This is a genomic window from Mariniphaga sp., from assembly GCF_041687215.1.
In the GTDB taxonomy this organism is placed as follows: domain Bacteria; phylum Bacteroidota; class Bacteroidia; order Bacteroidales; family Prolixibacteraceae; genus Mariniphaga.
In genome coordinates this window covers 1-51,864 of the sequence record NZ_JAWLCI010000035.1, presented here as the reverse complement: position 1 = coordinate 51,864, position 51,864 = coordinate 1, and the positions used below count along the sequence as shown (strand labels likewise).

The window sequence follows — 51,864 nt, the reverse complement described above, 5'->3', positions numbered from 1 at the left end:
CTAACAAGTCAGGAGGGGAAAAATTCGTAGCTGGGATTTTCTATTGGTTTCAAAATATTTTACTGCAAAACTTGCCAAGTGCACGAATTTCTCCTCCCGGATAGGAGGAGTGGCTTCGTCGAATGACGAAGACGAGGTGGTTTTTCTTTTTTACAAATTCTCCTTAATATACTCCATCACCTCCAAAAAGGTGCCCACATAAAACTCATCCCGGTGTTCATTCAGGTATTGCAGCAGTTCCCGGTGCTCTTTTGCGCCCACATTCAAATATCCGCCGCCCACACTGTGAAACATAAAAACTGCAATCGTGCCGTTTGCTTTGGCTTCTTCCACATAAGCAATCAGGTCTTCGGTTTTATGGTCTTCCACCATCCAGCTTGGAATTTTGTAAACATTGTAGCCTTCCATGGTTTTGGGGATGGGCCCGTCGGCGCGGGCGGCAGTAAAAAGCGGCTGAATGTCATCCGAAAATTCGTTGTCGCCAATGGCAACATTGCTGCAGGTGTAGGCGAAAGTCCGGTTCTCTTTTCCATCGATGGCTTTGAGCAGGGTACTCGCTGTTTTCAGTTCGGCCAACAGTTGTTCCATGGTATATTTGTTCAAATCATACTCCGGTTTTACCCAGTCGAACTGTTCTCCGCTGCACGGATGAAAAAGCGTGTGGTTGCCCAGTTCGTGGCCGTTTTGGGAAATTTTGCGCCAGTCGTCGGTCCGGTTGTACAAACTTTGGGAATTGCCGGTACAGTAAAACGTTCCTTTAAACCCAAATTCATCCAGTTGCGAAACAGCCACATCGAGGTGGCAATCCAGCCCGTCGTCGTAAGTAAAAACAACTGCGGCTTTGGCGTTGTTGGGCCAGGAGAACTGGGCTTTGGCGATTTTCGAAACTGAAATTATCAGGAAAACAACAAAAGCAAAATGAACAATTCTTTTCATCGCAAATAAATTTGGTTTATTCAAAAATAAGAAGTTTTACCTTCAAACAATTATTATTCAGAAACAAACCCCACCGCCGCTTTAACCCCATCGGCAGCGCTTGAAATAATGCCGCCGGCATAACCGCTTCCTTCGCCTACGATGAAAAGATTTTCAAATCCTTCGCACTTGCCATTGGGCTGGCGCAACACCTGCACCGGCGAGGAGGTTTTGCTTTCCAGTCCCAGCAAATTTCCGGTTTCAAACCCTTTTATTTTGCGGATAAAATCAGCTAAACCTGCCTGCATGGAATTTACAATGGTTGCAGGAAGCAGTTCCCACAATGGTGCTGCCACCAAACCAAGCGGGTAGCTGCTTTCAAAAGTGGATTTCCGGTTCTGCTTTTTCAAAAATCCGGTAATGCTGCACGCGGGTGCGCGGTAATTTCCCGTGTGCCGATAAAAGGCCAATTCCAGATTCTCAACCATTTCGAGCGCTTCCAGGGGCGAAACAGTTTTCCCGGCCAGCTCGTCGGGATGCACACCGGCCACGCAGGCTGCGTTGGCAAATTGCCCGTTGCGGCGGTAGTAGCTCATTCCGTTTACAATGTTGGTTTCGGGGTAGGCTGCGGCAGGAACCACGGTTCCACCAGGGCACATGCAAAACGAAAAAACCGGATGGTTGCCGTCAGCCTGTGAGGTGAGCCGGTATTCGGCTGCTTTTAATCCCGGCAGTTTTTCGTGCCCCCACTGTGCAAGATTGATAATTTCCTGCCGGTGTTCCATACGACTGCCAATGGCAAAATTTTTGGTGCGAAACGGAACACCGCGTCGCATGAGCATCCGGTAGGTTTCGTAAGCCGAATGGCCAGGCGCAATAAACAACGCACCCACCGACAAAATACCCCGCGAAGTAACCACTTCGGTAACTTTAGCGTTTTTCACTTTAAAGTCTTCCAGCATGGTTTCAAAAAGCACCTGCCCTCCTAAATCCTCAAAGTGCAGGCGCAGGTTTTTTACAATTTCCCGCAGGTTGTCGGTTCCCAAATGCGGGTGGGCCAGATACGCAATTTCCTCTGGCGCCCCGGCTTTGATGTAATTTGAAAGGATGAACTGTTTTTCGGCTGAAATGTGTTTGGAGCGCGAGGTGAGTTTCCCGTCGGAAAACGTGCCGGCACCTCCTTCGCCAAAAGCGTAGTTGTTTTTGGGGTCGAAAAATCCGGTTTGCTCGAAATGGGAAACTGCCCGACTGCGGGTTTTTACTTCCGAGCCACGTTCGATGAGCGTTACCTGAAAACCGGCCTTTTGCAACACCAGTGCTGCAAAAAATCCGGCAGGCCCGCTCCCCACCACTACCACCGGAAACGACCGCTTTTTAAACGGGATTTCCAGCATTTTTTGTTTTGGGGGTTCTCCTCCTTTTATTTCAGGCGAACTCACTTCCACCCTTATTTGCCACGAAACCTTAGGTTTATGCCGTGCATCCAGACTTTTGTGTTCCACCTGAAACGAAAAATTGCGGATGCGCAGCATTTTACCTATCCGGTTCCGCAGTTGCTGTTCGGAATACCCCGTGGGCAGTTTTAATGTTATTGATTTGAATCCCATTCTTTGCCGTTAAATCCCCAGCGAATATTGGGTAAAATGATTAATTCAATCATAAATCTTTACTATTTTGACTCAAAAATTGCAGGAAAGCTTCTCCCCGTTCTGTAATTTGATACTGCTGTTTGGAACTATTGGGTTTGTCAGGAATAGTCATCTGAATAAACGCTGTATCCAAAAGCGGATTAATAAATTTATTTCTGAATTTAGTTCTGTTGCTCCATTTGATTTGTTTCATTATTTCCTGAACAAATTGCGGTTTTTTGCAAAAATCCAATATCTGAACAACTTGGTCCCAACTTGGTTTCGACTTGGTCCCGACTTGGTCCCGACTTAGTGCCGACATAGTGCCAGCTTGGTCCCGACTTGATCCCGACTTGGTCCCGACTTGGTCCCGACTTAGTCCCAACTTAGTTCCAAAGGTACTAAGTACTTTTTTAAACTCCTGCTGTAACTCTGACTGTAACTCTGGCTGCGACTCGTTCGGTTGCTGGTAATTTTTCCTGACAAAAGTTACCCTGAAAGCAATACCCGGCTCTTTCCAACTCAGTTCAATCTCAGGATATTTTTGCAATTCTTCTTTAATCAACTTCAATCCGTTACCCCATTGCTCAATAATTCCAAGGCGTTTAAAAACCGGGGCTAACGTTTTGTTTCGAATGTCGGATTGCCCGGATTCCATGTCGCTGAAATCAACAGATGGCATCAATTTTCCCGGGCTGGTAATTTCAATTTTATCATCGAAAATGGCAATCTTAATGTCTTTACCTGTTAAAGAATAATCACGATGGATAATTGCATTCCGGATTACTTCGCGAATGGCTATTACGGGATATTCCCAACGGTCGTTACGGTAAACCCCTGTGTAATCGGTGGATCCTTGCGAAATATGACGCAATACAAACTGGTAAGCCTGTTCAGCTTGTAACCCAATGCTGTTGCCAATAGATTTCTGATCAATAAAATTTCCCGGAGCTGAGCCTTTAAACCGGGCACATTCCATTTTTGCATAAGGGAAAAGCTGCTTCCTTAACTTATCGTCCGACAGTAAAATCAAGGCATTGGTTGGTAGTTCTTTTCCCTGTTCATTTTTAAACAATTCCAGTTTGGAGAGTATCTGCCTGGTAAGTTTTTCCCCGGTTTTTTCAAGAAACAATTCTTCAAAAAATTGGAGATTAATTTCATCAACAGTCTTTTGAAAAACCAATTCGCTGTCGAAAGAAATATTTTGTTTCTGCCGTTCGAGTTCTGCAATGATTTCACATGATGCCTGGCGATTTGTTGAACCCACACGGATAAAAGTCCCTGTATCAATTCCTTTACTTTTCAGGAAATAAGGAGGCGAGCTTCCTTTATGAATTTTTACAACAATAACATACCTGCCATTGTGATTTTGAAAAAGTATTTCAGGCAGAATAATTGGAACACACTGGTCGTGAATAATGCTACTGATTTTTTCTTCAAGTTCAATCAACCGTTCTTCATCAATCCCAACAACCTCACGCGGAGAATCCTGAATGCCCAGATACAACTCTCCACCAGCATCATTGGCAAAAGCAATAATTGTTTTTGCCAACTCAGTGCTTCCAGGTAATGAAGCTTTAAACTCAAGCCTCCTGCCTTCGGGTTGATTTACTATTTCCTTGAGTTTCGGCATTTTTTGTATTTAACTCAAAATTTCAATGTCTTCAGTTTTTTAATTCACGAAAAATACAAATTTAAGCAAACCAAATGATTCTTGTAACGAATTACCTCCTTCAGGCGTCTCATAAAATAAAGAAAACAGAAAGCAATATCTGCATTCGATCGGCAAAACGGGAAAATCAGGTTTTCACATAAAAAATCAGGTTGTTGGTCGAATAAATTAGGATAGTAGCACAGAAAACAAAGATTTTTATACTGACAATGAAAACAGAAAAGCTATGATTCGTTTAAACAATGTACACAAATCGTATGGCAATGGCAGTAATTCGCTGCATGTGCTCAAAGGTATCGATTTAAAAATTGACCAGGGTGAATTTGTATCCATTATGGGCTCTTCCGGCTCGGGTAAATCCACACTTTTAAATATTCTGGGAATTCTCGATAATTACGACGAAGGCTCCTACTACCTGAACGGCACCCTCATTAAAGATATGTCGGAAAAGCAGGCTGCCCGGTTGCGTAACGAACTGCTGGGGTTTGTTTTCCAGTCATTCAATTTAATTTCGTTTAAGAATGCCATGGAAAACGTGGCATTGCCGCTTTACTACCAGGGTGTGAACCGTAAAAAACGAAACAAAATTGCGCTGGAATACCTCGAAAAACTGGGACTGCTCCCATGGGCTACACACATGCCCAACGAACTTTCTGGCGGACAAAAACAGCGAGTGGCCATTGCCCGGTCGTTAATTACCCAGCCCAAAATAATTGTGGCCGACGAACCCACCGGAGCGCTCGACTCCAGTACATCGTATGAAGTGATGGAAATTCTGAAAGAAATTAACGACGACGGCATTACGGTAATTATTGTAACTCATGAACATGATATTGCCGCCATGACACAAAAAATTATCCGACTGAAAGACGGTGTAATTTCAGAAATCATTAAAAACGGCGAGCTGAAAGAGTGGAAACACCAGTACCAGAAAGAACTGGAGATTGCATGAAGAAGCAGGAAGCTCGAAGCACGAAGACTGAAGTTGGAAGTAGGAAAAATGTCAAACTTTGAACTCTGAACTTTAAACTTTAAACTATTTACAGCAATGTTCGACATCGACAAATGGCAGGAGATTTTTGCCACTATCAAAAAAAATAAAATGCGCACCTTTCTCACCGGCTTTTCGGTGGCCTGGGGAATTTTTATGCTCATGATTTTGCTGGGCGCCGGAAACGGACTGAGTAACGGTGTGGCACAAAACTTTATGCGCGATGCCGTTAACGCCATGTGGTTGTGGAGCGGACGTACCAGCATTCCGTATCAGGGAATGAAGGAAAACCGGCAAATTCAATTCACAAACGCTGATTATGATTTGATAAGAGAATTGAATGGAATCGAACACACATCAGGCAGGTATTTCATTTCCGGAAACCGGTTTGCCTACGGTAACGAGTTTGGCGAATACACAGCCATTACCTGCCATCCCGAATTAAAAGATGTGGAATCCATTGAAATGACCAGCGGACGGTTCATAAATGAGCTGGACATTCGGGAAGCGCGCAAATCGGTGGTTCTTGGAAAAGACATTTACGATGCATTGTTTAAGGGGCAGGAAGCCCTTGGAGAATATGTAAAAATCAACAATGTGCCATTTAAAGTAGTTGGAATTTGTCTTGAAGGTGGAGGAACCCGTCACCGGAACGCCTACATCCCGGTTTCAACCGGACAAAAAGTATTTAACGGGGCCAACCGTCTTCATAATTTTGCATTGACAATAAACGCCAATTCTATTGAAGAAAGTAAACTCATTGAGGACCGTGTTCGTTCAACATTGGCGCGCAAACACAAATTTGATGAAACTGACCGTGCTGCTTTGGGATCATACAATAAGCTGGAAAACTACCTGCAAACCATGCGCATTTTTGAAGCCATAAAAATATTCATCTGGATTATTGGCGCCGGGACGCTGATTGCCGGGGTGGTTGGGGTAAGCAACATCATGCTGATTGTGGTGAAAGAACGCACCAAGGAAATCGGGATCCGCAAAGCCATTGGCGCCAGTCCGGCATCGGTTGTTGGATTGGTTTTGCTGGAGTCGATTCTGATTACCACCATCGCCGGCTACATTGGCCTTGTTTTGGGAACCGGATTGATGGAAGGACTGAACTTTTTTGTGGAACAGCAGTATGCTGCTTCGGCAGCATCGAATGGTGGAAACGGAGATATCATTTTCAGAAATCCTACTGTAGATTTGAATATTGCTGCAACCGCTACCATGCTCCTGGTTTTTGCAGGCGCTGTGGCCGGGTACATTCCGGCCAAACGGGCTGCACGCATTAAACCCATTGAGGCGTTGAGGGATGAATAGAAGAGAGCCCCTCCCAACCCTCCCCAAAGGGGAGGGCTTCAGGGCTTCAACAGTGAAAATTACAAAAAGATGAAAAACAATAAATAATTACAAATTAACTAATCCCCCTCCTTTGGAGGGGTTAGGGGAGGCTAACAGATGTTTGATTTAGACCTTTGGAAAGAGATAATTGATGCACTGAAAAAGAACAGGATGCGCAGTTTTATGACCGCCTTTGGGGTGTTCTGGGGAATATTTATGCTCATCATCATGTCGGGAGCGGGCCGGGCGCTGGAAAACGGAATTATGGACGGCATTAAAGCGTTTGCCACCAACTCTGCCTTTTTCTGGACTGAACGTACCAGCAAACCGCACGAAGGATTTCAACGCGGAAGAAGGTGGGATTACAAAAATGCCGACATACAATACATCAGGGCAAATATTAAGGATGTGGAATACCTCTCTCCACGACTTTTCGGGCCCAATACATACGGAGGCGACAATACAGTCAGGGGCATAAAAACAGGTGCGTTCAATATTTATGGCGACTATCCCGATTTTTACAAAATTGACCCGTGGACTCCAATTAAAGGCCGGTTGTTGAATGAAATAGATATTCTGCAAAACCGGAAAGTTTGCATTATTGGCGAACGGGTTGCAGAGGTTATGTTTACCGAAAATGAAGATCCCATAGGCGAATACCTGAAAATTAACGGAGTATATTTCCAGGTTGTGGGGGTAGTGCATCCCGAAACGCGCATAAACATTGGCGGCGGACAAAAAAATGAAGCAATAATGATTCCGTTCACTACCATGCAACGCACCTACAACATGGGCGATGTGGTACACTTTTTTTCAGTTACTTCCCAACCCGGAATTCCGGTAAGCAAACTCGAAGAACGGCTAAAAGAATTACTGAAAAACCGCCACCACATTGCACCCGATGATCTTCAGGCTATTGGTTCTTTTAACATAGAAGTGGAATGGAAAAAATACAATGCTTTATTTAACGGAATTCAAATCCTTACCTGGATTGTAGGAATAGGAACTTTGCTGGCCGGAATCATTGGTGTAAGCAATATTATGATGGTCATCATCAGGGAACGTACGCAGGAAATCGGCATCCAGCGGGCCATTGGTGCAACTCCCGGGAAAGTGATGCTGCACATTGTTATGGAAAGTGTGTTCCTCACCGTTTTGGCCGGATATATTGGCCTTGCCCTGGGAGTTGGCTTGCTGGAACTGTTGGGCATGGCGCTGGATACCAACACCGAAGAAATGTTTTTTCGCCGACCTGAAGTTAGTTTCAAAATGGCTGTTTCAGCATTAACTGTATTGGTTTTTGCCGGAATTTTTGCCGGAATGATTCCCGCTCGCAGAGCTGTTAAAATAAAACCCATCGACGCCATCAGAGAAGAAAAATAAAACAGAAAACAAAACAATAAAAAACAAAATGCCATGAAATGAGCCATCAGTTAAATTCATTAAAAGTGAAACCGTTGTTTGGCGAATTCCATCGAATACCATTGAAAACAATTAAATAATAATGAGATGAAAAAAGTATTCAGAATTTTAGGAATTGTAATTTTAATAGGGGCTTTCGGGGGAACCCTGTTTTTCCTCTACAACAAATCAAAAAAGAAACCGGATGTATTCGAAACGAAAAATCCGTTTGTAAGCAATGTAATTAAAAAAACCGTTGCCACCGGTTCGGTGGTTCCGCGGTTCGAAATCGACATTAAACCACAGGTTTCAGGAATAATTGACGAACTTTTTGTGGAAGCCGGCGACAAAGTGGAAAAAGACCAGGTGGTTGCCCGCATCAAAATTATTCCAGACATGGTGACGCTCAACACAGCCGAAACCAGGCTTAACCGTGCAAAAATCAATTTCGAGGATTCCAAAAACGATTTCGAACGCCAGCAAGGACTTTTCGACAAAAATGTAATTTCGTATGAAGAGTATAAAAATGCCAAAGTGGCTTACGATTCGGCCAAAGAAGAACTCACCGCTGCAGAAAACAATCTGGAATTAATTAAAAACGGTGTAACAAAAAAGGCAGAAACCACTACTAATACGCTTGTGCGTTCAACAATTACAGGAACCGTGCTGGATGTTCCGGTTAAAGTGGGCAACTCGGTTATTCAGTCGAACACGTTTAACGATGGTACCACCATTGCTACCGTGGCCAACATGAACGATATGATTTTTGAAGGCAAAGTAGATGAAACCGAAGTGGGAAAAATACGTTCCGGAATGCCCATTGAACTGGAGATTGGCGCCATTGAGAAAGAAAAATTTTTGGCTGAGCTGGAATATATTTCACCAAAAGGGGTGGAAGAAAACGGTGCCATTCAGTTTGAAATTAAAGCGAGTGTTCAACTATTGGAAGGCCAGTTTATCCGTGCCGGATACAGTGCAAATGCCAACATTGTACTCGACAGAAAAGACAGCGTTCTGGTTATTCCTGAAGGCTTACTGAAGTTTGAAAACGATTCGTCGTTTGTTGAGGTTCAAACCACAATGGAACAGCAGTTTGAAAAACGATTCGTGCAAACCGGCCTCTCCGATGGAATTAACATTGAAATTACTGAAGGACTGAATAAAGACGAAAAAATTAAAGGCGAAAAAATCGATCCGAAAAAACTAAAAGAAGAAAAAGCAAACAAGGGATAACCAATTAACATTGGACTATTAATTTAGCCTGAAATAAAACATTATAAAAATGAAGAGCACAATTGGATTTTTAACAGGGATATTTTTTATGTTTTCCGCACAGGTATTGCATGCTCAAAACACATGGTCGCTGCAGGAATGTGTTGATTATGCGCTGGAAAATAACATTCAGATAAAACAGCAGGGTTTAAACACCCAATACAATGAAAACTTAGTTCATCAGGCCAAATCGGACCGGTTGCCCAATTTGAATGCAGGTGCGTCCAACAATTACAGTTTTGGCCGCTCGCTGAACAACGATAACGTTTACGAAAATGTAAACTCTACGCAACTCAACGGGTACCTTCAGTCAAGTGTTACTGTTTTTAACGGTTTTACCCTGCAAAATACAGTAAAGCAAAACGAACTCGATTTGCAGGCAGCCATGCAGGACATGCAGAAAGCCAAAGACGATTTAATTCTGAACATTGCAGCGTCATACCTCGAAATCCTTTTTGCCGAGGAATTAACATTGATTGCTGAAGCCCAACTGGAAGTAACAAAACAACAAATTGAGCGCACCCAAAAACTTGTGGATGCCGGTAGTCTGGCACGCGGTGCCCTGCTCGAAATTGAGGCACAACTGGCACGCGAAGAATTGCAACTGGTAAACGACCAGAACCGGGTGCAGCTTGCTTACCTCAATCTTTATCAGTTGCTGGAGTTGCCGGTGGAAAAAAGCTTTAAAATTGAGCAGCCCAAACTTCCTGAAATAAAAGCCAACGTTTCCATGTCCAATTCGTTCGATGTATTTCAAAATGCCATGCATGTTCGTCCTGAAATAAAAGCTGCCCAACTTCGGGTGGAAAGCGCCAGGCGTCAACTTGATATTGCCAAAGGGTACAACTACCCTACCTTAAGCCTTGGCGCAAGTTACAACAATCAGTATTTTAATATTTTGAACAGCGAATTCCAACAACTTTCGTTCAGCGAACAAATAAAAAGCAACAGCCGATATGGTTTTGGGTTCAATTTGAATATACCCATTTTCAACCGGTTCCAGGTAAAAAACGGCATTTCGAATGCCAAATTGCAAATTGCCGATTACGAATACCGTTTGCAAACAGCCCGCAATGTTTTGCGTAAAGACATTGAACAAGCTTACACCAATGCACTTGCAGCGCTTAACCGGTATGTTTCAAGCGAACAGGCAGTAAAATCAACCGAAGAAGCTTTTCGGTATGCCGAGGAGAAATTCAATGTGGGAATGATGAATACCGTTGAATACAACCAGAGTAAAAATTACCTCACTGTTGCCCAGTCTGAATTGCTACAGGCCCGGTACGAATACATTTTCAGGGCAAAAATTCTGGATTTTTACAACGGGGTGCCGATAGAGTTATAGAAGGTGGCAAACCAAGTTGATGAGTTAGCAGTAAATTCAATAATCCTCCGGCCTTCCGTCAACTGACGGACCACTCTCCTTTAGAAAGGAGGATGCTCTTTATTCAACTTTCTGAGTTATATTGAAGCTCATCCGCGGATAATGGGATTATCTTATTTAAACATATACCAATTTTGAACATTGGTAGCATAAATTTTATCAACCACCTCTTTGGGAAGTTTCAGGCCGCGAAACTCACCATCAATGAGGCTGCTGGTCATTTTATTATCAGTCGCCAAATATTCCCAGTCGTTAAGCCAGGTTTGGTGCATCCGGTTCTGAAAGGCCACTTTATCCTGGCCACGATCAATGATGTCAGTGCCGTACATCAGGCGGTCCTGGTAGTTAATGAAAAACTCGCGGACTTTTTCCCGGTTTTCTACCGTTTGATAAAATAGCTGACCCATGCGGGCTGCCATGTCCATGGAAGCATTGGGGAAACGGTCGAGGAACGAGGCCATTTCATCCACGCTCCACTCCAGACTTGCCAGGTGGCACCCGATAAAAATCAGGTCGGGATGTTTTTCCAGCATGCGGTCGCGGGCAGCCATTTGTTCTTCATACGAAGGAAATTCAGGATGGAGATACATGTGGTACTGCGGATTGTTTGCAAAATAGTTGCTGTCGTTTTTGGTGGTCATTTCTTCCAGCGGCAGCCAACAGTTTTTAGGTTCGCCCAGATGCCCCACCAACGGAATTCCATTGTCGGCAAGGTGTTTAAAAACCGGATCAAATTGCGGGTCGTCAATCATTATCAACAAACTGTCTTTATCGCGAAATTCCATGCCAATGTTTTTCCACACTTTCACGGCAATGGCGCCATCAGCAACACATTGGTCAATCCAGGAAATGGTGTTTTCCACCCAACCCGGTTCGTCCCAGCCATCCAAACAAAAGGTTGTTGTGAACTCTGTCGTTTCCGGATATGTCTGCTTCAGGGTTTTCAGCCACTGATGCGCCTCAACTACGCGTTCGCAACCACCTGAATATGTGTTGATATTCAGCAGCCTGAAATTGTCCTTTTTCGCCTGTTCCACTGAATTTTCATCATCGGTATAAATATGATAATGAGAGTCAATTTTTTTTACTTTCGAAAAATCTTCCAAAGAATAATAGTTTTTATTCTGACAGGAAAACAGGGCAACGCTTGCCACTAAAAAGAAAACAAAGTGAATCTTCATAATAAATTGTTTTGATTTAATGGGTTGAAGTTAATAAAAACAAAAAAAATCCTTCATCTTGTGCCCAAATTTTAAGAAAATTTCCAGGTTGGTTACTTTTGCAATGAGCTTTAAAAACAAAAAAATGATAGAAATTTTAAGAAACCGCCGAAGTATCAGAAAATATACGAATCAACCTGTTGAAAAGGAAAAGACTGAAATTCTAAAAGAAGCCGTTTTGCGATCGCCCTCTTCCAAAAACATCAATCCGTGGGAATTTATTTTTCTAACTAACCCGGGTACCATTCAAAAATTGAAAGACTGTAAACCGCACGGGACAACTCCTTTGGCAACTGCACCTTTGGCTGTTGTAATTTGTGCCGACGAAACGAAAAATGATGTGTGGATTGAAGACTGTTCCATTGCATCCATTTTACTGCAACTCACAGCACAGACACTTGAACTGGGCAGTTGCTGGATTCAAATACGCAACCGCCAACATTCCGAAACTATTTCTTCGGAAAAATATATTCAGAAATTGTTGGATATTCCTGAAAATTTCAGGGTTTTGAGTATAGTTACTATTGGTTACCCGGCCAATAAAAGAAGTGGAAAACCTTTTGCAGAACTTCAGTTTGAGAAAATTAGAACAAACCGCTTTTAGTTTAACTCATACCACTTGGTTTTAACCAGGAATATTCCGGCTCCCAACCCGGGGTATGAAATATAAGTGTCCAAAGCTTCAGCATAATCTATGGCGTTGTTCTTCAGGTATTCGTGCAACTTGGTATAATTTGCAATGGCAAAGTCAATCGGGTAGCCGGCAATGATTATATTGTAAAAAGCTTCTAATTGCTCATTGGCGGAATTTTCAATCGTATATTTAACGAACTTGAATTTATTCGGGGTTAAAAGCGATTTTATTTTCGCATAATAATTTAAAGTCGTATCGGGTTTCATCTTTCTGCATTTATAATTCGAGGCTAAATTATTGGATTGCAGGCATTGAATCTCCCTACAATTTGCTGGAATTTGGTGGATGAATCCCTTATTTTTTATCAGCAATTAACTGATAAATGAACCGGTGCAAGGTAATTATTGCGGATGCTTTTCTCAGCAGGTAGCTTCAGAATCTTCAATAATTACTAAAAGAAATCTTCAAAATCGGAAGGCATATTTTGCTGATTTTCACCGTCGCAGTCGAGGTTAATATTAAAATTATCCGGTCGTTTAAAACTCATATCCTCAGAATAACCGAGTGTGGGATCGGCAAGAACCTTTTTATAGAAATATCCCCAGATGGGCAAAGCCATATTGGCACCCTGCCCCGAAGAAATGGTACGAAAATGAATGCTTCGCAGATCGGCCCCGGTCCAAACACCGGCGGTCAACCGGGGTGTTGTACCAATAAACCAGCCGTCGGAATGATTCTGTGTAGTTCCGGTTTTTCCGGCAATGGGCATGGTAAATTTTCCATATCCGTCGCGGTTTCGCAATCTTATCCCGGTACCTTCGTCAATCACTCCCTGCAACAGGTTCACCATCAGATAGGCCGTTTGCTCATCAAATGCCTCGTGACGTTCAGGCTGGAAGGTTGCAATCACGTTTCCGTAGCGATCTTCAATTCGGGTAACAAAATAGGGTTTTACGTAAACACCTTGATTGGTGTAAGTATTAAATGCGCCCACCATTTCGTAAAGAGTTATATCAGAAGTTCCCAAAAACAAGGAAGGCACCGGATCGATGAAACTGTAAACTCCCATTCGTTTCATAACCTCAGTTACTGCACGAGGATTAAACTGTTTCATTACCCAGGCCGAGATTTTGTTTCGGGAATTTGCCAGACCCCATTTCAGGGTAACCAGCTTTCCTTCATTTTCCTCATCAAATTCGGCATCTTTTGGTTCCCAAATGGTTCCGTCGTGCATCTGAAACTGTTGGCTTACATAAGGAACCTTGGTGCAAGGTGTGAGGCCATTTTGCATGGCCAGGGTATAAAGAAAAGGTTTTACCGTTGAACCAACCTGCCGTTTTCCTCCCTTCACCATATCATACATAAAATACTTATAGTTTGGGCCACCCACATATGCTCTAACTTTTCCGGAATGGGTCTCCATGGCCATAAATGATGACCGGAAATGCCGCAAATACCATTTAATAGAATCCAAAGGTGACATGATGGTATCGATTTCACCTTTCCAGGAAAAAATGGACATGTCAACCGGTTGCCTGAAATTCTCCTTAATTTCATTAAAACTTTTTCCCTGGTTGTTTAACACTCTGTACCGCTCGCTTCGTCTGATTTCCCGGTTAAGTAAATCCTCAACCTCGCCAGCAGTCATATTGTTGGCAAACGGAGGATTGTTCAGGTAACTCATTCCGCCGTCAAATTCGGGCTGAAGATTATTTTTTAAATGATATTCAACCGATTCTACCGCATATTGCTGCATTCTCGAATCGATGGTGGTAAAAACGCGTAGTCCGTCGGTATATAAATCGTAGTTATTGCCGTCGGGTTTGGTGTTTTTGTTGCACCATCCGTAAAGCGGATTGGTTTCCCATTCCACTGAATCTTCTCTGAAGGTTTGCATTTGCCACGAGGCATAATTACTTTTTTCCGGCTTTTTTGCAGTTAACGAAAGTCTAAGGTACTCGCGAAGATAGGGTGCCGGACCGCTTTTATAGTCAACTTTCTGAAACATTAAATCGAGGGGAAGTTGTTTTACAGAATCCCGTATAGCTTTTGAAATGTAACCATATTTTGCCATTTGATTCAACACCACATTTCGTCGGTTCAAAACCAGTTCAGGCCGACGAACCGGATTGTACAGCGACGAATTCTGGGCCATTCCCACCAACATGGCTGACTGGTGCATTTGCAGCGAATCGGGCGGAATGCTGAAATACACCTGCGCTGCCGACTTTACTCCAACCGCCAGGTTCAAAAAATCGTATTTATTCAGATACATTAAAATAATTTCCTCTTTGGTATAACTGCGCTCAAGCTTTACAGCAATTACCCATTCCTTAAACTTGCGAAGTGCCAATTCGATTGGGCCCGATAAATCTTGACGGGGAAATAACATTTTTGCCAACTGCTGGCTGAGGGTACTTCCACCTCCCGACCTTGAATCTCCTGTAATTATTCCTTTAAATACACGTACCAATCCACGAAGGTCTATTCCGGAATGTCTGTAAAACCTGACATCTTCTGTGGCAATTAGTGCGTCTATTAAATGCTGTGGAAGATTTTCGTAATTAACATAGGTGCGGTTTTCGTGAATAAAATATTTATCGAGTACTTTCCCGTCCTCCGAAAAAATTTCAGAAGCAAGAACATTTGGTGGATTTTCCAGCTCTTCAAAAGTGGGCATAAATCCTAAATTTCCTTTGGCAATCATAATAAACAGGAGTGCAACCCCTGCAACACCAAGTAAAAACAATGCCCAAAACCCAACAATGTATTTTTTCCAGTTTCGCTTTTTTTCTTTCTTCATGAAAAACATGATTAAATAATGCCACAAAGATAAATTTTTCCGGGGTGGAACCAATGAAATAAACGGTTCCAGGTAGTGTTATATTTTATTTTTTCACAAATAATTAAATCATTTTCAAATAAATAGATTTAAAATAAACAAATTAAATTTTGAACTTAGCGATTCATTTTCTTTAATTTGCAGAAATTTTCATAAAAGGAATTAAAGTTTATGCAAGAAAATCTTGTGATAGTAGAGTCGCCGGCAAAAGCAAAAACCATTGAGAAATTTTTGGGAAAAGGATACACGGTAACCTCGTGTATGGGGCACATCCGCGATTTGGAGAAAAAAGATTTTGGAATTGATTTGGAAAAGAATTACCAGCCCAAGTATGTAATTACCCCCGACAAGAAAAAAATTGTAACCGATTTAAAAAAACTGGCGAAGGATGCGCAAACGGTTTGGCTCGCATCCGATGAAGACCGTGAGGGAGAAGCCATTGCATGGCACTTAAAGGAAGTTTTGAAGCTCGATCCGAAGAAAACCAAACGGATTGTTTTTCATGAAATTACCAAAGAAGCTATTCAGCGAGCCATTGAAAACCCACGTTCGATTGACGACAATCTGGTAAATGCGCAACAGGCCCGCCGGGTGCTTGACCGCATTGTGGGATTTGAAGTATCGCCTGTTTTATGGAAAAAAGTGAAACCTGCTCTTTCGGCAGGGAGGGTGCAATCTGTGGCTGTGCGCCTAATTGTTGAGCGCGAACGCGAAATAATCAATTTTAAAAGTGAAACCTGGTTCAGAGTTACCGGTACTTTTTTGGCGAAAGATGAAAACGGAAATCCGGCAGAACTGAAAGCTGAATTAAACAAACGCTTTTCAACAAAAAAGGAAGCTTACGCTTTTCTGGGAAAATGCCAGTCAGCCGAATTTTCGATTGCCGATGTGGTAAAAAAACCAGCCAAACGTTCGCCTGCTCCACCATTTACTACATCTACATTACAACAGGAAGCCAGCCGAAAGTTAAACTTCTCGGTTGCACAAACCATGTCGGTTGCCCAGCGCCTTTACGAAAGCGGGAAAATTACATACATGCGTACCGATTCAGTAAATCTTTCCGGGTTAGCAATAAATACAACCAAGCAAAAAATTACAGAATTGCATGGTGAAAACTATGTGAAAATTAGAAAATACAGCTCAAAATCGAAAGGGGCACAAGAAGCGCACGAAGCCATCAGGCCAACGTATATGAGTAATGAAACGGTGAGTGGTTCAGCCCAGGAACAACGACTTTACGAACTCATTTGGAAACGCACCATGGCCTCGCAAATGGCTGATGCCAAACTGGAAAGAACCAATGTAACCATTTCGGTTTCAACTGCACCCGAAGTATTTACAGCATCTGGTGAAGTAATTATTTTCGATGGATTCCTGAAAGTTTACATGGAATCGACCGACGATGAAAATGGAAACGTTCCTGCGGGTCAGGAAATTATTCCTCCCTTAAAAGCTAAAGATAATCTTCGGATGACTTCCATTCTGGCTACACAACGCTTTTCGCAGCGTCCTCCGCGTTACACCGAAGCTTCGCTGGTTAAAAAGCTGGAAGAACTGGGCATCGGCAGGCCGTCAACTTACGCACCCACCATTACCACCATTCAAAACCGCAATTATGTGGTAAAAGAAGACAGGCCGGGCCTTGAAAGGGAATTTGATGTAGTTGCACTGAAAGCCGGCAAAATTTCAGAAAAAACAAAAACAGAAATCACCGGCGCAGAAAAAACCAAACTTTTCCCAACCGATATTGGCATGGTTGTCAACGACTTCCTGATGGAAAATTTCGAACAGATTATGGACTTCAACTTCACAGCTCTTGTTGAAAAAGAATTTGACGATATTGCAGAAGGGGACCTGGTTTGGAATGAAATGATTGATAAATTTTACCAGCCATTTCATGGTCAGGTGGAAGATGTGCTTAAAAATTCTGAACGCTCCAAAGGTGAACGTATTCTCGGCAAAGATCCCAAAACCGGCAAACAGGTATCGGTAAAAATTGGCCGGTACGGACCGGTGGCCCAGTTGGGAGAAGCCTCATCGGAAGAGAACGACGAAAAACCACAATTTGCCAGCCTCCGCACCGGGCAACATCTGGAAACCATTACCCTGGAAGATGCACTCGAATTATTCAGACTTCCGCGTGACCTGGGAGAATACGAAAACAAAAAAGTAACCGTAAGTATTGGGCGTTTTGGCCCTTACATAAGGCACGACAATAAATTTGTTTCGCTCAGCAAAGAAGATGATCCGTTTACAGTTGAACTTGACCGGGCTGTTGAACTGATTGAAACAAAAAGGGAAAAAGACCGGAAGGCAGTCATTAAAACTTTCGATGAAGAGCCCGACTTAACTGTGCTGAATGGCAGGTGGGGTCCCTACATTTCTTTCAAAAAGAAAAACTACAAAATTCCGAAAAAGGTGAAGGCAGAAGAACTTTCACTCGAAGATTGTAAAAAAATCATTGACGAAGCTCCTGAGCCAAAAACAAAGCGGGGACGGAAAAAGAAATAAACGAAAACAAAGGCAGATGTTTTATCATTTGCCTTTATTTTTGCAAAAAATGAAAGTATGAATTTGCCCGACTATTTTGAACCAGTTGATTTTGCAGCAGTTGCAGCAGGAACCAATCCTCTGGGAAAATATTCCCTGGGGCCGGAAATAGAAAAAACCACACTAAAATTTGTGCAATCAAATCTTTCCAACATTGATGCAGCAATTATTGGTGTACCGGTTGAAAACGGAGAACCTCAAAAAAACGGAACTCCCGATAAAATAAGAACGGCACTATATAAACTGGCTGCATTCGACAATAATTTGATTATTGCTGATTTGGGAAACCTGAAACCGGCAACAAGTGCAAAAGGAACTTTTCTGGCCCTCAGAGACGTAATTGAGTACCTTCGCGAAATAAATGTTGTAACAGTAATTCTGGGCGGAAGCCAGGATTTAACAACAGGAATTTGTGAAGCATTTAAAAATGAACGTTTTTTCTGGCTGGCTACGGTTGATTCCATTCTTGATATTAAAAAAGGAACCGAAAAGTTCAATTCAACCAACTACCTTACCCGCGTTTTTAAAAACCTGCCCAACCTTTTTCATTTCAGCCTGATAGGTTACCAAAACCATTTGGTTGGCGAAAAACTGATTTCACAAACCAGGGGAATTGGCGACCATCTCAGGTTGGGTCAGCTTAGAAATGATTTTACCAACGCCGAACTTTTATTGAGAAATGCCAATGTAGTGTCTTTCGATATGGAGGCAATTAAATTCACTGATGCACCATCAACACTGCAACAAAATCCGAACGGTTTACGCAGCGACGAAGCCTGCCAGTTGGCAAGGTATGCCGGATTAAGTACAAAACTTAATGTTTTTGGTCTCTTTAATATGTTTGAAAACACAAAAAGCACAAACTGTACAACAATAAACCTCGGTGCCGAAATTATCTGGTATTTTTTGGAAGGATTAGCCGGAAGAACAATTCCGGGAGAAAAAACGGTTTACAAAGTGGCGATTGACGGATTGGAACACCCGGTTATTTTCAGGCACGAAGAGGAAACCAACCGCTGGTGGTTCGAGGTTCAATCCATTTCAGGCGAAACACTTGAAGTGGCATGTACTCAAAAGGAATATCAGAAAGCTGCTGAAAATGAAATACCGGGCAGATGGCTCAAATTCGTTCAAAAAATGGACGGGTTATCAAAATAATACCAAAATGACAGCGTTCATTGCATACCAGGTTAACAGAAGTTTGTTACAAACAACAATTTTTTATTTCTTTAGCCTGATTTGCAAATTTATTATGGCGCATCCAAAAAGATGTATGAAATGAGCATGAGAATAAAAATTTACATCACAACAGACAATAATAGCCTAATGCGAATTCCATGTGTTACCACAGAAAATTAACAATTGTAAACACATGAAAAAAATTATTTCTTTTATATATTTGCTGTTGCTTATAAAATTAGCAGCTTTAGGCCAGATAGATCCGCAATTTACAAACAACATGTTTTACAAATTGGGAGTAAATCCAGGATATTCAGGTGCTGAAAATGCTTTAAGCGGACTAATTTTAAATCGATATCAATGGGAAGGTATGAAAGGGGCCCCAAAAACACTGGTGTTTAGTGCAGATGCTGCAATTAATGCTTTTGGCGCCCCCGGAGGCCTTGGAATAAATATTATTAGCGACCAGTTGGGAAATGCAAAAAACATATTGATAAACGGAAATTATGCATACCGGGCAGAGTTGAGTTTTGGAACGCTCGGCATAGGGGTTTCACTTGGATTATACAATCAGGGATATAACGGCGAATGGGAAATTCCGGAAGATGATTTGGGATTAACCACTCAACCCGGTTCCGACCCTGGAATACCTCAGGGAGAAGCCAGCCAGTTGGCATTTGATGTGGGCAGCGGATTTTACTTAACATCCAATCAATATTTTTTGGGAATATCGGCTACCCATATCAATCAGGCATCTATTGAATATGATGAAACAGCAAGAGGCTACTTAACCAGACACTATTATTTAATGGGTGGATACAATATTAAAATGGCTGATCCGTTATTTGAGTTGCGGCCATCGTTTTTGTTTAAAACCGATGTGGCAACCTGGCAACTGGATTTAAATGCAAATATTGTATATGATGACAGGTTTTGGGGAGGACTCTCCTACCGAATTCATGATGCAGTTGCCCTTTTGATGGGACTTGAACTGGCCAATGGGTTAAAAGTAGGTTATTCCTTTGATTTGGTTACTTCTGCCATCGGGTACTACGGGTTTGCCTCGCACGAATTATTTATTGGTTATTCAGTAAATTTGGAACGAAACCGGAACCAGAAATATAAAAGTATTAGATTTTTATAAAGAAAGCCATATATTTGAGCTATGAAAAAACTTCTTTTAATCGCAATTGCACTCTTAACCCTGTTTAGTTTTACAGGTTGCAATACCTCCGGAAACGGAGAATTAATAGGTGTGCAAAACAGACCCAAATGGCGGGAAACCCAACCCTACGGAATGGTATATATTCGCAGGGGAAGTTTCAATATCGGCCCAAGTGATCAGGATCCTGCCATGGCAGGTATTCCAACCAAAACAGTTTCTCAGGAAGCTTTTTGGATGGATGACACCGAAATTACCAACAACGAATACCGCCAATTTGTAAGCTGGGTAAAAGATTCGACAGCCCGCAGGATGTTGGGAGACCAATACCCCGAGTTTCTGATAACGGAAGACAGGAACGGAACTCCGATTGACCCGCCAAGAATTAACTGGCGCGAAAAAATTGACTGGAGTGATCCGGATTACCAAATGGCCATGGAAGATTTGTTCATTCCCGAAAACGAACGTTTTTTCGGCAAAAAAGAAATTGACACCCGAAAACTTGTTTACGAGTATTGGTGGATTGATTTGCAGCAGGCTGCCAAAAGGTCAAACAGTTATAACTTCGAAACGCAACGTTACGAAGGAAGTGTTTACGACAGCCAGGGCGAATTAAGACCTATAGATAACAGATCGGCATTTATTATGAACGATCAGGTTCAGGTATATCCTGACACGCTGACCTGGATCCGGGACTTCACCTATTCATATAACGAACCCTGGGCCACCCGTTATTTCTGGCACCCCGGCTTCGACGAATATCCGGTGGTGGGAGTTACCTGGAAACAGGCGCTGGCATTTTGCAACTGGCGCACAAAAATTCAATCCGATTACCTTACTACCAAAAGGCAACCAACGCTCCAGGCCTACCGCCTGCCAACTGAGGTTGAGTGGGAATATGCAGCACGCGGTGGTAAAGATTTTTCCATGTACCCATGGGGAGGATATTACACCCGCGACGATGACGGCGTATTTCTGGCCAATTTCAAACCATTGCGCGGTAATTATGTAGAAGACGGCGGAATTTCATCCATGAAAGTAGGCAGTTACGAACCCAATGAATATGGTATTTACGACATGTCGGGGAATGTGGCCGAATGGACTGAAACGGCATACGACGAAGCCGGGTACAGCTACTTTAGCGATTTAAACCCAACTTTTACCTACAACGCAAAACCGGACGATCCACCTGTAATGAAACGGAAAGTTGTGCGCGGAGGTTCGTGGAAAGACATTGCCTATTTCACCCAGGTTTCAACACGTAGTTTTGAATACCAGGATTCAACCAAGTCCTTTATTGGATTTCGTTGTGTCAGATCAACTTTTGGTGAAGAATTTAATTAATAATTTACTAATCTTTTTACCTCTATAAGATGAACATCGGAGAAATTTTTAAAACAAAGCGCTGGAAAACATTTATGGGTTATGTTTATGGTTGGGGTGCCTCAGTTGTAATGATTGGGGCATTGTTCAAACTCCAGCACTGGCAGTATTCAGGCCTTCTGCTTACCATTGGTTTGATGACTGAAGCTTTCATTTTCTTTTTGTCTGCTTTTGAACCCCCACTCGAAATGCCTGAATGGTCAAAAGTATATCCGGAATTGCGTGACGACTACGAACTGATGGAACTGGAAGAATACAGCAGGAAAGGAAAGAATGGATTCGACCAATTGCTTTCTTCATCCGAAATTTCACCTGAATTATTGGATAAGGTAGGGAAAAGTCTCACTGATTTAACGAGCGCTGCCCGCGGTATCAGCGATATTTCAACGGCAACACTCGCCACTGATATGTATGTCAAAAACCTGAGTTCAGCCTCTGAATCAATGAATTCGTTTGCTGAAATTAACAAACGGGCAAACGAATCAGTTAATGCATCAGTTGAAAAGCTTATTCATTCTTATTCAAATGCATCGAAACAACTTAGCGAGACCGGAAAAACTGCCATTGAAAGGTTGCATAGCAGCAGCGAAGATTTTTCCACAAAACTGCAAGAAACCGGGAACAAACTTTCGGAAACCGTAAATGGCGCATCCAGTTCCTTTACTTCCGAACTGAAAAACATTGGTGAAAATTCCAAAGTTTACTCTCAGAATCTTGAAAAGCTGAATCAAAATGTTCATGCACTGAACGAGAGTTTTGCAACGCAACTTAAAGGAACCAAATCGCAGTTTGAAATCAGCCAAAAATTCAACCAGGATATTTCACAAATGAATGAAATACTGGCCTCATCGGTTTCTGAATTACAGAAATATAAAGAAAATGCCGAGCAACTAAACAAACATCTGGAAGCACTCAATACCATTTATGGAAATATGTTGGGTGCACTGAGTTACAAAAAGTAATAATTTGAAGTAACTGAATTATGGGTTCAAAGAATTGTCCGGAATCACCGCGGCAAAAAATGATAAATATGATGTACCTCGTGCTCACCGCAATGTTGGCTTTAAACGTTGCGACTGAGGTACTTGAAGCATTTAGGGTGGTGGACATCAGCCTGCTTCAAACACTTGAGACAGTGGACATGAAAAATGCGCAGGTGTATGCCCGATTCGAACAGTCTTTTGCTGAAAACGAAACCAGAGTGAGAGAATGGAAAGATAGAGCTGACATTGTTAAAACACAAACCGACAGCTTAATTGCTTTTATTGGAACCATAAAAAAAGAAATGGTTATTCGTTCGGGTGCATCACCTGTAACCAGTGAGGATCCTCTAATATCTGATGAGTTTTTTCTGGCTACCAATGAGAGTGATACGCTTCGGATTTCAAAAGCAGACGATCTGAATGTCCCTTCTGAATATATGATTACACAGAAAAAAGCAACAGAATTAAAAGAGGAAATAGAAAATTACCGCTCTACACTTATTTCACTTATTGATGATTCTGACGAAGACTTAAGAAATACCATATTAAGTTCTCTCGACACCTCTGATCCTCCTATCAATTTAAAAGAAGGTGGCGAAAATAAATCGTGGGAAACCGAGCGTTTTCTCGACAAACCTCTGGTAGCTGTTCTTACCCTGCTGTCTAAAATTCAAATCGACGTTAAAAATTCGGAAGCAAACCTCATTAATTATTTGTTTTCACAGATTGACGCCGGCTCTTTTTTATTCAACAAACTGGGCGCAAGGGTTATTCCAAACTCAAGCATAGTTCTGCAGGGTGATGAATATATTGCAGAAGTTTTTCTGGCTGCCGAAGATACCACACAACAACCGGAAATATTAATTAACAACAGGCCGGTTCCGGTGCAGGATGGGAAAGCAACTTACAGGATTAAAACTTCAGAGCCCGGAGTATTTAGCTGGAGTGGCCTGATTAAGTATAAAACACCTGCCGGAATAATTAAAAACTATCCGTTCAAACAAGAATACCAGGTTACTCAACCCAGTGTTACCATGTCGGCAACCAACATGAACGTATTTTACCGGGGTCTGGATAATCCGTTCGATGTAGGTGGCGGTGGAATTCCGCAAGAGAACCTTGAAGTTACCATGACCAACGGAACAGTTCAGAAAAGAGGCGATGCCTTCATCATTAAACCCAATGAACTGGATGAACTTGGCCGAAGAACAACCGTTTCCGTTCATGCCAATATTGGAGGTGAAAGACGGTTGCTTGGCACTTCAAGCTGGCGCGTTAAAAGAGTTCCCGACCCTGTTGCACAGGTTGCAGGACAAACCGGGGGGAACATTCGAAAAGAACGCCTTTTGGTAGAAGATGGAGTTATGGCTGTACTCGAAGATTTTGACTTCGATTTCAGATATACCGTTACCCAGTTCAGGGTTGAAATTTCAGCAGCAGGCGGTTATATCAACTTTTTTGATAGTAACTCAAACCGGTTTACAGAAGAACAAAAAGACCAGTTTAGAAGACTCAATCCAAATAATGTAATTTATATTTCAAACATCAGGGCAATTGGTGACGATGGTACTACACGCGATCTCGATCCAATTCCGTTTAAAATACAATAAAAATGAGGAAGTTAATTGTTAAAATAGGATTTCTGGTTATAGTACTTTCCCTGATGGGAAAAAGTACAGATGCTCAAATTGTAAACGGGGCATATCAAAAATCAGACATGTTTCAGAAAAAACCTATGCCGCTTCCAACAGTGAGGGAAGCCGATGTTTTCTGGTCGAAACAAATCTGGCGGATTATTGATCTCAGGGAAAAAATGAACCTTCCGCTGTATTATCCAACCACAGAAATGGATGGCAGGGTAAATCTGATAAATCTGCTTCTTGAAGGAATTCAAAATGGTCAGATTACACCTTATGACGCCCGTTTGGACGACGACTTTAAAGTGCCCATGACTTACGAACAGGTGCAGGAAGCATTTGGTGCGGAAGAGTCCACAGAAGAAACTATCGATTTCGATACAGGGGAACGCAAAACTGTTACCATTCAGGGAGAAGTCAGACCAGGTGAAATCAAACAATACATGATTAAAGAAGAATGGTATTTCGATAAACAGGCGTCTTCACTGAATGTTAGAATTATTGGGATTTGCCCCATTCGTGAATTCGTCCGCGAAAACGATGAATCAACTCAGGTGCAGCGGCAAAAAGTATTTTGGGTGTATTATCCTGAGGTTCGCGATCTGATGGCCACCAACCTGGTTTTAAATCCTTACAATCAGGCTCAGTCTATGTCGTTTGACGACCTTTTCATTAAAAGGTTCTTTAACAGTTATGTTGTAAAAGAATCTAATGTTTATAATAACCGCGATATAAGTGCTTATTTGAGTGGTAAAAATGCCATGCTTGAATCAAAACGAATTGAAAGTGAAATGTTCGATTTTGAACAAAATCTTTGGGAATATTAAAATTTACGATATGTAAAGTATGGGGATGTTACAAAGAATTTTTGAACATCCCTGTTTTTTTAATTTTTATCAGAATATTTTCAACGAAATAAAATTCCAAAACAGGTTTAATTTAAGAATGAGAAGAGCAACAATCTATATTATTCTCGTGGCAGGGTTGCTTTCCCATTCGTGCAAAAACGAAATTGTACAATATCTTCCCGGTGGCGAACGAAAATCAAATAACTGGTTCGAACCTTCACCTTTCGGGATGGTTAATATTCCCCGCGGTTCTTATGTAATTGGGCCTTCGGATGACGAAGTGAAAACTTTCGGCGAAAAATCGAGAAGAGTATCTGTTGAATCTTTTTGGATGGATGATACCGAAATTACCAATAATGAATACCGGCAATTTGTTTATTGGGTGCGTGATTCAATAGCACGTAAAGTGCTGGGACAAACTTATCCTGAATATTTAATTACTGAAGACAGAAGAGGCGTTCCGCTGGATGAACCAACCATTAACTGGGGAGAAAAAATTGATTGGCGCGATCCGGATTACCGCATGGCCATGGATGAACTGTATATTTCTGATGAAGAACGATTGGTATTCTATAAAGAAATAGACACTCGCAAACTTGTTTACGAATTTTACTGGGTGGACTATAAACAGGCAGCCCAGCGAAAAAACAGCTACAATTTTGAAACAAAACGTTACGAAGGCTCGGTGGTTAACCAGCAGGGGGAAACAATTCCTGTTTCCAACAGAAGTGATTTTCTGATGCGGGAAATGGTTCCTGTTTATCCAGATACTTTAACCTGGATAAGGGATTTTACTTACACCTACAACGAACCATTCACACTAAAATATTTTTCTCACGTGGCTTTTGATGATTATCCGGTTGTAGGGGTTACCTGGAAACAGGCACGGGCATTTTGCAATTGGCGCACCAAAATTCAAGAAGATTTTTCCAGCCGATTAAGAGAAGCTCCGGCACACGATTACCGCCTTCCAACCGAAACCGAATGGGAACTTGCAGCAAGAGGCGGACTTAACGGTACAGTCTATCCATGGGGAAGTTACTATACCAGAAGTGACCAGGGATGTTTTGTAGCAAATTTTAAACCTCTGCGCGGAAATTATGTTTCCGACAGCCCTTCAACAACGGTTGCCATGAAAACAGGCCAGTTCGACCCCAACAATTTCGGATTGTACGATATGGCCGGCAATGTGGCTGAATGGACCAGCAGCGCATACTACGAAGCAGCTTACGATATTGTTAACGACTTAAACCCTGAACTGGAGTACGACGCAAAACCTGACGACCCTCCTGTGATGAAACGTAAAGTCATTCGCGGTGGTTCATGGAAAGATATCTCTTATTTTATTCGTACATCAACCCGCACATTTGAATACCAGGACACCGCAAAATCATACATCGGGTTTCGGTGCGTAAGAACTTCATTCAAAAACGATTTGCACAACAGGTAAGGCCGGATTCTTCTGATCTAAGCCTCCCCGAGTAATTTTGAATAGTGTGCCGAATTGGTAAAAATTCCTCCACTTTTACTATAAAATGTTGAATCTAGTTCAAAAACCCCATTTTTTACTCTTCGCCATGAAGCATCAGCAAAAGGGTGAAATGACTCCATTTTTTCCCAGTTTTTATAATTCTGATGCCCGTTGGTTTCGAGCAGACCGGTTTCCAGTCCGGGAAATGGTTTCAGACGCGCTGCCACATTTTTGTTCCAATCAACCAAAATAGGATTCACAGTAAGATCTGCACAAAAGCACGGTGTATTTTCCTGCGCAGCAATTTGCGCAATTTTCAGTGTCATACTCAGGGTTTTTGCAATGGGTTTCAGCGCAATTGCACCATACCCCATTTGAATGCGGGCCAAAGCGTCTTTGTCGGTATGGGCACTTTCGTCGGCAGCCAAACGCACAGGAATATCTGAAACGTCCATTTCCAATTCTTCGGGAAATGGTTCTTCAATCAGGGCAATTTGTTCCAGTGCGTCAATTTTTTTTGCATGATCAATTAACTTCATCAACGTTTCCTTTTTTTCATATCGCCCGTTGGCATCAAAATAATAGGGCAATTTTCCGCTTTCAGTGTGTTCCGTACGGTAGTTTCCAATGGCCTGATGAATTTCGGTTAACCGGGCTTTGTCCTTCTCCAACATTTCATACTGCGTTCCGGGCTGGCCAATTTTTATTTTCATAAAATAAAACCCGTCGTCAGCAGCCTGTTTTATTTCCCGAACAGGAACAGAATAAGCCATTAAGGGAATTGATGCCACTTTTTTGTGCCGGTACGAAAGTACATCCCTGTATTCTGGAGGAATCATCTCATCAAAAGATTTCAAACCATTTTCGCTGGCATACAACAACCAAACTGCATTGTCAACACCAACCAGTGCATTCAGAGCAAAAGTTTTTCTTAATTCTGGATTCCCGGTAATCTTTTTGGCAAAATTAAAAACCTCATACAAAATATCATCCAGCAAATTTATAGGGTTGGCAAATTTCACTCCTTTCAAAATAGACAAAGCATATTCAGAAACTGCAAACATCAGCGCATTTCCACCACTTTCAGAATAACGGCTAAAAACGTTGGCATCTGACCACAACACGCTTTGGGAGCAAACGCCGGTTGATATTTTTCCTGAAGAAGATTTTAACTGAGCCGCCGTTTGCCAGATTTCCGAAAGATATCCGCCTTTAAAACCAAACGGACGGATGAGCGGCTCGCGTTCGAAATTTGAATTGGTACCAACAATTTTTATTGACTTTTCGTTTTCCATCCCATTTAAATTAAATGCTTTCAAAAATTCAAGCTGAAATTTTAATCATCAGGCTGAACCATTTTTCTTTATAAATTGAACTGCCGAAACTGATTTTCCAAAAAATACAAATCTTTTATTAACCAGAGTGAAATCTCGTCCAGCGGCATTTCCGGATTCTGGCTTCCATGCTCGGCGCCGCCCAAATCGTATTCATAATGAATGGAAACCGGCCCTTCGATTTCAAGGTTTTTGTACAATTCAAAATAGGTTTTGAAATCCACCATTCCTTCACCCAGCGGAACATTTTTAATTTTCCACTCCCCTTTTTCGTTCTTTTCCCAAATAAAATCCTTGATGTCGGTCGTCCGAATCCAGGGCGCCAGCAATCGTAAACCCAACGGCCACGAAACACCGCCTTCAACTGTTGCATGGCGAATATCATACTGAACGCCAATAAATTCCGGATTACGATCTTTCAAAAGTTCGTACAAATCCCAAACCGGACCGCCAACACGCCGGCCAGAATGGTTTTGATAATTACCCGTAACACCGTATTCCCGGTTTAATTTTTCCAGTTTTTCGAATGTGATTTTGTGTTTTTCCAGGTTTTCAGGAATTGATTTGGAGTGGTCGTAATCGAGGTAACCGGTGCGGTAATACCTGATTCCCAAATCGGCCATTGTTTTCAGAATCGGCCGTGTAAATGCATCATCGGGATTGTTGAGGCTCGTTGTTACCATAAAAGAATCAACTCCGGCATTTCGCAGGGCTTTTAAAACCTTTGGCAGATCCCGCTCCACATTTTCGGGCAAAACCTGCCCACCCGGACGAACAGTGAGATCGGCTCCTGCAAAACCATGTTTGGCAAGCACTTCAGCTATTTCTTCATAACTCAGAAATTGCAGGCATTTGGTAAAAACATGAATCGGGCGTTTGGTTTCCGGGTTCAGCATTTCACCTGCCAAAACCGGACCGGCCATTCCAAGGGCAGCAGCACCAGCCGCACTCTTTTTAATAAAATTTCTTCTTGATTGTATCATCTTAAATTCAGTTTTGATTTAAATTCCCTCCAATTTCCAGGGCTTTCGGTATTCGTAATGTAATAATTCATTTGCCTCGGTAGAGTTTGTGAATATTTCTTTTTCTGCATTCCACTCCAGCCGTTTGCCGGTTTTTAAAGCAATGTTTGCCAAATGTGCAAACGAAGTGGACCGGTGGCCGTCTTCGAGGGTACACCAGGGCGTTTCTTTAGTTTTGATACAATCCAGAAAATTGCGGATTAACCGGGATGTACTGTCTGTTTCATTCCCTTTGGCGATAAAATCATTATCATTTCGCATTTCATATTTTTCCGAATCGATTTGCTGTTTCCATTTCTGAAACTGACCGGGTCTGGAAGGTTTTATTTCGTAACCGTTTTCGTTGGCAACCAAAGTACCTTTAGTGCCGTTCATTTCAATTTCACTGCTAATTATTCCTGTGCCTGAAGTTGCTTCGTAAATACTGAATTTGATAATCATTCCCGATTTAAACTCAAACAAAACATCCATAGTATCCGGAATATCGCGGTCGTCAGTTAAAACGTATTTGCCCCCGTGAGCAGAAATGGCTGAAGGTGCAATTTCACCTGCCAGCCAGCGAATGGCATCCATGTAGTGCACTCCCCAGTTTCCCATTTACGTGGAATAATCGCTCCACCACCGGAAATAATAAGGCGCAATATTGTATTGAAACGGCCTTGCTGCACGAGGACCAATCCACATGTCCCAATCGAAACCGGGAGGCGGGGTTTCAGGATTGAGGCTGCCAATTCCATCGGGAAACATGTTGCTTATTCGATAAGCACTGGCCGAAAGAACTTTCCCGATTTTTTGAACCAGCTCTTCTTTAATCATTTTTTGGTAAACCACTGACCCTCTGCGATGCAAACCAACCTGCACCGTATTTCCGGCATTTTTTTGTGCATTTATCATGGCGCGGCCTTCTTTTATGGTGACGGTCAACGGTTTTTCTACATAAACATCCAATCCGGCGCTGCATGCATCAATACATTGCAAAGCATGCCAATGGTCGGGTGTGGCAATGCAAACGGCATCAATGTTCTTGTTGGCCAGAAGGTCACGATAATCCTTATAAATTTTGGGTGCATTCGGAAAAGTTTCACCTAATTCAGGTATTCTTCCCTCCAGTAAATCAATAAATTTTTTCGAAACCTTGCTTTTATCTCGCAAAGCATAAGGTTCATACACATCACACAGAGCAGCCACTTCCACGTCGCTGTTTGCCATAAAACGCTCCAACAACTGCGAGCCACGATTTCCAACTCCAATAAAACCAACTCTGATTTTATCGTTGGCGCCAAAAATCTTTGTAGTTTGCTTAGATGAGAAAGCATTTAGTCCAACAGAGACACCGGCAACTGCTGCGGAACTTTTTGAGATGAACTCACGACGGGTTTTCTTTTCCATTTTCTTTGGTTTAGTGAAATTTTGAGGTCAATTTAAGAAAAGAAATCGAAAAAACTCAAATTGATTTTCCTCAATAAAAAGAAATGAATACCCGGAAAGAATTATACTATGATTTTACTTCAAAATAAAATATCAGAAAACAATATTTAATCCTGAAAAAACGGTTGCCCCAGGCATAGTGTAATATCGGTTCACCTGGTAATTTTCATTCAGCAAATTTTCGCCGCTCACATACCACTTCAGGTATTTATTGATATTGTAAACTGCTTTTGCTTTTAGAAGCGTGTAATCTTCGTTTGCCACTGCCGGAGTCGGATCATTATCCAGATTACTTATTTGCTGAATGCTGCCCATAACCTGCAGCTTTTTCCACCTGTAGTTTGCACTAAAATAGAGATGATGTTCCGGCGTTGCATATACCGGGTTTTTCATATCAATATAACTGTACGTGCTTTCCAGTTTCAAATTATCAACGGGTTGTATGTTTACAAGAAACTCAATTCCTTTGTTGCTGATTTCGCCTGCGTTGCGCAAACCCTGCATAGGAACCGTCACAATCAGATTATCTCCTTTTACATAGAAAAAAGTAATTTCAGCATTCATTTTCAGGTTGAAAAAAGAGTTGGAAAATCCTGTTTCATAATTGATGATTGATTCCGGGTCCAGTTCGGGATTCGGCCCCCATAAAAACAGTTCGCGAATGGTTGGGCTGCGAAATCCTTTGGAAACATTCCCTTTCCAGTTTGCAAAATTTGCAAATCTCCAGGCAAAACCAGCCGATGGAATCCAATGATTTCCGTAAACGCTGTGATTTTGATAACGAAGTCCGGCATTCAAAATTAAATCTTGAAAAAGCGATTGCTGCACAAAACCATAAACACCTGTTTCAGTAACCGTAGTGTCGGCAAAAACAATCCCGTTTCCGTTCATGGCCAGCAAATTTTCCGCCATCCCACCGTAATTCATGTAGTCAACACCAAGTGTCAGATTGTTTCCTGTAAAAAGTTTCAGCGATTCGTAAAGGTTGAAACCGTAATTGTGGTCATTGGAGTGAAAACCATCGGTAATGTTGTGTTCCCCAAAATTATAAAATACTTTTAGAGCACCTGACGCTTTTTCGAATTCGTTTTGTAGAGTAAATGCCCAGTAGCCACGGGTAATATCAATTCGTTCTCCCTGATTGGCATTTAACGTATCGGGGCCTGGATCGGCTGCTTCGAATGCAGCTAAACTCAGGTCGGTATTTACATTGAAATTTTTATTTATATCGTAAGCAAGTTTTACATAGCCATTGTTGATTTTAAAATCTGAATGCTCGCGATGGCCGTCGGTATTGTTGTGATTGCCGGAAACAAAAGCACTGAACCTGTTCTTTTTATATCCAACCGACCCCATGTATTTTTGTGTATTAAACGAACCATAAGAAACCCGGGCATTGCCATTTACTCCCTCAGAAGTTTGTTTTTTGGTAATGATATTGATTACACCACCCATGGCATTTGAACCATAAAGAATAGAAGCCGGGCCGCGAATCACTTCCACACGCTCAGCGTCGGAAGCCACGTAAGAATCGGGAAGCGGATGGCCCATAATCCCCATAAATTGCGGATGCCCGTCGATGAGCATTAATACGCCGGTAGTAGGCGAACCGCCAATACCCCGAATGGAAATCTGTCCGGCAGAACCGCCTGCAACACCAAAACCGGTAACACCTCTTTCGGTTACAAACAAACCGGGTACTTTGCCGTTAAGTACAGGCAGCAAAGCCGATTCATCGGTTTCTTCAATTTGTGTCCGGTTAATTACCGAAACAGCCATGGGAACATTGTTCCTGTTTACCCGAACAGGAGTGCCGGTTACAACAACCTCTTCAATTTTTACGGTATCAATTAAGTTAAAGCTTGCCTGGGCGTTTCCGACAGTTGGAAGAAAAACAAGAACCAAAAAGCAAATTACAATGGCAAAAATTCCAAATCTTTTCATTTTATAATTAATTAGTGTTACCAATTTCAATATTTGTGCTACCATAAAGTCAAAAAAAATTATTCCGCTTTACTCATTACCAATTTTCCGTGTTGAATTCCCTTGATGCTGATTAATTTATCTGAAATTTCAGTAAGCTTTTTCGATGGGCCTTTTACAGCTATTATTTCAAGATAATTTTGTTCGTTCAGGTAAAACCCCTGGGAGGAAAGAATAAATTCCCTGTATTTAAACTGTATTTCAGAAGATTTTTTCAGGATATCTGTTTTTTCGTGACTGAAAACCAAAACCACTGCACCTGCAACAATGTTGTCGCATTTCCATTTTTCCTCCACCAAATTCTTTTCAATGAGGTGACGGATTGCCTGCGAGCGGTTGGCAAACCTGTTTTCTTCCACGTACTCATCGAGAGCGTGTAACAGTTCTTCATCGAGCGAAACGCCAAAGCGTGAAACGGCCATCGTGTTACAATTTTTCAATTTCGTAACACGAAGGTAAAAAAAGTTGGGGAATTAAAAATTCGATTTTACAATTTTTCTGATTTCGGTGCTATGGGAAGTAGCAATTTCCAACAAATAAATTCCTTCAGGAAGATGGGAGAAATCGTAAAATTTCTTCACTTGCCTTATCTCATACAACAATCTTCCATTGGAAGTAAATAAACGTACTTTTTGTATTTGTTCATTTCCTTTTGCTGAAATAAAAATGTAGGTTGAAAAAGGATTGGGAAAAACATTAATTTCATTGCTGTTATAAACTCTGGGCTTTCCCAGAATCTGAGTCGTCTTAGAAATCAACCAGTAATCCGGATCGATTTTTATTTCCGATACTTCAAAACCAGGATCGACCTGAAAAATTTGATTGTTCATTGTATGAACCAGCCTGAAATCAATCGAATCGGTTTTTCCTGAATTATAAACCCTGACCGGAACCGGCATTTCAAAAAAATTGACTGATGTATGAGATGTACTTTGCGAGAGGGTAATTTTGAGTTCCTGATTTGTTGTTTGGGAATATTCCAAAGAATAGACGGGAAACCCTTCTCCGTAGTACCAGTCGTTAAAAAATTCTGTAAGACTGGTATCGCCAACAGCTTCAAAATGAGCCACCACCTGCTCGTGGCTGGCAAATCTATTAGCAACTTCCGGATCACTAAAATAATTTTGCAACGCTTTGAAAAATGGTTCATCGCCCAAAATCCAGCGCAGCATGTGCAAAATATATGCTCCTTTGGAATATGACAACCTGCCGTTGAATATGCGCGAAACATCTGTGGTGTCTTTCACAAAAACGGAACCATCAGGCCATCGGGTAATTCTGTCAACATTAAGTTGCTTCCACAGCGGCCACCATTCTCCTTCGAGCAAATGTTCGTAAGCCAAACCGGAAAGATAAGTTGCAAATCCCTCATTCAGCCAAATGTGCTGCCAGCTTGACAAAGTGATGTAATTCCCAAACCACTGATGAGCCAGTTCGTGGGCAATCAATTCAAACCCAAAATCGTACATGAAACTCATGGTCTGGTGCTCCATTCCACCACCCCAGCCAAACTGTGCATGACCGTATTTTTCATTGGCAAACGGATACTCACCAATCAGGTCATTAAAAAGCGCCATTACCTCAACTGTAACCGGAGTTCTTACTTTGGCCGAATCCAGATTTTCAGAATACACAAAGTTTTGAATTTCAATTTGACGACCATCATCAAGCTCCAAATAGTCGGAATACTCTGCATAATTGGTTACCGCAATGGCCACCAGGTAAGTAGTTATGGGATGACGGTGTTTCCAGTGCATGGTCCTTTCACCTTCCGAAACAGTTTCCGATTTCAGAATTCCGTTGCTGGCAGTACGGTAAATTTCTGGAGTGGTTACAATAATATCGATGGAATCAATTTTGTCGGCAAGCGACTGTTTGCATGGCCACCAATCCAGAGCGCCATAAGGCTCAGAAAGAGTCCAGAGTACCGGAGTCTGATTGTGGGTGCCAGTGGTAAACGAACCAAAGCCGGTGGATGGAGGTTCTCCCTGGTAATAAACGATAACCGAGTCGGTTTGCCCGTCGTCAAGAACTTCATGTAGCTGAATGTTGATTTTGTTCTCATTTCTTGAAAAGAGAACAGGGTTTCCCTTTTGGATGATTGAATCAACATCCATTTCATCATGCAAATCGAATTCAATATCAGTGAGATTGGTATGTTTACTTAAAAAATGCGAAGTTATTTTTCCCTTAATGTAATAAACTGCCGGGTCAACCTCCCACTCCATTCGCTGATAAATCAAATCATAAAAAGTATAGTTTGCAGACTCTGTAAAACCTGCTTTTTTCATAAATACCTGCCCGTCGGCCATTGCCCTTTTATCCGTAAAAAACGGATCGGGTTCCTGAGCAGTGATTTCAGAAAAAAGTATTCCAGCCAAAATGAATATCCAACCCAACTTTTTCATTTTATAAAGATACGGTTTTTGCAAAGCCGGGACAACAAAGCCCTGAATTCAAAAAAATTAAAGCGGACCTCTTTCGAAATCCGCTCCATTAATTTTTTTCTGAAAATTCTATTTTTCCAGTTCTTTCCAAACCAAAGCACTGGCGCCAACAATGGCTGCGTCGCCCTGTTTGAGTTTCGAAGGAAGAATTTTTATTTTGTCTTTGAAAATAGGCAGGAGGTGTTTCTCCATGTGTTCTTTTGTTGGTTTGAAAATAAAGTCGCCGGCAGCGGTAGGTCCACCAAACAGGAAAATAGCTTCCGGGCTCAGGTGGTGAACGGTGTCAGCCAGTCCCATTCCCAACCAGGCACCGGTTTTTTCAAATACTTCCAAAGCAATTTTATCGCCTTTAACGGCAGCTTCATAAATCATTTTCGAATCCAGCTCATTGTAGGATTTATTGGCCAGCAAACTATCGGTGGCGTTATATTGTACCAGAAGTTCGAATGCAGTTCTTTTCATTCCTGAGGCAGAGCAATAAGCTTCAAGATGGCCCAGCGAACCGCAACCGCACCTGCGACCGCCCGGAACAAGCGTTGTGTGGCCGCACTCACCTGCAAAACCGTCGTGCCCGTAAACCAAATCGCCATTAACAACCAGACCGCTTCCAACACCTGTTCCCAATGTAAACATGACAAAGTTTTTCATGCCTTTGGCGCCACCATAAATCATTTCGCCAATGGCAGCGGCATTGGCATCGTTGGTTAGCGCAAGTGCTTCCATTTTGGGAAAATGGTTACGCAGCAATTCAACCAAACGAACCACCCCCCTGAATGAAAGGTTTGGAGCGTATTCAATGGTTCCGCTGTAATAGTTCCCATTGGGAGCACCAATTCCAATTCCCAGAAATTCCAAATCTTTGTTCAAAAGTTTAACTGATTTCATCAACTCATTGATAGCGTCAGCCAAATCAGAAATATACCGGTCAATATCGCCGTGTGAAGGAGTTGGAATATTATCTTTTACCATTACATTTCCTTGGGGATCGACCACCCCAATGGCAGTATTCGTTCCGCCAATGTCCACACCAATTGCTACTTTCTTCATCATTATGTGCTATTTTATAATTTTAAATTTTGATTTTAAAAAAATTAAAAACCCGGAACGACAAATTTAAAAATATTATACAAATCTGCCGGATAATCAATTGTTTTTGCCTCAATTTATTCTGAGTTCAAACAAGAACCATTTTTAATAGTTATTTTTACACAAATAAGATGTTTTTCAGGGATGCGTAAGATATTTCGTGTAATATTAAAAATGATGGGTTGGATTTTGCTGGTACCAGTCTATTTTTACAAGTTTGCCATTTCACCGCTAACTCCGGCCAGTTGCCGGCACATTCCTACCTGTTCGGAATATGCTGTTCAGGCCATAAAAATTCATGGGCCGTTTAAAGGCTTTTGGCTGGCTACCCGGCGAATTGCAAAATGTCATCCGTGGGGAACACATGGTTACGATCCTGTTCCGCCAAAAAATCAAATCAAAGTGAAGAAAATGAAAGTATAAAACTAATTTTGCACTTTGTTGTTTTACAGGTCAAATTCAGAAAAGAAAAAGTAATGAAACAAATTTTGTGGCTCGTACTATTTGCACTGGTTATATCTTCTTGCAATTCAAGGCAAAACAAAAAAAACAACCTGGAAAAACCAGTAGTTATTGTAAGCATACTTCCGCAAAAAACTTTTGTAGAAAAAATTGCCGGTGACGATTTTGATATTCAGGTACTTGTGCCCCACGGTGCAAGTCCGGAATCCTATTCCCTTTTACCTTCGCAATTGAAAGACATTTCGCGTGCTGATGTCTGGTTCCGAATCGGATACATTGGATTTGAACTTTCGTGGCAGGATAAAGTTAAGGAGCTGAACAGAAACATGCAGGTGGTCAATCTTTCAGAGGGACTGGATTTAATTCAGGAAGAAGAAGTTCAACATGGCGATCATTTTCATGCAGGTGGAATTGACCCGCACATTTGGCTTTCGCCCAAACTGGTGAAACAAATGTCGGGGAAAATTACCGAAGTTCTGAGTGGAATAAATCCTGAAAAGGCTTCGGAATACAAAGGGAATTACATGCAGTTTGTAAAAGAGATTGACCAGTTGGATGTGGATTTAAGAAACGCATTAAAAGATTACAAAGGAAGGTCGTTTATTACATTTCATCCCAGCCTGTCGTATTTTGCCAGGGATTACGGGTTGCAACAGCACTCCCTGGAATCGGGTGGAAAGGAACCTACTCCCCAGCATATGGCTCAGGTTGTTGAACTTGCCCGCAAAGAAAACATCGGGGTTATTTATATTCAAAGTGAATTTGACCGCGATCATGCCCGTGTTTTTGCCGAAGAAATTAAAGGAAAAGTAATAGAAGTAAGGCCACTTAACCCCGAATGGGAAGAAAACCTGAGGGAAATGACCAATATTTTTATAGATAATTTTTAATGGAACCCTTAATAAAAATACAAAATCTGACCCTCGGTTACGATAGGGAGCCTGTACTGAAAAATGTAACCCTCGAAATTTATGAAAATGATTTTTTGGGGGTAATAGGCCCGAATGGCGGAGGAAAAACTACCTTATTGAAAGCTATTTTGGGATTACTCAAGCCGATGTCCGGAAAAATTTTGTTCAGAAAAGACATTAACGGGCAGAAAAAACCAATCGGATATCTGCCTCAGGTAAAACATATTGATCGGAACTTTCCTATTACGGTTTTTGATGTGGTTCGTTCAGGTTCGCTGATGAAAAATACTAAATCGGTTACCGAAGCCGATATCAGAAAAAAAACAGAAGAACTTCTTATTGAAATGGGTATTGCAAATATCAGAAACAAAGCCATTGGCGAACTTTCGGGCGGACAAATGCAGCGCGTTTTTTTATGCCGGGCTTTGTTAAGCGACCCAAAAATTCTTATACTGGACGAACCCGACACTTTTGTGGACAACCGTTTTGAAGGAGAATTATATGAAAAGCTGAGACTTTTAAACAATCACATGGCCATTGTGCTGGTTTCGCATGATGTGGGAACCATTTCGAGCTACGTAAAAACCATTGCCTGCGTAAACGGCGAACTGCATTATCACCCCGATAATATTATTACTCAGGACCAACTGAACAGTTACAACTGCCCCATAAAATTGATTACTCACGGCGAGATTCCACATACCGTTTTAAAACATCATCATTGATATGAGCAACTTTATCGAACTTTTCTCTTATGAATTTTTCCAGAAGGCATTTTTGGCGGCAATTTTTGCCAGCATATCCTGTGGTATTGTGGGAAGTTACATTGTTGCGCGGCGAATAGTTTTTATCAGCGGGGGAATTACACATGCTTCGTTTGGTGGAATTGGCCTGGCATTTTTGCTGGGATTTAACCCGTTGGCAGGAGCAGTTATTTTTGCCGTTGGAGCAGCGCTGGGCATTCAGTTTTTTACCAAAGTGGCCAAAGTACGCGAAGATTCGTCCATTGCCATTTTCTGGTCGTTTGGTATGGCGCTCGGTATTATTTTCGTTTTTATGACTCCGGGCTACACGCCAAACCTGATGAGTTATCTTTTCGGGAACATTCTCACAGTTACCATTTCGGAACTCATCTGGATGTTTATTTTGAATGTGGTGATTATCTTTTTCTTTTCTTTTTATTTTCGTAAAATCCTTTACATAGCTTTCGATGAAGAATTTGCACGCGCAGCCGGATTGCCGGTGGCACTGTTCAACTACCTGACCATTACACTCATTGCTTTAACCGTTGTGCTGAATATCAGGGTAGTTGGAATTATCTTGATTCTTTCTCTTTTAACAATTCCGCAGGCTACAGCAAACCTGTTCACCAAAAATTTTAAAAACCTGCTGATTCTCTCCTCTGTAATCGCTTTTTTCGGAACCATGGCCGGCCTGTTCATTTCCTATTTTATGGATATCCCGTCGGGGGCAACCATCATTTTCACACTTGTTGTTATTTTTGGAATAACAAGGTTATACAAACACTTTTTTTAAAATGATTGGTAACGGTAAAAAAGAAAAAATTTACACCTGCAAAAAATGTGGCTTCACTTTTTCAAACCTCGATGTTGACCGGTTTTGCAGTAATTGTTTTGCCTGCACCGGTTGCGAAACTTACCTCTGCCCTTCCTGCGGCGAGGAGGTGGTGATAAAACCCATGAAAAAAATGGATTTGAATCAGTAACAATTTTTACTTATCAGTTAATCGCATTTTTTACTGAACCAGTAATTTTTTATGAATGAAATCACCCAGATTGGTTTGAAATCTTAAGAAGTACATTCCGCTTTGTAATCCTGAAACATCAATATTTTTATTATTACCGGTTTTAAGAAGCATTAATTCTCCTCCGACTGAATAAATAGCGATAGATTCAACAACCAAATTAGTATTTAAGGAAAGCTGGCTGTTGGCAGGATTTGGGTAAATGGAAACATCTTGTTTTAATTCATGGCGCCGGGTTGCATTTGTTCCCAGCGTAAGATCTGCAATTTCGCGCGCCAGTAATTGATAACCTCCCTGGTATTGTGAGACAATTCCCGTAATAGTAGTTCGGTCTGCCGGAAGCTTTTCCCCCGGGAGTCTGCCATTTCGGTCAGAATACAAAACACTTTGACCTGCTTCGTCAAAAAATGAGTAAACGGAGTTGGTACTTTGTATCCTTGACCCGCCATCAGCAAATGTTACATTTTCAAGTTTTACCAGCATACCTTCATAATCTTCGTGAAGTTGTATTGTATTGATTGTAATAGGTTCAACAGTTTTATTATTTCCAAAATTATAGAAGTAATCAACATCCGTTAATTCAGTTAAAGTTGAATATTCTGTAACTTTTCCACGTACAACAACACTATCGCCAATATGTCCTGTTTTCAGCGAGTTATAAACACAAATTCCACTTCTTTCTGAAGATGCATCCTGAATGTAAAAAGTGTTGTCAAAATTAGCAGTAATCCTACCTGTTATGGTTACCTGTTCGCCAATTAGAGGACTTTCAGTTCCCTGGCCCTGAACTTCCTGAATAGGGGTAATTTGTTCTGCATTTATTTTTTCCGGAAGGATATAACTTCCCCTAAAAACAGAGGTATCGTTTGCCGCAAAAGCTTTGAAAAGGAAATAAATAATTTCGCCGGCTTCCATATTATCAAAAGAAATAGTGTTGGAATATTTTGCTGAACCTGGAATCAAATTAATTTGGTTTTGTTCCGAATTAAAAGAATTTCCCCAAAATAAAATTACACTGTCGGTTTCTGCTTCTGATACTATTCCGAGTGAGATATTTGCAGTCTCTCCAACACCGGGTTTTTCCGGCACCATTTTCAGATCAGAAAACTGGATTACCTCCGGACTTTTTTCATTCCAGATTAAATTTGCAAAATCGGGATTATCAACAAATGGATTTCTGTTTTGCTGAATCTGGTAAATTCGTTCATTCCGCCGCCGTTCAAAATCGGAAGGTGGGTATTGGTTATTCCATTCCAATAAAGTTGAAAGTTTACCATGTTCCGGCATGGGAAAAGTATTGATTTTATCTACCAGTTCGAGATCAATTTCAATTTCTGCATCTTCGTAGCGGGTGGCCATATAAAATAAGATACGGGCCACTTGTCCTTTTGTGGCTGGTCCGGGCTCCCAAGCCCACTCTGTGTACCAACATTCGGTAGCTTCATGGTGTTGTGTTCCGTTTGGTCTGACGTTATCAAAGTCTTTATTCCCCCGATCTTCGTTTACCGAAGCATCAGCGGGCCGCAGATTATGAACATCGCTGTCCATCGGACGAATATCAGAAAAATATCCGTGCGATTTTGCCCAAACATGTTCCCTGTTGATGTAATCGCCTCCCATCCCATACATGCTGGCATTTCGCGACTCCTGAAGGTAAAACAGGATGACATTATCCGGGTTGTCCGGATCAGAGTCAGAATAATTTATAATTTGACCAGTACGGTAATAGGAAAAATCAACATGATCTTTAATAATTTCGTGTAACGCTTTTTTAAGTTCAAAACCCGTTAAATTCTCCGTTCCGTTATAATAGCCAATTGGTTGTGAGAATAAATTATGCCCCAGGAAAAAGAGCGCAACAGACAGCCATGTTTTTGTTGTATTCATTATTTATACGGTTAGTGATTTGTTTTATTTATAACAAAGTACGTTCATCTTGTGAGTTGAAAAAAGCCTGACAATTGATTGTCAGGCTTTTTTCAAGTATTACTAAAAACATATAGTTTTCTATCATTTATTCTGCACTTTCGTGGCTGAAATAAATACCATGTGCAAGTTGAGGTACTCCATTGTATGAGCCCTTCGTTGCAATAACTGTCAGTTTGTCTCCAACTTTAATGCCTTTGGTATCCAAAAGGAATTTCCTATCATCTCCGGTTGCACCATAACCCGGATAACAGCCATACAGGTAAATTTCGCTGTCGCCATCTTTCAGGTAAAGATTACCGTATGTTTCATTAGCAATCTGTGTAATTTCACCGGTTACCAAAAAGTAATCCTGGCTGGAATCGGGTTTGGTCAGCACCTCGGCAATAGTAGCAGCAGTTACAGGAATCACGCTTTCCAATACGGCAGAACCCACCTGAGGATTACCATTGTAGGCAGCACGTTTTCCGACAATCGTGATGATGTCACCCTCCTTCAATCCTTTTTCCTGGAAATCATCAATTCCATACACATAGGTTTCGCCGGAGAAATCCCTCAGGTATAAATTACCATAATTGGTATTGGTGATATTGGTGATCACACCAGTCAGGCGATATTGGGTGTTTCCCACTTCAGCGGCAAGAAATTCTGCAATCGTTGCTTTCAGAATGGCACCTTTTTGAGTCAGTGTTGTTTCTGTACTGTAGTTTTTAGAGCCGTCGGTGGTGCGGAATATGAGCGTAGTTCCACGGTCTCCACCGGTATTGGCAGTGGCGTTGAACTTCACAACAACTTCTTCGCCTGCCGATTCGATAGACGAAATTGACAACCATGACTTGGCATTTTCAGGGATATCAACAGATACGCCTTGTCCTTTGCTGGTAAGGTATGCGATGAATTCACCCCCTTCGATGGGTAGTTCCTGGTTTGCAACAGAATCTACTTTGATAAGTGACTTGTTGATTTGGATGACCGTTACATCCACCATTTGAGGATTTCCCTGGTAAGATGATTTTGGTCCTTCAATGGTTACTTCATCTCCAACTTCAAGTCCAAGACTCAGGAAATTTCTTGTTGCGCCCTTCTCATCAAGCGTACCATATATATAAACAGTACCCGTTTCATCCGTCAAATACCAGTTACCATATAACGTATTTACAATAGAAGTACAAACACCCGTAACACGGAAAGTTTTTCCATCGGGACCTGCATTCACTTCAGCCGCTGTGACTTCAGATATTTTCGCCAGACCCTGGATGATGTTAATTCTCTGCGTTTTGCCTCCACTATGAAGCAAAGCCTCTGCTGTACGACCATCGATGGCAGAGGGAGCTGAAAAGGTAAGTTGGGACTCGCCGGCACTTCCTGAAGTTGAAGAGATAGTCAACCATTCAACATCATCTTTCTCGGTAGTTACCTTCTCTATTGTCCAGCTATCCTGAGTCGTTACAGTAATAGTAGTAGAACCGCCCTCCTCTGGAATAGCAACATATGACGACGATACTCGAATTTCATCAAGTAAGGTCATAACTTCTTCATCGGCACAACTTGTCATCAGGGCTACCGCTGCGAAGAATAATGGAAATAAATATTTTAATTTCATATCGTCTGTACTTTTAATTAGTTGAAAATATACTTTATACCAATAGAAGCATACCAGGTTTGACCCAATGAGTAGCTTGGTGTGAATGTTTGGGTATTACCATGGATTGAGGCGGGTGTAGAGAATGTAGCCACACCGTCAGCATCAACACCTTCATATCTGAGAATACGCGCTTCCGAACCAATTTCCGGGTTCAAATATTTACCTACACCCCAACTGGAATTGAACAGGTTCATCACGTTTTTGATATCAAAGCTAAGTTGCAGTTTGTGTTCATTATTACCTGCATTAAGAGCAAAATCATGTTTGTAGCCGAAGTCAACACGATGTACCCAGGGAGAGTAAACGCTATAGGCTTCTGCATACTTGCCTTGTTGATTTTTCAAATAATCATTGGCATGCACATAATCCATGAAACGGGTTTTGTCATCTTCCGAAATAAAGCGAAATTGATTGTTTGCTATTTCATCGTCAGTGGGAACATAAATTGCATCGTAGTTGTAACCGTCACTATTAATATCATTGACCGTCATATATGAGTAGTTAGCTCCACCGTGCCAACCTTCATAGATAATGCTATAGTGATTACCGCTCTTGTCGTGGGCAGTAAGCGATGCCACAAGACGATTGGGTGTGGTGTATTGAGAATTGTGCAATTTAATGTGGTTAGGACCTTCTATTGTAGGAACGTATGTAAATGCAGATTCTGCATTCGATCCGGGCATACCGGTTACATCTTTGGCAACGGTGTGTGTATAGGCAGCCATAATGCTGAGCCATTCTGCCGGCTGAGCATTGAGCGTAATGTTGCCTGACCAGCCATAACCACGGCTTGTGTTTTCCAGTACAAATGCCTTTGTGCCGGTACGATAACCATCGGGATATATTGGACGATTGTCAACACCGTTGAAACGGGCAAAACCACCTACAGAAGGAGTACTCCAGTCGGAAATAGAGACACCGTTGATGGTTTTGTTGAAGATTCCTTCAACTGTTACAGAGAATGGGAAAGATGTCAAAAATGCATAGTCAACAGCAAGCGATGTTTTCCATACTTGTGGCATTTTGAAATCCGGATCTACTGCTGCAATAGCCGAAGGAACTGTCCCGTCTTCGGGTGATATGGTTGTTGGATATCCCAATGAGGCCAATTTGTTATAAAGTGCAGAGATATTGGCATTGCCGTTGGCATCCGTTACAAGACCGCCGGCAAATTCATCCATTGTGAAACCATTCCTTGCAGCGTTTGCTGCATTGATTTGTGCCTGGTATTGTACCATCCCACCGTTGGTAGGCATATTGGTAAAGAATACAAGCGGAAGGTTTCCTGAAAAAAGACCGGTACCTCCGCGAACTTTCAGGCTATTGTCTCCATAAGAATCCCATACAAAACCTACACGGGGAGAGAATATGACACTTGCCGAAGGCCATTTTCCTGTATCAATATGACGGCCAGAATAATCAATATCAAAGATCGCTTTGTTCGTCATCAAGTCATCATTATTGAAGATAAGTCCATCGATACGAAGACCATACGAAAGTTTGAATCTTTCGCTAAAACTCCAATCATCTTGGACATAAACTCCAATTTTGTTGGTTCTCACACGAGCTGCAGGATTGCTTTCTCCATCGTAACCATAAGTAAGGTTTACAATTTCCGGGACTCCTCCGTTTAAGAAGTCATCGAGACTGGAGTAGCGATAGTATCCGGTGCCGTTACGCATATAAGAATTATCTGCCATCTTATATTCGAATGCGATACCTCCTACGATTTTGTGATTCCCCAAATAATAGGTTAACTCATCCTTAATGTTCAATACATTGTTGTGAACACCGTTGTTCCAGGTGAAAAGTTCGTATCCTAAAGAGAGATAGGCTTGTTCATCTTTCAAAATGTCGATGAAAGGGAATTCTGTTGAATTCGTTCCGCGAATATCGTCAAGTTTTGAGAATGTGGCCAGGAATTGGTTGGATAAGTTGTCCGCTAAACGGCTGTTCAAGTCAAAAGAGTATGAATGAACGAGGTTGTCCATCGAATACATCGAGTTGGCATATGACATGGAGGCCTGTGACATTCTTGCCTCAGACATACGAGTACCTCCATCCATAGATGAAGCATTAGGGGATCTCCATGACAGGTTTTTCGTGTAGTTATAACGCAAAGCCAGACGATGTTTGTTTGTGATATTCCAATCTAAACGGGCAAGCAGTTTGCTGTTGCTTTCATCTGCCGGAAAATTTGTGTAAGATCCTGTTTCATATCCATATTCACTTCTTACAAAATCAGAAACCCTCTTAAGATCGTTTTCTGTTGTGCGGGAGATATAATTGTCCGGATCAGCAACACCATCAGTTGAAGCTCTCCAACGATTTGCTATTGTTGGTGTTTTAGCCATTTCAGCGTTTACGAAGAAGAACAATTTGTTTTTGATAATTGGACCACCTAAAGTGAAACCGTATGTTGTATTACGGTCTTTTTCACGTGCTCCTTGTATTTGCATACCATTAACAGCATCTCCGCGTAAGTTTTCATTTCTATGATAAGAGTAAGCGCTGGCCTTAAAGGTATTTGTACCGGATTTTGTAATAGCGTTCACACCACCACCAATAAAGTTCGTTTGACGCACATCGTATGGAGCAATTACAACCTGCAATTCTTCAATAGCTTCAATAGAGATTGGGTTACCTCCACCTGGGAGAGCAGAACTCAAACCGAAGTTATTGTTGAAATTAGCTCCATCCACTGTAAAGTTAGCTGTGCGACCATCTGTACCGGCAAAGCTCATACCATTACCTCCATAAGGAGAAAGACGGGTAACGTCCATAATGCTACGACTTACTGTAGGCAAATTATCTATCTGACTGTTTGTGATATTGGTCACTGCTCCGGTTTTCTCATTAGTGAATTTTGTGCGGGTTGCCGTAACCAGAACTTCATCTAATGATAATGTTTCTTCTGAGAGTACAACATTCATTACATAGTTTTCACCTAAACTCAACGTAATGTTGTTTTGTGTGTATGCACCATATCCAATGAAAGTAACTTTTACAGTGTAAGGTCCTCCTACACGCATACCATTCAGGTTGAATCGCCCTTCCATGTTGGTTACAGTACCATAAGTTGTTCCTGAAGGGGTGTGTGTAGCAATCACTGTCGCACCTATCACAGTTCCTTCAGCATCAGTAACACGCCCACTCATACTGGATGTGGTTACCTGTGCTTGCATTATAGTAGCTGAAAATACAATGAGTGCTACTAATAAAAACCTAATTTTGTTAATCATAAATAGTAAACTTTAATTTAGTGGTTATTTAAATAGAATTACGTTAATTTTTTTTTGCAAAAATACATTTAACTAATCTATTATTATTAAACTGATGTTAATTTTCAATGATGTTTTTGCTTCTTTGTTGCCATGCCGCTTATTTGATTCAAAGTATTTGCGCTGACTTTTAATTGTTTAAAGATTTATCTATGTTTTTTTCAAAGGCGGTAAGTTCCCATTATTTTTATTATCGGCCAAACATGGAACTTAATAGTTATCAAACGTTTTTGTGCATTTTTTAACAACTTATTAAATGGAAATCAACAACGGGTGATATGTTATTAAAATATTACGAAAAAGTATAAAAACACAGAAAAAATCATAAGTCTGCTCTTCCAGAAGCCAGCCTCTTTTTGTGTATAAAACATTATATCCCGATGGATATTTTTTCAATTGAAATTTTTTTCAAAAAAAAGAAAATTTATTGTGTTTTCAAATAACTAATAAACAGTAGCTTACAATAGATAGATAAAATATTTTGAAAATATATGGTACTTTGTGTTGCATAGTACTAAAATTTTTCCATATATTTGTATTGCCAATAACAATGTAATTAAAAGTAGTTTTTAAAAAAAAGTTCTTTACAAACTGTAACGATTCAGAAAACAGCTCGTCATAATGAAAACAGAAAATTGAAAAAACAGCAAAAACAGAAGCCATGAAAACAGTTAAAACAAGAAAAACAGAAAAAGCCATGAAAACAAAAACAAATTTTAGAAAAGCAGCATTGCGATCAGTTGCCGTAGTCGTTAGCTTTGTTTTGGTAAGTATTACCGTTAGCGCGCAGGAGTTTTGGAAAAAGGTTTTAACCCACAGCAGTTTTAACGAAATTGCCATAGCCATGGTTGAAACCGCTGAAAAAAAATCACCTGCAAATGAAAACACAGAAAGTGCATTTTGGTATGCTTTCGACAAAGCTTTCGACCCGGCGCTTGAACTGGAAGGCTGGATGACCAGCGAAAACTATTTTTTAACAACAGCATTCAGTTTTGAAAACGAAGTGGAAGCCCCGCTTGCACTGGAAAGCTGGATGCTGGATGAAAGTTTGTTTTACACCCACGAAGTGCAGGAAGAACCATTAATGCTTGAAAACTGGATGACATCTGCAGATTTTTGGTCCATGTAAAAAAACCGGAAGAGAGAACCGTGGATCAATTATTAAAAAAAAGGAGAGAATCAACATGAAACTGGAAAATACAAAAGCACAGATGAGGAAAGGGGTACTGGAGTACTGCATCCTTTTGGTACTTGATGGTGAGCCGCTTTATGCAAGCAACATCATTCAGGAACTTAAAGAGGCCAAAATGATTGTGGTAGAAGGAACCCTTTATCCGCTACTTACACGGCTTAAAAATGCCGGACTACTGGCATACCGATGGGAAGAATCTAACCAGGGACCTCCGCGTAAGTATTATGAATTAACTGACAAAGGCCGGAAATTTTTATCCGAGCTTGAAGGATCCTGGGCCGAACTGGTTGACGCAGTTGGGAAAATCAGAAAAAGCAGGGCTTAATTGAAAAATAAACCAGAACAGAAAACTCAAAGAATTTTTGAAAACATGAAAAAAACATTCACAATCAATATCAGCGGTACCGTTTTCCATATAGAGGAAGACGCATACGAAGTACTGCAAAAATACCTGGTGAAACTGAAAAACCATTTCGGAACCGAGGAGGAAGGAAAAGAAATTCTGGGAGACATTGAGGCCCGGATTGCTGAAATTTTTACCGAAAAATCATCAGGAGAAAAAGACGTAATTACACTTGCCTGGGTGGAACAGATAATAGAAACCATGGGAACCCCGGAAGATTTTGTGGAAGAAGAGGGCGAAGAAGATGAAGTATTTACCAGTTCAGCAAAACGGAAAAGACGTCTATACCGAGATCCTGAACACCGTGTAATTGGCGGAGTTTGCGGTGGTTTGAGCGCCTATTTTAATATGGATCCGGTTATTTTACGAATCATTTTCGTTGTATTGCTCATTGTCACTTCTATTGTTCCAGCATTGCTGGCCTACCTGGTACTTTGGATTGCCGTGCCAAAAGCAGTTACCACCGCCCAGCGCCTTGAAATGCGCGGACAGGAAGCTACGGTGAAAAACATCGAAAAATCTATTCGCGAAGAGGTAAAAGAAGTTAAAGAGAGCTACAAAAAGTTCAAAGAATCGGACACCTATTCAAAAGGCAAAAAAAAAGTTGAGGGCGCCGGTGAAGTAACTTATAATGTTTTTAAACTGTTACTTAAGGTTGCTGTAGTTATTATCGGAGTAATCCTTATTATTTCAGGATTTTTTGGTCTGCTTGGGCTGATTTCATCACTGGCAATTGGCCATTCATTTGTTCAGGGCTGGCCGCTGGTTTGGGGGCCCGAAATCAATTTCCCCGATTTCCTTAATTACCTTGTTGAACCCGGCACCGTGAGACTTGGAATTATTGCAGTAGGTTTTCTTGCCGGGATTCCATTGCTCGCCATGTTGTATGTTGGGTCGAAACTGGTTTTCAGATACAAATCGAATAACACAGCCATTGGTTTGAGTATGGTTGGTGTGTGGCTTATTGCACTCATTACCCTGTTTGTAATTTCAACAAACCAGTTAGGAAATTTCAAAAATCAGGCTTCGGTAGTTGAAAACACAACCATTGATTGCGATAGTTGCCAGACCTTATATTTAAACCTTGCCGAAGACAAATATAAAGGTTATGCCGCACAGGGATGGGATTTAAATAAATTGAAAGTAATGGAAGTTGCCGGAGAACGGGTAATTTTGGGAAATCCACGCCTTGATGTGGAGAAGGCAAGCGGAAATTCTTTTGTTGTAACAGTTAGGAAATCATCGCGTGGCCGAACCCGCGAAACGGCACGCGACCATGCATCTGACCTGATTTACCGTTTTCAGCAACAGGATTCAATTTTATTTTTTGAACCCTATTTTTTCCTGGAGGAAGGCGACAAATGGCGCGATCAGGAAGTACATATTAACGTAAAAGTGCCTGAGGGCGGGACTATCTTCCTTGATGAAGATATGGTGGATATTATCTACGACATTGAAAACGTTACCAACACCTGGGATGCCGACATGGTAGGTAAATACTGGGAAATGAAACCCGATGGGCTAACGCAGAGAGAATTGGAAGCTATTCCGGAAAGCATTCAGGATAGTATTCCAACTGAGATGGAATAAAAATAATTTATCAGAACAACAAAGGCCTGGCTTTTATAAGTTCGGCCTTTTTCATTTTTTATGGAATTTGTTTTATCCGGCTCCACTTTTCCTTTCAGGAAACCCGATACTGCTTTTCCCGTATAATTCCCCAAAAAGAAAACAGAAATGCCAGTCAGAATTCTTTCAGTTTGCTTCATTTTTATGTTGGTTTCGCAACTTTCGTGCAGCCAAAAGAGCGATCCTTTTTTTGCATTACGAAACCGCATGGTAGAAACTCAAATTAAAGCCCGCGGAATTTCCGATGAAAAAGTATTGCAAGCCTTTAGAAATCTGGAGCGGCACAAATTTGTGCTTCCGCAATACATACCTCATGCCTATGCCGATTCGCCGCTCCCAATTGATGAAGGCCAGACCATTTCGCAACCTTACATTGTGGCATTTATGACCGATGCCCTGGATTTGCAACGAACCGACAAAGTGCTGGAAATCGGGACCGGCTCGGGTTATCAGGCAGCCATTCTGGCCGAGTTGTGCGATTCGGTTTTTACAATCGAAATTTTTGAAAAACTGGGCAGAAAAGCACGCGAACTTTTCGATGAACTCGGTTACGAAAACATTTACACCAAAATTGGCGATGGTTTTAAAGGCTGGCCCGAACATGCACCATTCGATGCCATTATTGTTACAGCCGCCCCGAGTGACATTCCTGAACCCCTTAAAATGCAACTGGCCGAAGGAGGCCGGATGATCATTCCGGTGGGTGGAGATGCTGTTCAGGAACTGGTACTGCTGAAAAAAAGAAAAGGAAAACTGCGCGAAGAAAGCGTTCTTCCGGTTCGGTTTGTGCCTTTGATTGACCCGGAGGGTAAGAAGTATTAAGAACTTTGTGCCTGATGAATCTTCTGTATTTCTGAATAAAAATTTGGATTAAAAAAACTATAAATTTAACAATGAGCGATAAGACTGCAGCTATAATTAATCGAATGAATGAAGAGGAACTGAAAAACTCAAAAAGAAAGTGGAACTGTATGTTTCAAATCCGGTTAACGAATTTTTTGCAGTAATGGACGAAGCCGCTGAGTATGCCACGCGAAAAGGGCTAACTTTATCCTTACTCTTCTATTCATATCGAAGTGCTTCCCCCGGATTCCTCTTTGCCGTCCGCCAATTATCTGAATCAGGATTCATCTGATTTACGTGATAAACTTTGATTATTCCTTTCCCTCAAACGCTAACAGGTTTTTCTGTCTTCTTGCCTCTTTCTTCCATGCCCTCTGCCTTCTGCCAAAATAATCATGTTCATCAGTTAATCTATTTAATCATGGTTCAGACACTTTTACTCATATCTGAGTGCCTCCACCGGGTTCCTCGTTGCAGCCCGCCAACTCTGCCAACTTACAGTAATCAAAGCAATTCCCAACGCCAGCAAACCAGCCAAAGCAAATATCCACCAACTCAAATCAGTTTTGTATGCAAAGTTTTCGAGCCATTTGTTCATGGCGTAGTATGCGATGGGTGTGGCAATTACAAAGGCAATGGCTACCCACTTTACAAAATTTTTGTTCAGCATAACCATTACTTCTGAAATTTTGGCGCCGTTTACTTTTCGGATACCGATTTCTTTGGTACGTTGTTGTGAAATAAACAATGCCAGTGCACTGATTCCAAGGGTGCTGATTAAAATTCCAATGATTGAAAATGCGAGCAGTATTCTGCTTAAAATGGTTTCCGCTTTGTACTGCATGGCAATCGTTTCATCCATAAAGAAATAGTCGAATTCCTGCCCCGGATAATGCGTGTTCCAGGTTTCATTAATTTTTTGAATTCCCAGTTGAAGATTTCCTGGATTTAAACGCACATGAATAAACCGCGCCAGGTTGTTTGATTCACCCAGCCAAAATGCAAAATCACCAACAAATTCGTGTGCCGAACTGTAATTAAAATCTTTGGCCACCCCAATAAAATTAATACGGGTCTGGTCAGGTTCCAGTGGCTGCGACTCATGAAAAGCTTTTAACGCTTCCATACTTCCGTGTCTCTCCAGCAATCGTTTGTACAAATGATTATTTATTATCATCCCGCGCACTGTATCTGCCGATGGGCTAATCCAGTTTTCCAAAAGCTGAATATTCATTGTAAGCAGATAATTGTAATTGGCGATAACAAGTTCGGCAGTTCCGTCGATACCCAAACCGTCGAGCGGTAAACCTTGTGCAGGGTAACCAAAGTGTTGCATGGTAAAACCAACCGATGCCACCTGGCTTTGTTTTTCCAGTTCGCGTGCAAAAACTGCCGGGTCTTTCGAAAAATCTTTCAGATTGAGAACAACCACATTTTCTTTGTCGAAACCCAGCGGTTGGTTTAGTATGAAGTTGATTTGTTTGTTCACCAAAAAAGTAGCCGACATGATAATAATCACGATTGTAATTTGTAAAACCAGCAGCGATTTTAAAATATGATTTCCCGAATAATTCATTTTTTCGGAAAGAATATCGATAGCAGAAGTTTTTCCCAAAAGAAAAAATCCGACAAAAATGGTGGTTAATCCCAGACAGAAAACCAAAATCAAAAGTACACTCAGGTAAACTGTAGGTTCGGAATAATAGATGTTAAAGTCGATTTCAAAAAACTGGTTTATAAAAGGTTTTAAAATTTCGATAGCGCCCAATGCAAGAACCATCGAAACAAAACAAAACAGAAATACTTCGGATAAAACCTGGCCGGTTAATTGCCCTTGAGTGGCGCCAATTGATTCTTTCAGACCCAGTTCTTTCGACCGTTTTATGAGTTTGGCAATGGTGAGATTGACAAAATTGAGCAGCGAAACCAGTAAAATTACAAACGAAATGATTACAAATAATCTGATGTTTATTTTGCTTGAACTCTCTTTTAGT

At 41.4% G+C, this 51,864-nt stretch carries 41 protein-coding genes; 23 read left to right on the top strand and 18 right to left on the bottom strand.

Annotated elements, in window-relative coordinates; all coding sequences use genetic code 11:
* Positions 1 to 150: 150 nt before the first annotated feature.
* From ACESMA_RS13040 to ACESMA_RS13030, 3 genes are read right to left on the bottom strand one after another with little or no spacing between them, the layout of a single operon-like run.
* Positions 151 to 936: a polysaccharide deacetylase family protein gene (locus tag ACESMA_RS13040; RefSeq protein ID WP_372949274.1), complete on the bottom strand. Its 786-nt coding sequence runs from the start codon at positions 934 to 936 to the stop codon at positions 151 to 153.
* Positions 937 to 989: 53 nt separating this feature from the next.
* Entirely contained in the window at positions 990 to 2,522 is a 1,533-nt protein-coding gene (locus tag ACESMA_RS13035; RefSeq protein WP_372949273.1) for an NAD(P)/FAD-dependent oxidoreductase, read from the bottom strand.
* A gap of 49 nt (positions 2,523 to 2,571) precedes the next feature.
* On the bottom strand, positions 2,572 to 4,176 hold the full coding sequence (locus tag ACESMA_RS13030) for an ATP-binding protein (protein ID WP_372949272.1): 1,605 nt from the start codon (positions 4,174 to 4,176) through the stop codon (positions 2,572 to 2,574).
* Positions 4,177 to 4,441: 265 nt separating this feature from the next.
* On the opposite strand from ACESMA_RS13030, the gene ACESMA_RS13025 reads away from it, so the two are divergent.
* The 5 genes from ACESMA_RS13025 (at position 4,442) to ACESMA_RS13005 (ending at position 10,565) form a co-directional block, all read left to right on the top strand.
* Positions 4,442 to 5,167, top strand: a complete 726-nt coding sequence (locus tag ACESMA_RS13025) for an ABC transporter ATP-binding protein (RefSeq protein ID WP_372949271.1) — start codon at positions 4,442 to 4,444, stop codon at positions 5,165 to 5,167.
* Between the two features lie 96 nt (positions 5,168 to 5,263).
* A complete protein-coding gene (locus tag ACESMA_RS13020) occupies positions 5,264 to 6,526 on the top strand; it encodes an ABC transporter permease (protein WP_372949270.1) in 1,263 nt (420 codons plus the stop codon).
* A 138-nt stretch (positions 6,527 to 6,664) separates the two neighbouring features.
* Positions 6,665 to 7,930: an ABC transporter permease gene (locus ACESMA_RS13015; protein WP_372949269.1), complete on the top strand. Its 1,266-nt coding sequence runs from the start codon at positions 6,665 to 6,667 to the stop codon at positions 7,928 to 7,930.
* A gap of 126 nt (positions 7,931 to 8,056) precedes the next feature.
* Positions 8,057 to 9,181: an efflux RND transporter periplasmic adaptor subunit gene (locus ACESMA_RS13010; protein ID WP_372949268.1), complete on the top strand. Its 1,125-nt coding sequence runs from the start codon at positions 8,057 to 8,059 to the stop codon at positions 9,179 to 9,181.
* 49 nt (positions 9,182 to 9,230) lie between these two features.
* Positions 9,231 to 10,565, top strand: coding sequence for a TolC family protein (locus ACESMA_RS13005; protein ID WP_372949267.1), 1,335 nt, complete (start codon positions 9,231 to 9,233; stop codon positions 10,563 to 10,565).
* A gap of 152 nt (positions 10,566 to 10,717) precedes the next feature.
* Here ACESMA_RS13005 and ACESMA_RS13000 read toward each other — a convergent pair whose 3' ends face one another.
* The gene (locus ACESMA_RS13000) at positions 10,718 to 11,785 is read right to left on the bottom strand and encodes an amidohydrolase family protein (protein WP_372949266.1); all 1,068 of its coding nucleotides are present in this window, start codon (positions 11,783 to 11,785) and stop codon (positions 10,718 to 10,720) included.
* A gap of 124 nt (positions 11,786 to 11,909) precedes the next feature.
* Between ACESMA_RS13000 and ACESMA_RS12995 the strand changes: the two genes are divergently transcribed.
* Positions 11,910 to 12,428: a nitroreductase family protein gene (locus tag ACESMA_RS12995; protein ID WP_372949265.1), complete on the top strand. Its 519-nt coding sequence runs from the start codon at positions 11,910 to 11,912 to the stop codon at positions 12,426 to 12,428.
* Here ACESMA_RS12995 and ACESMA_RS12990 read toward each other — a convergent pair.
* Positions 12,425 to 12,724 carry a hypothetical protein gene (locus ACESMA_RS12990; protein WP_372949264.1) on the bottom strand — a complete coding sequence of 100 codons (300 nt, stop codon included), beginning with the start codon at positions 12,722 to 12,724 and terminating at the stop codon, positions 12,425 to 12,427. The two genes, ACESMA_RS12995 and ACESMA_RS12990, sit on opposite strands and share 4 nt — an antisense overlap.
* Positions 12,725 to 12,909: 185 nt before the next feature.
* Positions 12,910 to 15,261 carry a transglycosylase domain-containing protein gene (locus ACESMA_RS12985; protein WP_372949263.1) on the bottom strand — a complete coding sequence of 784 codons (2,352 nt, stop codon included), beginning with the start codon at positions 15,259 to 15,261 and terminating at the stop codon, positions 12,910 to 12,912.
* Between the two features lie 210 nt (positions 15,262 to 15,471).
* Between ACESMA_RS12985 and topA the strand changes: the two genes are divergently transcribed.
* The 8 genes from topA (at position 15,472) to ACESMA_RS12945 (ending at position 26,492) form a co-directional block, all read left to right on the top strand.
* Positions 15,472 to 17,811, top strand: a complete 2,340-nt coding sequence (topA, locus tag ACESMA_RS12980; RefSeq protein WP_372949262.1) for a type I DNA topoisomerase — start codon at positions 15,472 to 15,474, stop codon at positions 17,809 to 17,811.
* Positions 17,812 to 17,868: 57 nt separating this feature from the next.
* Positions 17,869 to 19,008, top strand: coding sequence for an arginase family protein (locus ACESMA_RS12975; protein ID WP_372949261.1), 1,140 nt, complete (start codon positions 17,869 to 17,871; stop codon positions 19,006 to 19,008).
* A gap of 214 nt (positions 19,009 to 19,222) precedes the next feature.
* Complete coding sequence (locus tag ACESMA_RS12970) at positions 19,223 to 20,173, top strand: type IX secretion system membrane protein PorP/SprF (RefSeq protein WP_372949260.1); 951 nt, start codon at positions 19,223 to 19,225, stop codon at positions 20,171 to 20,173.
* Positions 20,174 to 20,194: 21 nt separating this feature from the next.
* Positions 20,195 to 21,535 (top strand): SUMF1/EgtB/PvdO family nonheme iron enzyme, encoded by a 1,341-nt coding sequence (locus ACESMA_RS12965; RefSeq protein WP_372949259.1) that lies wholly within the window; start codon positions 20,195 to 20,197, stop codon positions 21,533 to 21,535.
* A gap of 29 nt (positions 21,536 to 21,564) precedes the next feature.
* Positions 21,565 to 22,536, top strand: a complete 972-nt coding sequence (gldL, locus tag ACESMA_RS12960) for a gliding motility protein GldL (protein ID WP_372949258.1) — start codon at positions 21,565 to 21,567, stop codon at positions 22,534 to 22,536.
* 20 nt (positions 22,537 to 22,556) lie between these two features.
* A complete protein-coding gene (gene gldM, locus ACESMA_RS12955; RefSeq protein ID WP_372949257.1) occupies positions 22,557 to 24,167 on the top strand; it encodes a gliding motility protein GldM in 1,611 nt (536 codons plus the stop codon).
* Between the two features lie 2 nt (positions 24,168 to 24,169).
* Positions 24,170 to 25,021, top strand: a complete 852-nt coding sequence (gldN, locus tag ACESMA_RS12950; protein WP_372949256.1) for a gliding motility protein GldN — start codon at positions 24,170 to 24,172, stop codon at positions 25,019 to 25,021.
* 118 nt (positions 25,022 to 25,139) lie between these two features.
* Positions 25,140 to 26,492: an SUMF1/EgtB/PvdO family nonheme iron enzyme gene (locus ACESMA_RS12945; RefSeq protein ID WP_372949255.1), complete on the top strand. Its 1,353-nt coding sequence runs from the start codon at positions 25,140 to 25,142 to the stop codon at positions 26,490 to 26,492.
* A gap of 17 nt (positions 26,493 to 26,509) precedes the next feature.
* Here ACESMA_RS12945 and ACESMA_RS12940 read toward each other — a convergent pair whose 3' ends face one another.
* The 8 genes from ACESMA_RS12940 to ACESMA_RS12905 form a co-directional block, all read right to left on the bottom strand.
* Positions 26,510 to 27,808: a hypothetical protein gene (locus ACESMA_RS12940; RefSeq protein ID WP_372949254.1), complete on the bottom strand. Its 1,299-nt coding sequence runs from the start codon at positions 27,806 to 27,808 to the stop codon at positions 26,510 to 26,512.
* Positions 27,809 to 27,876: 68 nt separating this feature from the next.
* Positions 27,877 to 28,830: a sugar phosphate isomerase/epimerase family protein gene (locus tag ACESMA_RS12935; protein WP_372949253.1), complete on the bottom strand. Its 954-nt coding sequence runs from the start codon at positions 28,828 to 28,830 to the stop codon at positions 27,877 to 27,879.
* A gap of 18 nt (positions 28,831 to 28,848) precedes the next feature.
* Positions 28,849 to 29,466: a Gfo/Idh/MocA family protein gene (locus ACESMA_RS12930; protein WP_372949252.1), complete on the bottom strand. Its 618-nt coding sequence runs from the start codon at positions 29,464 to 29,466 to the stop codon at positions 28,849 to 28,851.
* On the bottom strand, positions 29,467 to 30,258 hold the full coding sequence (locus ACESMA_RS12925; RefSeq protein ID WP_372949251.1) for a Gfo/Idh/MocA family protein: 792 nt from the start codon (positions 30,256 to 30,258) through the stop codon (positions 29,467 to 29,469).
* A 132-nt stretch (positions 30,259 to 30,390) separates the two neighbouring features.
* Positions 30,391 to 32,241: a TonB-dependent receptor gene (locus tag ACESMA_RS12920; protein WP_372949250.1), complete on the bottom strand. Its 1,851-nt coding sequence runs from the start codon at positions 32,239 to 32,241 to the stop codon at positions 30,391 to 30,393.
* Between the two features lie 59 nt (positions 32,242 to 32,300).
* A complete protein-coding gene (gene nikR, locus ACESMA_RS12915) occupies positions 32,301 to 32,702 on the bottom strand; it encodes a nickel-responsive transcriptional regulator NikR (RefSeq protein ID WP_372949249.1) in 402 nt (133 codons plus the stop codon).
* A gap of 51 nt (positions 32,703 to 32,753) precedes the next feature.
* Positions 32,754 to 34,688, bottom strand: a complete 1,935-nt coding sequence (locus ACESMA_RS12910) for a M1 family aminopeptidase (protein ID WP_372949248.1) — start codon at positions 34,686 to 34,688, stop codon at positions 32,754 to 32,756.
* A 108-nt stretch (positions 34,689 to 34,796) separates the two neighbouring features.
* Entirely contained in the window at positions 34,797 to 35,777 is a 981-nt protein-coding gene (locus ACESMA_RS12905; protein WP_372949247.1) for an ROK family protein, read from the bottom strand.
* 210 nt (positions 35,778 to 35,987) lie between these two features.
* Between ACESMA_RS12905 and yidD the strand changes: the two genes are divergently transcribed.
* The 5 genes from yidD to ACESMA_RS12880 are packed head-to-tail and all read left to right on the top strand — an operon-like array spanning position 35,988 to position 38,912.
* Positions 35,988 to 36,236 (top strand): membrane protein insertion efficiency factor YidD, encoded by a 249-nt coding sequence (gene yidD, locus ACESMA_RS12900; protein ID WP_372949246.1) that lies wholly within the window; start codon positions 35,988 to 35,990, stop codon positions 36,234 to 36,236.
* A 53-nt stretch (positions 36,237 to 36,289) separates the two neighbouring features.
* On the top strand, positions 36,290 to 37,165 hold the full coding sequence (locus ACESMA_RS12895; RefSeq protein WP_372949245.1) for a metal ABC transporter solute-binding protein, Zn/Mn family: 876 nt from the start codon (positions 36,290 to 36,292) through the stop codon (positions 37,163 to 37,165).
* On the top strand, positions 37,165 to 37,911 hold the full coding sequence (locus tag ACESMA_RS12890; protein ID WP_372949244.1) for a metal ABC transporter ATP-binding protein: 747 nt from the start codon (positions 37,165 to 37,167) through the stop codon (positions 37,909 to 37,911). Before ACESMA_RS12895 ends, ACESMA_RS12890 begins: the two co-directional genes overlap by 1 nt.
* A gap of 1 nt (position 37,912) precedes the next feature.
* Positions 37,913 to 38,722: a metal ABC transporter permease gene (locus tag ACESMA_RS12885; protein ID WP_372949243.1), complete on the top strand. Its 810-nt coding sequence runs from the start codon at positions 37,913 to 37,915 to the stop codon at positions 38,720 to 38,722.
* A gap of 1 nt (position 38,723) precedes the next feature.
* Positions 38,724 to 38,912, top strand: coding sequence for a hypothetical protein (locus ACESMA_RS12880; RefSeq protein ID WP_372949242.1), 189 nt, complete (start codon positions 38,724 to 38,726; stop codon positions 38,910 to 38,912).
* A gap of 30 nt (positions 38,913 to 38,942) precedes the next feature.
* Here ACESMA_RS12880 and ACESMA_RS12875 read toward each other — a convergent pair whose 3' ends face one another.
* From ACESMA_RS12875 to ACESMA_RS12865, 3 genes are all read right to left on the bottom strand, one after another.
* Positions 38,943 to 40,838, bottom strand: coding sequence for an endonuclease (locus tag ACESMA_RS12875; protein WP_372949241.1), 1,896 nt, complete (start codon positions 40,836 to 40,838; stop codon positions 38,943 to 38,945).
* A gap of 127 nt (positions 40,839 to 40,965) precedes the next feature.
* Positions 40,966 to 42,405, bottom strand: coding sequence for a BACON domain-containing protein (locus ACESMA_RS12870; protein WP_372949275.1), 1,440 nt, complete (start codon positions 42,403 to 42,405; stop codon positions 40,966 to 40,968).
* A 92-nt stretch (positions 42,406 to 42,497) separates the two neighbouring features.
* Positions 42,498 to 45,764: a carboxypeptidase regulatory-like domain-containing protein gene (locus tag ACESMA_RS12865; protein WP_372949240.1), complete on the bottom strand. Its 3,267-nt coding sequence runs from the start codon at positions 45,762 to 45,764 to the stop codon at positions 42,498 to 42,500.
* A gap of 700 nt (positions 45,765 to 46,464) precedes the next feature.
* Between ACESMA_RS12865 and ACESMA_RS12860 the strand changes: the two genes are divergently transcribed.
* The 4 genes from ACESMA_RS12860 (at position 46,465) to ACESMA_RS12845 (ending at position 49,849) form a co-directional block, all read left to right on the top strand.
* Positions 46,465 to 46,932, top strand: coding sequence for a hypothetical protein (locus ACESMA_RS12860; RefSeq protein ID WP_372949239.1), 468 nt, complete (start codon positions 46,465 to 46,467; stop codon positions 46,930 to 46,932).
* An 82-nt stretch (positions 46,933 to 47,014) separates the two neighbouring features.
* A complete protein-coding gene (locus ACESMA_RS12855) occupies positions 47,015 to 47,320 on the top strand; it encodes a PadR family transcriptional regulator (protein ID WP_372949238.1) in 306 nt (101 codons plus the stop codon).
* A 45-nt stretch (positions 47,321 to 47,365) separates the two neighbouring features.
* Complete coding sequence (locus ACESMA_RS12850; protein ID WP_372949237.1) at positions 47,366 to 48,988, top strand: PspC domain-containing protein; 1,623 nt, start codon at positions 47,366 to 47,368, stop codon at positions 48,986 to 48,988.
* Positions 48,989 to 49,135: 147 nt separating this feature from the next.
* Positions 49,136 to 49,849: a protein-L-isoaspartate(D-aspartate) O-methyltransferase gene (locus tag ACESMA_RS12845; RefSeq protein ID WP_372949236.1), complete on the top strand. Its 714-nt coding sequence runs from the start codon at positions 49,136 to 49,138 to the stop codon at positions 49,847 to 49,849.
* A gap of 457 nt (positions 49,850 to 50,306) precedes the next feature.
* Here ACESMA_RS12845 and ACESMA_RS12840 read toward each other — a convergent pair.
* On the bottom strand, positions 50,307 to 51,864 hold a 1,558-nt coding region (locus ACESMA_RS12840), incomplete at its 5' end, for an ABC transporter permease (protein WP_372949235.1).

Excerpts from the sequence above, each read along its gene's own strand:
- ACESMA_RS13005 (WP_372949267.1), top strand. The coding sequence starts at position 9,231 with ATGAAGAGCACAATTGGATTTTTAACAGGGATATTTTTTATGTTTTCC.
- ACESMA_RS12850 (WP_372949237.1), top strand. The coding sequence starts at position 47,366 with ATGAAAAAAACATTCACAATCAATATCAGCGGTACCGTTTTCCATATA.
- ACESMA_RS12895 (WP_372949245.1), top strand. The coding sequence starts at position 36,290 with ATGAAACAAATTTTGTGGCTCGTACTATTTGCACTGGTTATATCTTCT.
- gldM (WP_372949257.1), top strand. The coding sequence starts at position 22,557 with ATGGGTTCAAAGAATTGTCCGGAATCACCGCGGCAAAAAATGATAAAT.
- gldL (WP_372949258.1), top strand. The coding sequence starts at position 21,565 with ATGAACATCGGAGAAATTTTTAAAACAAAGCGCTGGAAAACATTTATG.
- ACESMA_RS12855 (WP_372949238.1), top strand. The coding sequence starts at position 47,015 with ATGAGGAAAGGGGTACTGGAGTACTGCATCCTTTTGGTACTTGATGGT.
- ACESMA_RS13025 (WP_372949271.1), top strand. The coding sequence starts at position 4,442 with ATGATTCGTTTAAACAATGTACACAAATCGTATGGCAATGGCAGTAAT.
- ACESMA_RS13035 (WP_372949273.1), bottom strand. The coding sequence starts at position 2,522 with ATGGGATTCAAATCAATAACATTAAAACTGCCCACGGGGTATTCCGAA.
- ACESMA_RS13000 (WP_372949266.1), bottom strand. The coding sequence starts at position 11,785 with ATGAAGATTCACTTTGTTTTCTTTTTAGTGGCAAGCGTTGCCCTGTTT.
- ACESMA_RS12910 (WP_372949248.1), bottom strand. The coding sequence starts at position 34,688 with ATGAAAAAGTTGGGTTGGATATTCATTTTGGCTGGAATACTTTTTTCT.
- ACESMA_RS12860 (WP_372949239.1), top strand. The coding sequence starts at position 46,465 with ATGAAAACAGTTAAAACAAGAAAAACAGAAAAAGCCATGAAAACAAAA.
- ACESMA_RS12880 (WP_372949242.1), top strand. The coding sequence starts at position 38,724 with ATGATTGGTAACGGTAAAAAAGAAAAAATTTACACCTGCAAAAAATGT.
- ACESMA_RS12935 (WP_372949253.1), bottom strand. The coding sequence starts at position 28,830 with ATGATACAATCAAGAAGAAATTTTATTAAAAAGAGTGCGGCTGGTGCT.
- ACESMA_RS12990 (WP_372949264.1), bottom strand. The coding sequence starts at position 12,724 with ATGAAACCCGATACGACTTTAAATTATTATGCGAAAATAAAATCGCTT.
- nikR (WP_372949249.1), bottom strand. The coding sequence starts at position 32,702 with ATGGCCGTTTCACGCTTTGGCGTTTCGCTCGATGAAGAACTGTTACAC.
- ACESMA_RS13030 (WP_372949272.1), bottom strand. The coding sequence starts at position 4,176 with ATGCCGAAACTCAAGGAAATAGTAAATCAACCCGAAGGCAGGAGGCTT.
- ACESMA_RS12970 (WP_372949260.1), top strand. The coding sequence starts at position 19,223 with ATGAAAAAAATTATTTCTTTTATATATTTGCTGTTGCTTATAAAATTA.
- ACESMA_RS12870 (WP_372949275.1), bottom strand. The coding sequence starts at position 42,405 with ATGACCTTACTTGATGAAATTCGAGTATCGTCGTCATATGTTGCTATT.
- ACESMA_RS12920 (WP_372949250.1), bottom strand. The coding sequence starts at position 32,241 with ATGAAAAGATTTGGAATTTTTGCCATTGTAATTTGCTTTTTGGTTCTT.
- ACESMA_RS12995 (WP_372949265.1), top strand. The coding sequence starts at position 11,910 with ATGATAGAAATTTTAAGAAACCGCCGAAGTATCAGAAAATATACGAAT.
- ACESMA_RS12930 (WP_372949252.1), bottom strand. The coding sequence starts at position 29,466 with ATGGGAAACTGGGGAGTGCACTACATGGATGCCATTCGCTGGCTGGCA.
- ACESMA_RS12875 (WP_372949241.1), bottom strand. The coding sequence starts at position 40,838 with ATGAATACAACAAAAACATGGCTGTCTGTTGCGCTCTTTTTCCTGGGG.
- ACESMA_RS13040 (WP_372949274.1), bottom strand. The coding sequence starts at position 936 with ATGAAAAGAATTGTTCATTTTGCTTTTGTTGTTTTCCTGATAATTTCA.
- topA (WP_372949262.1), top strand. The coding sequence starts at position 15,472 with ATGCAAGAAAATCTTGTGATAGTAGAGTCGCCGGCAAAAGCAAAAACC.
- ACESMA_RS12925 (WP_372949251.1), bottom strand. The coding sequence starts at position 30,258 with ATGGAAAAGAAAACCCGTCGTGAGTTCATCTCAAAAAGTTCCGCAGCA.
- ACESMA_RS12975 (WP_372949261.1), top strand. The coding sequence starts at position 17,869 with ATGAATTTGCCCGACTATTTTGAACCAGTTGATTTTGCAGCAGTTGCA.
- yidD (WP_372949246.1), top strand. The coding sequence starts at position 35,988 with ATGATGGGTTGGATTTTGCTGGTACCAGTCTATTTTTACAAGTTTGCC.
- ACESMA_RS12940 (WP_372949254.1), bottom strand. The coding sequence starts at position 27,808 with ATGGAAAACGAAAAGTCAATAAAAATTGTTGGTACCAATTCAAATTTC.
- ACESMA_RS12885 (WP_372949243.1), top strand. The coding sequence starts at position 37,913 with ATGAGCAACTTTATCGAACTTTTCTCTTATGAATTTTTCCAGAAGGCA.
- ACESMA_RS12905 (WP_372949247.1), bottom strand. The coding sequence starts at position 35,777 with ATGATGAAGAAAGTAGCAATTGGTGTGGACATTGGCGGAACGAATACT.
- ACESMA_RS12845 (WP_372949236.1), top strand. The coding sequence starts at position 49,136 with ATGCCAGTCAGAATTCTTTCAGTTTGCTTCATTTTTATGTTGGTTTCG.
- ACESMA_RS13020 (WP_372949270.1), top strand. The coding sequence starts at position 5,264 with ATGTTCGACATCGACAAATGGCAGGAGATTTTTGCCACTATCAAAAAA.
- ACESMA_RS12945 (WP_372949255.1), top strand. The coding sequence starts at position 25,140 with ATGAGAAGAGCAACAATCTATATTATTCTCGTGGCAGGGTTGCTTTCC.
- ACESMA_RS13010 (WP_372949268.1), top strand. The coding sequence starts at position 8,057 with ATGAAAAAAGTATTCAGAATTTTAGGAATTGTAATTTTAATAGGGGCT.
- gldN (WP_372949256.1), top strand. The coding sequence starts at position 24,170 with ATGAGGAAGTTAATTGTTAAAATAGGATTTCTGGTTATAGTACTTTCC.
- ACESMA_RS12890 (WP_372949244.1), top strand. The coding sequence starts at position 37,165 with ATGGAACCCTTAATAAAAATACAAAATCTGACCCTCGGTTACGATAGG.
- ACESMA_RS12985 (WP_372949263.1), bottom strand. The coding sequence starts at position 15,261 with ATGAAGAAAGAAAAAAAGCGAAACTGGAAAAAATACATTGTTGGGTTT.
- ACESMA_RS13015 (WP_372949269.1), top strand. The coding sequence starts at position 6,665 with ATGTTTGATTTAGACCTTTGGAAAGAGATAATTGATGCACTGAAAAAG.
- ACESMA_RS12965 (WP_372949259.1), top strand. The coding sequence starts at position 20,195 with ATGAAAAAACTTCTTTTAATCGCAATTGCACTCTTAACCCTGTTTAGT.
- ACESMA_RS12865 (WP_372949240.1), bottom strand. The coding sequence starts at position 45,764 with ATGATTAACAAAATTAGGTTTTTATTAGTAGCACTCATTGTATTTTCA.